This window comes from Burkholderia sp. LA-2-3-30-S1-D2 (genome assembly GCF_001523915.2).
Lineage (GTDB): Bacteria > Pseudomonadota > Gammaproteobacteria > Burkholderiales > Burkholderiaceae > Burkholderia > Burkholderia diffusa.
The window spans coordinates 1,775,013-1,832,683 of record NZ_CP013384.1 but is presented as its reverse complement, the minus strand read 5'-3'; the positions used below and the strand labels follow the sequence as shown (position 1 = coordinate 1,832,683).

The window sequence follows — 57,671 nt, the reverse complement described above, 5'->3', positions numbered from 1 at the left end:
TGGTGTTCCTCGTGATGTTCCTGTTCATGCAGAACCTGCGCGCGACGCTGATCCCGACGCTGGTCGTGCCGGTCGCGCTCGCGGGCACGTTCGGCGTGATGTACGCGGCCGGCTTCTCGATCAACGTGCTGACGATGTTCGGGATGGTGCTCGCGATCGGCATCCTTGTCGACGATGCGATCGTCGTCGTCGAGAACGTCGAGCGGCTGATGGTCGAGGAGGGGCTCGGGCCCTACGACGCGACCGTCAAGGCGATGACGCAGATCAGCGGCGCGATCGTCGGCATCACGGTCGTGCTGACGTCGGTGTTCGTGCCGATGGCGTTCTTCGGCGGCGCGGTGGGCAACATCTACCGGCAGTTCGCGCTCGCGCTCGCGGTATCGATCGGCTTCTCGGCGTTTCTCGCGCTGTCGCTGACACCCGCGCTGTGCGCGACGCTGCTCAAGCCGGTGTCCGGCGACCATCACGAGAAGCGCGGTTTCTTCGGCTGGTTCAACCGCTTCGTCGCGCGTGCGACGCAGCGCTATGCGACGCGCGTCGGCGCGATGCTGAAGAAGCCGGTGCGCTGGCTCGTCGTGTACGGCGCGCTGACCGCGGCGGCCGCGCTGATGCTCACGCAACTGCCGACCGCGTTCCTGCCCGACGAGGACCAGGGCAACTTCATGGTGATGGTGATCCGGCCGCAGGGCACGCCGCTCGCGGAAACGATGCAGAGCGTGCGCGAGGTCGAGTCGTATATCCGCAACGACGAGCCGGCCGCATATACGTTCGCGCTTGGCGGCTTCAACCTGTACGGCGAAGGGCCGAACGGCGGGATGATCTTCGTCACGCTGAAGAACTGGAAGGAACGCAAGGCCGGGCGCGATCACGTGCAGGCGATCGTCGCGCGCATCAACGAGCGCTTCGCGGGTGCGGCGAACACCACGGTGTTCGCGATGAACTCGCCGGCGCTGCCCGATCTCGGTTCGACGAGCGGCTTCGACTTCCGGCTGCAGAATCGCAGCGGGCTCGACTACGCGGCGTTCAGTGCCGCGCGCGAGCAACTGCTCGCGGCCGGCGGCAAGGATCCGGCGCTCACCGACCTGATGTTCGCCGGCACGCAGGATGCGCCGCAGCTCAAACTCGACATCGATCGCGCGAAGGCGTCGGCGCTCGGCGTGTCGATGGACGAGATCAACACGACGCTCGCGGTGATGTTCGGCTCCGACTACATCGGCGACTTCATGCATGGCACGCAGGTGCGCCGCGTGATCGTGCAGGCCGACGGGCTGCGCCGGCTCGATCCGGACGACGTGAAGAAGCTGCGCGTGCGCAATGCGCGCGGCGAGATGGTGCCGCTCGCGGCGTTCGCGACGCTGCACTGGACGCTCGGGCCGCCGCAGCTCACGCGCTACAACGGCTATCCGTCGTTCACGATCAACGGCTCGGCCGCGGCCGGCCACAGCAGTGGCGAGGCGATGGCCGCGATCGAGCGGCTCGCCGCGAAGCTGCCGGCCGGCATCGGCCACGCGTGGTCGGGGCAGTCGTTCGAGGAGCGGCTGTCGGGCGCGCAGGCGCCGATGCTGTTCGCGCTGTCGGTGCTCGTCGTGTTCCTCGCGCTCGCGGCGCTCTACGAGAGCTGGTCGATCCCGTTCGCGGTGATGCTGGTCGTGCCGCTCGGCCTGATCGGCGCGGTGCTCGGCGTCACGCTGCGCGCGATGCCGAACGACATCTATTTCAAGGTGGGGCTGATCGCGACGATCGGGTTGTCCGCGAAGAACGCGATCCTGATCGTCGAAGTCGCGAAGGACCTGGTCGCGCAGCGCATGTCGCTCGTCGACGCCGCGCTCGAGGCCGCGCGCCTGCGGCTGCGGCCGATCGTGATGACGTCGCTGGCGTTCGGCGTCGGCGTGCTGCCGCTCGCGTTCGCGTCGGGCGCCGCATCGGGCGCGCAGATGGCGATCGGCACCGGCGTGCTCGGCGGCGTGATCACGGCGACGGTGCTCGCGGTGTTTCTCGTCCCGCTGTTTTTCGTGAGCGTCGGTCGCCTGTTCGACGTCGGCCCGCGCCGGCGCGGCGGATCGCAGCCGGCGACGATGGAGGGTTCGCAATGACGTTTTACCTGAAGGCGTGCGCGACGCCGCGCGCTCGGGTCGCGCTGGCCGCCACACTCGCGTTCGCGCTCGCCGGATGCTCGCTCGCACCGCGCTACGAGCGCCCGGCCGCGCCGGTGCCGGCCAGCTACACGCCGGTCGATGGCGACACGCAGCCGGCGGTCGAGCCGGCTGCATTCGCCGATGCCGCGCTGCTCGACGACTGGCGCGCGTATTTCACCGATCCGGCGTTGCAGGCGTGGATCGATGCCGCGCTCGCCAACAATCGCGACCTGCGGATCGCAGCCGGCCGGCTCGACGAAGCGCGCGCGCTGTATGGCGTGCAGCGCGCGGACCTGATGCCGTCGGTCGACGCGAGCCTCGGCTACGAACGCACGCGTCAGTACGACCCGGTCGTGCGCGAGAGCGCGGTGAGCGGGCTGTATCGCGCGGGCGTCGGCGTCAGCGCGTACGAGCTCGACCTGTTCGGCCGCGTGCGCAACCTGTCCGATGCGGCGCTCGCCGAGTATTTCGCGACGGCCGACGCGCAGCGCACGGTGCGCATCGGCGTGATTGCCGAAGTCGCCGGCGCGTATGTTTCCGAACGGTCGTTGCGCGAGCAACTGGCACTGGCGCAGCGCACGCTCGACGCGCGCGAGCGCATCGCCGCGCTCACGCAGCGCCGCTACGCGGCCGGCACGAGCGACGCGATCGAGTTGCGTTCGGCCGAGATGCTGGTCGCGTCCGCGCGTGCGTCGCAGGCCGCGCTGCAGCGCGAACACGCGCAGTCGGTGCGCGCGCTGCAATTGCTCGCCGGCGATTTCGCACGCACCGTGCCGGCCGACGGCACCGCGTTCGACACGCTCGCGATCGCGCCGGTGGCGCCCGGCGCGCCGAGCGCGCTGCTCGAACGGCGGCCGGACATCCGGCAGGCTGAGTCGCGGCTCAAGGCCGCGAACGCGCAGATCGGCGCCGCGCGCGCGGCGTTCTTCCCGCGCATCGCGCTGACGACCGACTACGGTTCGGTCAGCGATGCGTTCTCGAGCCTGTTCGCGGGCGGCACGAGCGTCTGGACGTTCGCGCCGCGCATCACGCTGCCGATCTTTGCAGGCGGCCGCAATCGCGCGAATCTCGACGTCGCGACCGCACGCAAGCACATCGCGGTCGCGGAATACGAGAAGACCGTGCAGACCGCATTCCGCGAAGTGGCCGACGCATTCGCCGCGCGCGACTGGATCGATCGCCAGCTCGCGGCGCAGCAGGACGTCTATGCGGCCGACGGCGCGCGGCTGAAGCTCGCCGAGCGCCGCTATGCGGGCGGCGTCGCGACGTATCTCGAACTGCTCGACGCGCAGCGCAGCACATACGAGTCGGGACAGGAGCTGATCCGGCTCAAGGAGCGCAGGCTCGCGAATGCGATTGCGCTGTATCGCGCGCTGGGCGGCGGGTGGGCGCCGGCCACCGCTGGCGAAGCTGCCGCGTGATGTCTTGACCGGGACCGGGCAGGTAGCGGCGGCGCATTGCGCTGCGTCGCCGCTACCCCGGTCGGTGTTGCTGCGGTCGGGTCACCGGCCGCGATCGACGACACGCGCAAGCGCGCTTCGTCGCGCCTGTTTTTCCTCCACGCAGCCGGGTTGAAGGGCCGCCTTTCACTCGACTCGCATCCCGGCGACCGATCGCGTCGCCGCCGGCCTCCGATCGTGCCGGACTTCCTCCAGTTTCGACTCCATCCAGTGTCGCGAATGTCGTCCCGGCGCACGACTTTATGCGGCCGCTTTAATTCCGGGTTGACGATTCGATTAATTCACGCATTACGAATAATCAGGGGCGACGAAGTGTCGCGGTGAAACGTTTGTGCAGATATTGCAATCGTTTGCGTGAAAGTTTCGCGTCGTTGAATATCGCCAGTTAATTTCTTGTTGGTGGAAAATCGTCGAATTGTTTCGTTGTGGTCAAGCAACGATGGCGGGATCGGACCGAATTTTGTCGGCTCGCACCCGGTATCTGGAAAGTGTTGTCCAGCAACGAGAAGCTGGGATATTTGAATCGATAAAACAAATTTTCTTTAATTTTCAGTCGGTTCTGGAAAATAGAAAAGGACTGCGGAATAAAATGTCGTAATTGAGAATTTGCGGGAAGGAGTGGGTTTAAAAGTGCTTAAAACAAACATTGTCATTGAGATTTGACAATGATTTACAAAATTATTTCACTCTTATCTCGATAATGCCGCCTCGTGACGGACGGGAGCCAACCACACGCTGCCTTTTGTATCCGCCACGTCGTCCATTCCCTTTGCAATTCTCATGGAAAACGTCATGAAAAAAACCCTCCTGAGCGCGGTCGCACTCGCAGCCCTGTCCACCTCGGCCTTCGCAGCGGGCACCGGCACGATCAACTTCACGGGCGAGATCGTCGCGGGCGCATGCGGCATCGATTCGAACTCCGTCAACCAGACCGTGCAGCTCGGCAAGGTGCCGACCAACAAGTTCAAGCAAGCCGGCGACAAGTCGGACGCGGTGTCGTTCGACATCAAGCTGACGGACTGCGACACCAGCATCGCGCAGAGCGCGTACTTCACGTTCACGGGCACGTCGAGCGCAGGCCAGCCGAAGCTGCTCGCCACGATCGGTTCGGCAACCAACGTCGGCATCCGCCTGCAGGCCGCGTCGGGCGAATACCTCGACAACGGCGCCGAACAGAAGGCGCCGACCCTGCTGCAAAACGGCACCAACACCGCACGCTTCGCGGCAATGTACGAAGCCACGGCCGCCGGCGTGACGCCGGGTACGGCCGACGGCGTCGCGAACTTCACGGTCCGCTACCAGTAAGCGGCCGTACCGGAGAAGGGGTGTCGACACCCTTTCTCCGGCTTCCTTTCCTTCACGTCTCACCTTCCCCGGATTTCCGGTAGCGCCGCGTGCGAATCAGACATTCCTTCCTTTGCGTCTCCGTGCTGGTGGTCGGCAGCCAGAGCCATGCGACGGAATTCAATTCGTCGTTCCTCGACATCGACGGCACGAACAACGTCGACCTGTCGCAGTTCTCGCAGCCCGACTTCACGCTGCCGGGCGAATACATGCTCGACGTGCAGGTCAACGACCTGTTCTACGGGCTGCAGGCGATCCAGTTCATCGCGCTCGACGCATCCGGCGCGGGCAAGCCGTGCCTGCCGCCGGAACTCGTCGCGCGGTTCGGGCTGAAACCATCGCTCGCGAAGGACCTGCCGCGCTTTCAGGGCGGACGTTGCGTCGATCTCGGCGCGATCGAGGGCGCGACCGTGCGCTACCTGAAGAGCGACGGACGGCTGAAGATCACGATTCCGCAGGCCGCGCTCGAATTCACCGATTCGACGTACCTGCCGCCGTCGAGCTGGTCCGACGGGATTCCGGGCGCGATGCTCGACTATCGCGTGATCGCGAACACGAACCGCAACTTCGGTTCGGGCGGCGGACAGACGAATTCGGTCCAGGCCTACGGCACGATCGGCGCGAACTGGGACGCGTGGCGCTTTCGCGGCGACTACCAGGTGCAGTCGAACGTGGGCAACACGGCGTATGCGGACCGCACGTTCCGCTTCAGCCGGCTTTATGCGTTTCGCGCGCTGCCGTCGATCCAGTCGACGGTGACGTTCGGCGACGACTACCTGAACTCGGACATTTTCGACACGTTCGCGCTGACCGGCGCGTCGATCCGCAGCGACGACCGGATGCTGCCGCCTTCGCTGCGCGGCTATGCGCCGCTGATCTCGGGCGTCGCGCGCACCAACGCGACCGTCACCGTGTCGCAGGCGGGCCGCGTGCTGTACGTGACGCGCGTGTCGCCCGGCGCGTTCGCGCTGCAGAACATCAATACGAGCGTGCAGGGCACGCTCGACGTCACGGTCGACGAGGAAGACGGCAGCGTGCAGCGCTTCCAGGTGACGACGGCCGCCGTGCCGTTCCTCGCGCGCACCGGACAACTGCGCTACAAGGCTGCCGTCGGCAAGCCGCGGCAGTTCGGCGGCGCCGGCATCACGCCGTTCTTCGGGTTCGGCGAAGCTGCCTACGGGTTGCCGTTCGACATCACGCTGTACGGCGGCTTCATCGCCGCATCGGGCTATACGTCGATCGCGCTCGGCGTCGGCCGCGATTTCGGCACGTTCGGCGCGGTGTCGGCCGACGTCACGCACGCACGCGCGCGGCTGTGGTGGAATGGCGCGACGCGCAACGGCAACTCGTACCGTATCAACTATTCGAAGCACTTCGACGGGCTCGATGCGGACGTGCGCTTCTTCGGCTATCGCTTCTCCGAGCGCGAGTACACCAACTTCGCACAGTTCTCCGGCGACCCGACCGCGTATGGCCTCGCCAACAGCAAGCAGCGCTACTCGGCGACGATGTCGAAGCGCTTCGGCGACACGTCGACCTATTTCTCGTACGACCAGACGACCTACTGGGCGCGCTCGTCCGAGCAGCGCGTGGGTCTCACGCTGACGCGCGCGTTCTCGGTCGGCGCACTGCGCAACCTGAACGTCAGCGTGTCCGCGTTCCGCACGCAGAGTGCGGGCGCGAGCGGCAACCAGTTCTCGGTGACCGCGACGCTGCCGATCGGCGGCCGCCACACCGTCACGTCGAACCTGACGACGGGCAGCGGCAGCACGAGCGTGAACGCGGGCTACATCTACGACGATCCGGACGGCCGCACCTACCAGATCAATGCGGGCGCGACCGACGGCCGCGCGTCGGCGAACGCGAGCTTCCGCCAGCGCACGTCGACCTACCAGCTGAGCGCGCAGGCGTCGACGCTCGCCAACGCGTACGCGGCCGCGTCGCTCGAAGTCGACGGCTCGCTCGTCGCGACGCAGTACGGCGTGTCCGCGCATGCGAACGGCAATGCGGGCGATACGCGCCTGCTGGTATCGACCGACGGCGTGCCCGACGTGCCGCTGTCCGGCACGCTCACGCATACCGACTCGCGCGGCTACGCGGTGCTCGACGGGATCTCGCCGTACAACGTGTACGACGCGACCGTCAACGTCGAGAAACTGCCGCTCGAGGTGCAGGTGTCGAACCCGATCCAGCGCATGGTGCTGACCGACGGCGCGATCGGCTTCGTGACGTTCTCCACCGCGCGCGGCAGCAACCTGTACCTGACGCTGACCGATGCGGCCGGCAAGCCGGTGCCGTTCGGCGCATCCGTGCAGGACGCGGCGAACGGCAAGGAGCTCGGCATCGTCGGCGAAGCCGGCGCCGCGTTTCTGACTCAGGTGCAGCCGAAATCCGCGCTCGTGGTGCGTGCAGGCGAACGCACGCTGTGCGCGGTGAATGCACTGCCCAACCAGCTTCAACTCGAAGGCACGCCGATTCCGGTGACGTGCCAGACGCCCGGCGAGCCGCGTGCGGCGGCCGCACGGACCGAACGATGATTTGACGGATCCAGCGATGAACCACGCTTTCTCTCTTTTCTTCCCGCGCCGCGCATCGTGCATGCTGGCCGTGGCCAGCGCGCTGCTCGCCGGCGTCGCGCATGCGGCGATCGTGCCGGACCGCACGCGCGTGATCTTCAACGAAGGCGAACCGGCCGCGATCGTCACCATCACGAACAAGAGCACGACGTATCCGTATCTCGTGCAGTCGTGGCTCGAGGACACGCGAGGCAACAAGATCACGTCGCCGCTGATGGTCGTGCCGCCGCTGCAGCGGGTCGAGGCGAACGAGCGCAACGTGCTGCGCATCGCGAAGCTGCCGGGCACCGAACTGCCGGCCGATCGCGAATCGGTGTTCTACCTGAACATCCGCGAAGTGCCGCCGAAGACCGATACGCCGAACACGCTGCAGATCGCGCTGCATACGCAGATGAAGCTGTTCTACCGGCCGAAGGGCGTGCAGCCTGCGCGTGACGAGGACTGGACGCTGCCGATGACGCTGCGCGTCGACGCGGGGGCGCACAAGCTCGTGTTCGACAATCCGACGCCGTATCACATCACGATCGTCGACGTGGCTTCGGGTGCGCAGAAGACGCATGTGCCGCTGGACCCGGTGATGGTGAGCCCGATGAGCACGGCCGACGTGCCGTTCAAGGCCGCGACGCCGTCGACGTTGTTCGTCACGCACGTGGACGACTACGGCGGCCAGGTGACGGTCGAGTATGCGTGCGAGGCCGGTGCCTGCAAGAGCGTGAAGAAATGAGCGGCGGGATGCGCGAACGGCGGTTGCCGGCGGCGTGGCTGCGCTGGCTCGTGCTGGGATTGCTGGTCGCGGCCGCGCAGCCGGCGTGGGCGCTAAGATGCCTGACGAACAGCGGTGCGACCTCGCTGACCGAGCCGATCGGCGGTGTCGCGTCGTATCCGACCGACGCGCCGGACGGATACGTGATCTGGGTGTCGCCGGTCCGCACCACGTCAGGGTATTGCTACAAGGACCTCGGCGATGCAGGCAGCCTGAAAGTCGTCGACAACATCTATTTCTACGCGAACCCGAATCGCACGAACCCGGCGGCGTGGGGGCTGGAGATCGGCATCCGCTACAAGGGAATCGACTATTTCAACAAGACGAGTAATCGCGGCGGAGGGGTGTTTACCGGCTATTCGGTGCCGCCGTGCAGCAAGTACGACTTCGATCGCGGACGTTGCGAGCAGACCCGTATCAGCATCGACTACCAGGTCGTCGTGCGCAAGAAGGGCAACTGGGTCCAGCCACCGAGCGATATCTACACGGTATTCCAGTTCGACGGCGAGTTCGGGCTGAATGCATACAACCCGAGCTTCCAGTACCGCCTGAGCGGCCTGCGCAACCTCAAGCCGACGCCGTGCTTCGTCGACGTGCTCGTGACGCCCGAACCGGGCATCGTCAATTTCGGACAGGTGCAGGCCGTGGGCAACGGCTTCATGCCGGCGGTGCCGCGCAAGCGGTTCTCGTTGTCGTTGACCAAGAAATGCAACGTCGCGGTACGCGTCGACGGATATTTCGAAACGAGCTATCCGGTTCAGAACGGCTTGCTGGTGCCGGCGAAGGACAGCAATTTCGGTATCGGGATCGAGGACAGCCAGGGCAAGGCCATTCCGTTCAACCAACAGTTCAACCTCGCTCAGTTTCCGTCCAACGTCATGAACCAGAGCGTATTGATGGACGCGGTGCTCAAGTCGTTCGGGCCGCCGAAGATCGGGCGGTTCGATGCGACTGCAACGATCCGGCTGTTCATCTACTGACGCGAGCCGCGCGAGCGCGGCTCGACGCACCGCACGCACCTCACGTGAAAGCGCCGGCATGCCGGCGCTTTTTCCCAGGCTCGCGGCGCGCCGCTCAAAGCACCCGGCGACACACCTTGTGATGGCGATGCACGAAGTCGCACACATGGCGCGGATGCGCTTCGGCGGTGGCCGGCACGAGCCGTGCGACGGTGGCGGAGGCGTCTTCGTCGAGATCCTGTCGTTCGGCCTGTCCCGTTCGTCAAAACACCGAATCCGTCAATTAATCAGACAAATCCCGACAACCGAAAGGGTCATCTCGTAATCGGATTGAGAATGATTTGCGTTTACGTTAAATTGCGCTATCTCGGAATTTGACGGAGCAGATCGATGGCTATGGCGGAAGTGCTCGAACGACCGGCAGCGGCAACGGCGAACCCGTTCCTCGGCAGTTATCCGGACCTGCCGTCGCGTCCCGCGCCGCGGGCGCGCCGTACCGCCGAGCCGCATGCGCAGGGTGCGCTGCTCGACGTGCTGATCGCCCATCGCGCGATGCTCGTCAACGTCGCGCGCGGCTTCGTCGGTTGTGCGAGCCGCGCCGAGGACGTCGTGCACGACGTGTTCGTGAAGCTCGTCGAATTCCCGAACCAGGACGCGGTGCGCCAGCCGATCGCATACGTGACGCGGATGGTGCGCAATGCGTCGATCGATGCGTGCCGCCGGCAAAGCCTCGAGAACGTCTATCACACGGAAGAGGACGACGGCTTCGACGTGCCGTCGCCGGAACCGACGCCCGAGGCCGCGCTGATGACGCGCGACACGCTGCGTCGCGTGTGGGCCGCGCTCGACGACCTGCCGGCGCGCAGCCGCGCGGCGTTCGAGATGGTGCGGCTGCGCGAGGAGACGCTGCAGACCGCGGCGCGCGCGTTGAACGTGTCGCAGACACTCGTGCATTTCATGGTGCGCGACGCGGAGCGGCACTGCGCGGAATGCCTCGACGCGTGCCATCGCGGTGACGCGTGCCCGGTGTTTCTCGGCGGCCGCGCGCGGCGCCGGTAAAAAATCGCGCCGGCCAATCGTCTTCAAGACAGGAGCGGCCGATCCGACAGTTCGCCGCTTCGCCTCCTTCAACCGCCTCCCGCATTTTTCGATCATGACGCAAGCCACGACGCCTTCCGCCGACACCGACGACCTCGTCTACACGGTCGTCATCAACGACGAAGAACAGTATTCGATCTGGCCGACGTTCCGGCCCGTGCCGGCCGGGTGGCGCGAGGTCGGCGTGCGCGGCCCGAAAGCCGACTGCCTCGCGCACATCGAGACCGTCTGGACCGACATGCGCCCCGCGAGCCTGCGCCGCGCGATGGACGGCGATCGCGCAACGCGCGCGTCGTGACCCGCTGCGCCGCGTGTGCGGCGCGCCACCTGAAGAGGACGTTGCATGACCCTGCTTTCGTTGCCGACGCTCGACGACCTGCGTATCGAGCCGGGGCTGCCCACCGTCGTGTCGCCGCGCGGCGCCGACGGCATGTCGATCGACGAGATCGCGCCGCTCGCGCATGCGATCGCGGCCGACACGCTCGAACGGGCGGGCGGTGTGCTGTTCACGGGCTTTCACGTGCCGTCGATCGACGCGTTCCAGCAGTTCGCGGCGTCGTTCGGCGATCCGCTGATCGGCTATGAATACGCGTCGACGCCGCGCAGCCAGGTCGAAGGCGCCGTCTACACGTCGACCGAATACCCGCCGCATCGCGCGATTCCGCTGCACAACGAGCAGTCGTACACGCGCGAGTGGCCGCTGCGGATCTGGTTCCATTGCGCGCTCGCGGCGCCAAAAGGTGGTGCGACGCCGATCGCGGACAGCCGCGCCGTCTATCGCGCGCTCGATCCGGCGCTGGTCGCGCGCTTCGAGCAGCGCGAGCTGCTGTACGTGCGCAACTTCGGCCAGGGGCTCGACCTGCCGTGGCAGCAGTCGTTCGGCACCGACGAGCCGGCCGAGGTCGAGCGGATGTGCGCGGCGCGCGGCATCGAATGCACATGGCGCACGGACGACGACGGCGAACTGCTGCTGCGCACGCGCGAACGCTGCCAGGCTGTCGCACGCCATCCGCGCACGGGCGAGCGCGTGTGGTTCAACCAGGCGAACCTGTTTCACCTGTCGGCGCTCGACGACGACATGCAGGAAGCGCTCGTCGACGCGGTCGGGCTCGAGAACGTGCCGCGCAACGTGTATTACGGCGACGGCGCGCCGCTCGAGGCCGACGCGCTCGCGGAAATCCGCGGCGTGCTCGATCGCCAGCGCATCGCGTTCCCGTGGCGCACGGGCGACGTGCTGATGCTCGACAACATGCTGACCGCGCACGCACGCGACCCGTTCGAAGGGCCGCGCAAGGTGGTCGTCGCGATGGCGCAAAGCTATACGGTCCCGCGCGCGGCCGAACGGAGGACCGATGACGCGTAGTACCGCCGCGCTGGCCGCGCGCGGATTGACGGTGGGTTATCGCGACCATGTCGTGATCGACGGGCTGGACCTGTCGATCGCGGCCGGCCGCGTGACCGCGCTGTGCGGCCCGAACGGCTGCGGCAAGAGCACGCTGCTGCGCACGCTCGCGGGCCTGCAGCCCGCGCGTGCGGGCCGCATCGACGTGAACGGCAAGCCGCTCGCGTCGTTTCGCCGTCGCGCGCTCGCGCGCGAGCTCACGATGCTCGCGCAGTTCAACCAGATTCCGTCGGGGCTGACCGTGCGCGAGCTGGTCGCGTACGGCCGCTACGCGTATGGCGGTTTCCTGCGCGGGCTGTCGCGCGCCGACCATGCGGCGATCGACGAGGCGCTCGAGACGAGCGGCCTGGCCGGCGACGCCGGGCGTGACGTCGGCGCGCTGTCGGGCGGCGAGCGGCAGCGCGCGTGGATCGCGATGGCGCTCGCGCAGCAGGCGTCGATCGTGCTGCTCGACGAGCCGACGACCTATCTCGACATCCATCATCAGCTCGACATCCTCGACGCGCTGCGCGCACTGAACCGCGCGCGCGGGCTGACGATCGTGTGGGTCCTGCATGACCTGAACCAGGCAGCCGCGTTCAGCGACGACATCGTGCTGATGCGTGCCGGCCGCCTTGTCGCGCAGGGCTCGCCCGACGCGATGCTGGAACCGGCGCGGCTGCGCGCGGCGTTCGGCGTCGACATGCTCAAGCTCGCGCATCCGCAGACGGGCGCGCCGATGTGCGTGCCGGCATACGGGCCGCCGGCATCCGGCACGGCGGACGGGTTCGATCGCGCCGTTCACCGGGATATCGCCGTATGACGACGTTCGCGATGCGCAAGCGACTCGCGGCGAGCGGGCAGGGCGCGGCATCCGGCCGCCGTGCCAGCGTGCTCGCGCTCGGCCTCGTCGTGCTGATCGCGGTGCTGGCGGTGCTGCGCATCGCCCCAGACCTCCGCGTATGGTGGAACGCGATGCCGGGCAGCGACGCTGCCGCGCTCGCGGGCGTGTTCCTGTTCGACCTCAACCTGCCGCGTGTCGCGGCCGCGCTCGTCGCGGGCGGCTGCCTCGGCATCGCGGGCGCGCTGTTCCAGTCGCTCACGCGCAACCCGCTCGCATCGCCCGACCTGCTCGGCGTGACGGGCGGCGCCCAGCTCGGCCTGCTCGCGGCGATGCTGGTGCCGGCGCTCGCCGGTGTCGCGTCGGTGCCGCTGCTGTTCGTCTGCGGGCTGATCGCCGCCGCGTGCGCGATCGTCGCGGCCGGCGGCTGGCGCGCGACGCCGCTGCGGCTCGTGCTTGCGGGTAGTGTGTGCATGCTGCTGTTCGCGGCACTGTCGACGCTCGTGCTCGCATTCTTCGAGCAGAACATCGCGGGCGCGGCGCTGTGGACCAACGGCAGTCTTTATCAACCCGGCGCGACCGGGCTCGCGCTTGCCGCGCGCTGGCTCGTCGTGCCGTTGCTCGCGCTGCCGTTCGTGATCCGGCCGCTGAATCCGCTCGCGCTCGGCGACGAGGCGGCGGCCGCGGCCGGCGTGCGCGTCGACGCGGCGCGGCTCGCGGCGACGATCGTCGCGGTCGCGTTCACGAGCGTGGCCGTCAGCATCGCGGGCCCGCTGTCGTACGTGGGGCTCGTCGCGCCGAACCTGGTGCGCCAGGTGCGCGGCGCACGCGCGGGCCGGCTCGGCGTGCTGGTGCCGCTGTCGGCGCTCGCGGGGGGCGCGCTCGTGCTCGTCACCGACAGTGCGGTGCTCGCGTCGGGTCTCGACGCGACGCTGTCGACCGGCGTCGCGATCGCGCTCGTCGGCACGCCGCTGATGCTCGCGATGATCCGGCGCGGCGCTGCTTGGTCGGGCGTGCTGCATGCTCAAGCCGAACGCGCGGCCGGCAACGGGTCGACGCGGGTGGTCGCCTGGCTCGAGCAGCTCGGCCGGCCGCTGCGCACCGCGCTGCTCGTCGCGGCCGGCGTGCTCGTCGTATTCGCCGGCGTGTCGGCCGGCCCCGAATGGCTGTCGCCGGCACGCTGGTCCGCCGCGCTGTCGGGTCACGATGCCGTCGCGCGAATGCTGATCGACCTGCGCATGCCGCGGCTGCTGTGCGCGCTCCTCGCGGGTGCGCTGCTCGCCGTGAGCGGCGTCGCGATGCAGAGCGTCGTGCGCAACCCGCTCGCCGGCCCCGAAGTGCTCGGCGTCACGCAGGGCGCGGGGCTCGTCACGCTGTTCGCGTTGTCGACGTGGCCGCTGATGGGGCACGTGACGCTCGCCTTGGCCGCGTTGAGCGGCGGTGCGCTGTCGCTCGCGATCACGCTCGCGCTCAATCACCGGCACCGTTATGCACCGCTCGCGGTCGCGCTGACCGGCATCGTGATCGGCGCGTTGTGGACCACGCTCGCGCAATGGCTGATCACACAGGAAAGCGTGCAGCCCGCGCGCTTCGTCGTGTGGCTCGTCGGCGGCACCTACGGCCGCGGCTGGGGCGAGGTGTCGATGCTGATGCCGTGGTGCGTGCTCGCGATCCCCGTGTTCGCCTGGCTCGCGCGACCGCTCGACATGCTCGCGCTCGGCGACGACCAGGCGGCCGCGCTCGGCCTGCCGGTCGCTGCGCTGCGGCCGCTCGCGCTGACGATCGCGACGCTCGCCGCGTGCGCGGCCGTCGCGGCGGTCGGGCCGGTCGGCTTCATCGGACTGATGGCGCCGCACGTCGCGACGATGCTCGGCGCGCGCCGGCACCGCACGCGGCTGTGGCTCGCGGCCGCATGCGGCGCGCTGATCCTCGGGTGTGCCGACCTGGCCGCCCGCACGGTCGTCGCGCCGCGCGAAGTGCCCGCCGGCGTGCTGACCGCGCTGATCGGCGCGCCGTATCTGCTCGGGCTGCTGATCCTCGAGGGGCGCCGCGCGCGGCGCGCGGGGCGATGACACCAGCGCTCGACGGTGCACGCGCCACGCGCTTCTCCGCGTTCGCCCCCGAACCGTTCACCGGCCATCTCGACGCGGTGTGGCTCGGGATGCCCGACGACGCGCACGCGCCGGGCCGGATCATCGTGCCGGTCGCCGCGCTGCCCGATCATCGCGATGCGCTGCTCGATGCGATGGTCCGCCACTACGGCGGCGATCCGGCGTTGCATGCGCGCGCGCTGATGTCGCAATGGAGCAAATACTATTTCGGCCGCGCGGCGCTGGCCGGCGTCGTCGCCGCGCTGACGCTCGGCCGGCCGCTCGACATGACGCCGGACCGCACGTTCGTCGCGCTCGACGACGGGATGCCGGCTGCGCTGTATTTCGCGCCGGACGCGCTCGGCGCGCCGTGCATCGCGCCCGCGCCGCGCTATGCGGGGCTCGTCGCGCATCTCGGCGCGGTGATCGGCCTGCTCGCGGCGATGGGCCGCGTCACGCCGCGCGTGCTGTGGAGCAACGCGGGCAACCTGCTCGACTATCTGCTCGACACGTACCGTTCGCTGCCGTGCGCGGCCGATCCCGCTCGCGATGCCGACTGGCTGTTCGGCGCGTCCTGCGTCGAAGGTGAGCTGAATCCGCTGCGCCTGCCGGTACGCGACGCCGTGCCGCGCTCGCCGCTGCTGCCGACGCCGTTTCGCGCACGCCGCGTGTGCTGCCTGCGCTATGAAATTCCTGGAGAAACGCAACTGTGTGGAAGCTGCCCCCTGCTATTGACGATGGACGACGCGGCGCTGGCCGAGCAGGATGCGATCCGGTGACTCCGGCACCGCATGCCGGCCGCCGCCATGCGCTTGCCGCACTGGCCGCGTTCGGCGCTGCTTGCTGCGGCGCGCATGCGGCGCCGGCCGCCGCGGTCGCGAACGACGCGCGCGGCGGGCAGGGCAGCACGCCTTCGCAATCGGGCCGCTCGCTCGCCGGCAACCCCGTCGTATCGCAGGCGAGCGCGACGATGCCGGTGCAGCCGCAACGTGTGGTCGCGCTCGACTTCATGTTCGCGGAAAGCGTGATCGCGCTCGACATCGTGCCGGCCGGCATGGCCGATACCGCGTTCTATCCGGGCTGGCTCGGCTACGAGAGCGACCGGCTCGCCCATGTGACCGACATCGGCTCGCGTCAGGAGCCGGGGCTCGAGGCGATCGCCGCGGTGAAGCCGGACCTCATCCTCGGCGTCGGCTTCCGGCATGCGCCGATCTTCGCCGCGCTCGACCGAATCGCGCCGACGATCCTGTTCCAGTTCAGCCCGAACGTGTCGGAAGGCGGCGTGCTCGTCACGCAGCTCGACTGGATGCGCCGGATCTTCCGGACGATTGGTACCGTGACCGGACGCGACGCGCGCGCGAAGGCGGTCGAAGCACAACTCGACGCAGGGATCGCGCGCAATGCATCGCGGCTCAAGGCCGCGGGCCGCGGCGGCGATCGCATCGCACTGCTGCAGGATCTCGGGCTGCCCGACCGCTACTGGGCGTATACCGGCAACAGCACGTCGGCGGGCCTCGCGCGCGCGCTCGGGCTCGACCCGTGGCCGAAGAAGCCGACGCGCGAAGGCACGCTTTACGTGACATCCGCCGATCTGCTCCGGCAACGCGATCTCGCCGTGCTGTTCGTCACCGCGACGGGGATGGACGTGCCGCTGTCGTCGAAACTCGACTCGCCCGTGTGGCGTTTCGTGCCCGCGCTGCGCGAACGCAGGATCGCGCTCGTCGAACGGAACATCTGGGGGTTCGGCGGGCCGATGTCGGCGCTGAAGCTGGCCGACGTGATGACCGATACGATGCTGAAGCTGCCGGCCGTGCGCTGAGCGAGCGAATCGTCGTTGCGGGCAGGGGAAGCGCGTGGCCGAGCGCCGCGTAGTTGATCGCGTGTCGCGGCGTCCCGATGGCGTCATCTATACGTCAGTATGCCGAACGATATTTCCTTTCGGATTTTCCAGTCCGTTGCGCTCCGCCGAGCCGAACACCGACTGCCTGCGCGCCGCAATTGCCGCGTGCAGGCGGCCGGTGTTCACGCGTGCTTACGCGCTCAGTGCATCGGCACCGTCCCGTGCGCGTGACCGCGCGGGCGTCGTGTCGCTGACGATCTGCCCGTTGTCGAGCTTCAGCAGCCGATCAGCGAGATCGAAATAGCGGTCGTCGTGCGTGATCACGATCACGGCCTTGCCGCGCGCGCGCAGCTCGGGCAGCAGTTGCTCGTAGAACACCGCCTTGAACGACGGATCCTGGTCGGCCGCCCATTCGTCGAACAGGTAGAACGGCCGGTCCTCCAGATACGCGACGACGAGCGCGAGCCGCTTGCGCTGCCCGGTCGACAGCGCGCGGTTCGAGAACGCGCCGTCGACGACCTTCACCTTGTGATCGAGCGCGAGCTTCGCGACCAGCGCGTTCGCGCGCGCATCGGCCTGTGCGCGCGCCGGATCTTCGGGATCGACGATGCCGAGCAGCGCATCGAACAGATGGAAATCGTTGAACACCGCGCTGAAGCGTTGACGGTACGCAGCACGCTCGCGCCAGCCGATCGTCCGGCCGTCGACCTCGATCGCGCCTTCCTCCGGCTCGTAGAGCCCCGTCAGCACCTTCGCGAGCGTCGTCTTGCCGCTGCCGTTGCCGCCGACGATGAACACGAGCTCACCCGGCCGGATCGTCAGGTCGATCGGCCCGATCCGGAACATCCGTTCGTCACGCTCGTGGAAATACGCGTGCGTGACGCCCCGCAGCGTGACGGCGCCGGCCGGCGGTACGTCGGGGGCGTCGCTGGCGGGCGGCACCGTGCGCAGCGCACCGAATTCGGCCATCACGCTCTCGATGCGCCCGAGCGACACGCGCGCCGCGTTGACGGTCGGCAGGTTGTTCAGCAGTCCGTCGAGCGGCACCAGCATGAACAGGAACACGACGACGTAGCCGGCCGCCGTACCTGCATCGGCATGCACGCCCAGTTGCGGCCAGAACGCGGCCGCGCCGAGGAACACGTAGAACAGGAAGATGATCCAGCCGACGCCGACCGCATACGCGCTGAACGCGCGGCGGCGGTGGTCGCGCACTTCGCCGATCGCCGCGCCGAGCTGTCCGTCGACGAACTGGCGCGCGCGCGCGTCGTGCAGCTTCAGCTCCTTCGCGCCGGAGAACAACGAGCCGAGATAGCCGAACAGGCGATCCTGCGCCTGGCCGGCCGCCTCGAGCGACGCGATCGCACGGCGATCGCCGGTGTGATAGCCGAGCGAGCCCGCGACGATCGCGGTCAGCGCGAGCAGGCACACGGGCCACGACAGCCACGCGAGATAGCCGAGGCAACCGAACACGATCGAGCCGTGCATCACCAGGTTCGGCAGCGCGAAGAACAGCATCGACACGTTGGTCGCGTCGTCGGTCAGCACCGACTGCACAGGCGCCGCGCCGATCCGCTCGATGTCGCGCAGCTCGGCCGCGCCGACGCGCCGTGCGAGATGCACGCGCAGCCGCGCCATCGTGTCCTGCGACAGCCGGGCGAACAGCGTGCCCGACACGATGCGCGTGACGAGCGCGATCACCGCGCACAGCGCGAAGCGCCACGCGAGCGACACGTCGGCCGCACCGGGCGTCGCGAGCGCGCGGTTCAGCGTCGCGACGAGCAGCACGCTCGCGACGCCATTGAACACGCATGCGACGAGCGCCAGCGCGAGCGACGCGCGGCTTTCGCGCAGCAGCGCGAGGATCAGGCGGGCCGCGGGGCGGCCGGGGGAGGCGTCGAGGGACGGCGGGGAAGAAGGCTCGTGGGCGGCGGTCATCGGCAACATCGGTAAATGAAGGGCAGGCAAATCCTGCGGAAACGGCGGGATTGATGCGAAAGCAGCGCGCGGGACGGGCCAGTCGCGGCTTTCCTCCCTGATAGACGAACGGGCCGCGCAAATATTTAGCCGTGCCTTCAAAAAATGCATCCGTTCTCGCTTTGCGCGCAAAACGGTAAAAAATCGGCCGCGCCGTTCGTCACACCAGTGAAGCCGCCCCATGCGGCCCCGAGACTTGGCCGAAGCGGCCGGACCGAAGGACTTCACGCACATGACGAGTTTCCCGACTGCGTTGCATCACCGAATTCGCGAACTGGCGCGCCGCGCGCCCGACGCGCCCGCGCTCGCCGCGCCTTTCCAGAACGACCTGCGCCTGTCGCGCGGCGCGCTCGACGCGCGTGCGTCGCACCTTGCCCGCCAGCTGCGCGCGGCCGGGGTCGGCGCGGAAGTGCGGGTGGGCGTCTGCGTCGAACGCTCGTGCGAGCTGTTCGTCGCGCTGCTTGCCGTGCTGAAAGCGGGCGGCGTATTCGTGCCGCTCGATCCGCGTCATCCGGCCGCGCGCCTGGACTGGATCGTCCGCGATGCGCAACTGCGCCACGGGATCGTCGATGCGGCCGGCCGCGCGGCGCTCGGCGCGCCGTTCGAACACGCGTTCGACGCGATGTCCGCGGAGGCAGGTGCCGCCGCCTTCGTCGACGACGAGGACGTGCCGGTGCATCCGCGCTCGGCGGCCTACATGATCTACACGTCGGGCTCGACCGGCACGCCGAAGGCGGTGGTCGTCGAGCACGGGCCGCTCGCCGCGCATTGCGACGCGCTCGCGGCCGCGCTGCCGATCGAGGGCGGCGACCGCCTGCTGCATTTCGCGTCGGTCAATTTCGATGCCGCGCACGAATGCTGGCTCGCGCCGCTCGCGGTCGGCGCGAGCGTGACGATTGCGCCGCCGCAGCCGTTCACTCCGGACGCCGCACATGCGCTGATGGTCAGTGAATCCGTCAGCGTCGCCGCGTTTCCGCCCGCGTATCTGCGCGAATTCGCGGCCGTCGCCGCGCGCGACGGCGTGCCGCCGGCGTTGCGCGTGCTCGCGTTCGGCGGCGAAGCGCTGCCGCAACAGGCATTCGAATTCGTGCGCCGTACGTTCCCGTCGGTTCGCCTGATCAACGGCTACGGGCCGACCGAGGCCGTGATCTCCCCGATGCTGTGGCCGGTCGAGCCGGGCGAAATGCCCGTGCTGGCCGACGACGATGCGTATGCATCGCTGCCGATCGGTCGCGCGATCGGCCCGCGCGTCGCGCGCATCGATGGCGACGAGGGCGGCGAACTGCTGCTCGGCGGTGTATGCCTCGCGCGCGGCTATCACGGCCGCCCGTCGCTGACGGCCGAACGCTTCATTCCCGATACGCACGGCGAACCCGGTGCCCGCGTGTACCGAACCGGCGACCTCGCACGCCAGCGCGCCGACGGCGCGTTCGATTATCTCGGCCGTCTCGATGACCAGGTCCAGGTGCGCGGCGTGCGTGTGGAGCCCGCGGAAATCGCCGCGTGTCTGCGTGCGCACCCGGCGGTGGCCGACGCGGCCGTGATCGCCGAAACCGGCAACGGGCCGACGCGGCTGATCGCGTGCGTCGCGCTGCGCGCGGCCGCCGACGATGCGACGCTGAAGGCGCACGTGGGCGCGCTGTTGCCCGCCGCGTGGCAGCCGCACCGTTTCGTGCGCTGCGACGCGCTGCCGTATACGCTGAACGGCAAGATCGACCGTGCCGCGCTACGCGAGCGCATCGCCGGCGTCCGCGACACCGAACAATCCGCAGGCGACGAGCCGCGCACGCCGACGGAGCAGCAGATCGCGGGCCTCTGGCAGACGCTGCTCGGCCTCGACGCGACGCCGACGCGCGACGACCGCTTCTTCTCGCTGGGCGCCGATTCGCTCGCCGCGATGCAACTGCAGGCCGCGATCCGTGCCGCGCTGCGCGTGAACCTGCGGCTCGACACGCTGTTCGCCGATCCGGCGCTGGCTGAGCTGGCTGCGCACGTCGATCGCGCGGAACGCGAAACGGGCGAGCCGCTGGCCGCGATTGCCACACGCCGCGCGCCGGCCGATGCCGCTGCGTCGGGCGCCCCGTACGTCGATCGCGCCGCATCGCTCGCGCAGCAGCGCTTCTGGGTGCTCGCGCAAACGCGCGACGCGAGCGCCGCGTATCACATCGCCGCGCACTGGACGATCGACGGCGCGCTCGACCACGCCGCACTGCAGCGCGCGCTCGATCACGTGATCGAGCGGCACGACGCGTGGCGCACGACGCTCGTCGACAACGACGACGGCATCGTGATGCAGCGCATCCATGCGCATCTGCCCGTTACGATCGAGACGCTCGACCTGCGCGGTCAACCGCTGGCCGCACGCGACGCGCAAGCCGCGCGCATCGCCGAGCGCGACGCAGGCATGCCGTTCGATCTGTCGGACGGGCCGCTGCTGCGCGCGACGCTCGTCGCGCTCGCCGACGATCGCCACCGGCTGCTCCTGACCGCGCACCATGCGATCACCGACGGCTGGAGCTCGCGCTGCGCATTCGACGAGCTGTCGGCCGCGTACCGCGCGTACGCGGAAGGCCGCGAACCGTCGTTGCCGGCACTGCCGATCCAGTACGCCGACTATGCGGACTGGCAGCGCGACATGCTTGCCGGCGGCGAAGGCGAGCGTCAGCTCGACTACTGGCGCGGTGCATTGCGCGACGTGCCGGGCCCGCTTGCGCTGCCGGTCGATCGCCAGCCGGGCGCGACGCGCACGCTGCAGGGCGCGCGCGTGTCGGTCCGCCTGCCCGACGCGGTCGCTGCCGACATCCGGCGTCTCGCGCGCGACGCGCAGGCAACGGTCTTCACGGTGCTGCTGGCCGCACTCGACGCATGGCTGTCGCGCCTGACAGGCGAGACCGACGTGGTCGTCGCGGTCCCGGTTGCGCATCGCCAGCGCCCGGAAACGCGCGCGCTGCTCGGACTGTTCCTGAATACGGTCGCGCTGCGTGTGCGGGTGGCGCCGACGCTGCCGTTCCGCGCGCTGGTCGACGCGGCACGCACGGCGGCGCTCGATGCGGTCGCGCACCAGGACGTGCCGTTCGAGCGCGTCGTCGATGCGGTGAAGCCGCCCGTCAAGCGCGGCGACGAATGGCTGCGCGTGAAGTTCGCGCAGCAGTTCGATGCACGGCACGACAGCGTGCTGCCGGGCGCGACCGCGGTTGCGACGCCGGGGCCCGATCTCGCCGCGCGCTTCGACTTCGCACTGGATTTCACCGACGACGCGCACGGAATCGAACTGGTCGCCGCCTATGCAACCGACTGCATCGATGCCGACACCGCGCGCGCGTGGCTCGACAGCTATGCAGCGCTCGTCGCGACGGCCGCACATGAACCGCACCGCACGACGGCCGCGCTGCCGTGCGATGCCTCTCCGGCGTCGCGCCTGCCGCGCGACGGCCGTGCGCTGAACGTCGAGCACGCCGACATCGTCGCCGCCTTCGCGCGGCAGGCTGCCGCGTATCCGCATCGCGTCGCGCTCGTCGATGCGTCGGCGTCGCTGACGTTCGCCGAACTCGACGACGCGTCGAACCGCATCGCGCATGCGCTGAAGTTGCGCGGCGCGGCGGCCGAAGCACCCGTCATCGTCTGCATCGAGCGCTCGGCCCGCTTCGTCGTCGGCCTGCTCGGCGCACTGAAGGCCGGCGCGCTGGCCGTGCTGCTCGACCCGGCCCAGCCGGCCGCACGGATCGCGGCCGCAGGCGCCGATTGCGGCGCGCGCTGGGCCCTCGTCGCGCAGGGCCGGGATGTGGCCGCGTGGCCGGCCGGCAGCGCAGCACAGCCGCTCGACGTCGACACACTCGCGCAGGACGCGACGCTCGCGCATGCGGGCGACGTACGCGTCGCGCCGCATCCCGAGCAGGGCGCCTATCTGATCTATACGTCGGGTTCGACCGGCACGCCGAAGGGCGTCGTCGTGTCGCACGGCGCACTGGCCGATTACGTGCAGGGGATGCTCGACGAGCTCGCGTTCGCACCGGACGCGTCGTTCGCGATGGTGTCGACCGTCGCCGCCGACCTCGGCCACACGACGCTGTTCGGCGCGCTGTGCGCGGGCCGCACGCTGCACCTGCTGCCGGCCGCGTGCGCGTTCGATCCGGACCTGTTCGCGGACGAGATGCGCCGCCGCGACGTCGGCGTGCTGAAGATCGTGCCGAGCCATCTGCAGGCGCTGCTCGATGCGCGCGTGCCGGCCGACGTGCTGCCGCGCCACGCACTCGTGACCGGCGGCGAAACGCTGACGTGGGCACTCGTCGCGCGCCTGGCCGCGCTCGCGCCGGCCTGTCGCGTGATCAACCATTACGGGCCGACCGAAGCGACCGTCGGCGCGATCGCGTGCGACACCGCGTCGATCGGCGCCGATGCGCGCGACCCCGCGAGCGCCGTGCCGCTCGGCCGGCCGCTGCCGAATGCGCGCGCGCTGGTGCTTGACGCGTTCGGCGCGTGCGTGCCGGCCGGTGCAACGGGCGAGCTGTATCTGGGCGGGCCGGGCGTGGCGCGCGGCTACCTGAACCGGCCGGCGCAGACCGCCGAGCGCTTCGTGCCCGATCCGTTCACGCCCGGTGCGCGCCTGTATCGCACCGGCGACCGCGTGCGCCTGCGCGCGGACGGCCGTCTCGCATTCCTCGGCCGCATCGACGACCAGGTGAAGATTCGCGGCTATCGCGTCGAACCGGGCGAAGTGAGTGCGGCCGTGCGCGCGGCCGGCCCGGTCGCGCAAGCCGAGACGCTCGCGATCGAGCACGACGCCCGCCTGCGGCTCGCGACGTTCGTCGTGATGCGCGACGGCGCGGCATTCGACGAGGCCGCCATGCGCGCGGCACTCGGCGCGACGCTGCCCGACTACATGGTGCCCGCGCAGTTCGTCGCGCTCGCTCGCCTGCCGGTGACCGCGAACGGCAAGATCGATCGCGCGGCGCTGCGCGAACTGGCCGCCGCGCCGGTGGCGGTTGCCGCCGGCGCCGCGCCGCGGGGCCCGGTCGAAACGGCGCTCGCCGAAGTCTGGCAGGCGGTGCTGAAGGTGCCGCACGTCGGCCGCGACGACAACTTCTTCGAGCTCGGCGGCGATTCGATTCTGGTGCTGCAGGTGATCGCACGCGCCCGCAAGCGCGGCGTGCGCTTCACGCCGAAGCAGCTGTTCGACGGCCCGACGGTCGCGGAACTCGCGCGCATCGCGAAAACCGGGGACGTCGCCGCTGCAGCGCCGGCAACGATATCGTCCGCGCCGGCTCAGGCCGCAACGGCTACCGCGGCTGCCGCGGCGACGATCTTGACGCCCGCGCAGCAGCGCTTCTTCGCGCTCGACGTGCCGCATCCGGGCCACTGGAACCAGTCGGTCGCGTTCGACGTGCGCGATCCGTTCGACGCTGATGCATTCGCGCGCGCGTTCGACGCGCTGCTCACGCATCACGACGCCTTCCGCCAGCGCTTTGCACACAGTGCGGATGGCCACTGGCACGCGCGCGATGCAGCGAAACCGTACGACGCACTCCCGTTCGTCGAGGTCGCCGCGCAAGACGAAGGCGACGCGCTGGCGCGCTTCGACGCCTTGCAGCGCCGCCTCGATCTCGGCCGCGGGCCGCTCGCGTGCGCATGTGCGGCGCGGCTGCCGGACGGCGCGACACAGCTGTATCTGGCGATTCATCACGCGATCGTCGACGGCGTGTCGTGGCGCATCCTGCTCGACGATCTGGACGCCGCGTATCGCGCCGCATGCGAACGCACGCCGGTTCGCCTGTCGCCGCCGGGCTTGCGTGCGGATGCCTGGGCCGCGCGCCTCGCGCGTGCCGCGACGGAACCGGCATCGCCGTTCGCCGCTGAAACGGCTTACTGGGCCGGCATGGCGCAGGGCGACGACCTCGTGCCCGATCATCCCGACGCACCCGCGACGAACGCCGACACGGCCGTCGTCGTGCAGACGATCGACGCGGCGCTGACCCGCGCCGCGCTGACCGACGCGCACGCGGCGTATCGCACGCAGACGATCGAACTGCTGGGCGCGGCGCTCGCACTGGCGCTGGCCGGTGCCGACGGCGCCGCGTCGTGCCGCATCGAATTCGAGGGGCATGGCCGCGAGGCGTTGTTCGATGATGCGGACGCGAGTCGCACGATCGGCTGGCTGACGAGCCACTATCCGGTCACGCTGCCGGTCGAAGCCACCGCGCGCGACACGCTGTGCGCCGTCAAGGACACGCTGCGCGCGGTGCCGCACAAGGGGCTCGGCTTCGGCGTGCTCGCGCACTACGGCGACGCGGCGACGCGTGCGGCGCTGGCCGCCGTGCCGCGTCCGCGCGTCACGTTCAACTATCTCGGCCAGTTCGACGCGCCGCGCGACGCGACGCTCGTGCCGCGCTTCGGTGGCACCGGCATCGAGCGTGACCCGCAAGGGCCGCTCGGCAACACGCTCGCGATTCACGCATACGTCGATACCGACCGCGACGGCACACGCACGCTGAAGGTTCACTGGGTATACGGCACGCCGCAGTTCGAGCGCGCGACGATCGATGCATTCGCGGATCGCTTTGCCGCCGCGCTGCGCGAACTCGCCGACGCATGCGCATCGCGTGTCGCGCATCGCGGCGGCGGTGCGACGCCGGGCGATTTCCCGCTCGCGCGGGCCGCCGGCCTCACGCAGGCCGCGATCGAGCGCGCGCCGCTCGACTGGCGCACGATCGACGACATGTATCCGCTGTCGCCGATGCAGCAGGGGATCCTGTTCCATGCGCTGTTCGCGCCGGGTCATGCAAGCTACGTGAACCAGCTCGTCGCGACCGCGACGGCGCTCGATGCCGACCGGCTCGTGGCCGCATTCGCCGCATCCATCGCACGCCACGATATCCTGCGCACCAGCGTGATGCCCGACGAGGCCGCACCGCTGCAATGCGTGCATCGCCACGCGCGGATGCCGGTCGAACAGCTCGACTGGCGCACGCGCGGCGACGCGCTGGACACCGATTTCGACGCGTGGCTCGCGGCCGACCGCGAACGCGGCTTCGACTGGCTCGAGCCGCCGCTGATGCGGCTCACGCTGATCCGCGTGACGGACGACGCGTGGCGCGTCGTGTGGACGCGCCACCACGTGCTGCTCGACGGGTGGAGCACGGCGCGCCTGCTCGGCGACGTGCTGCGCGACTATCGTGACCCCGACGCGGTGTCGCCGTTCGAGCGCCGCCCGGCGCTGCGCTATCGCGACTTCATCGCGTGGCTCGGCACGCGCGACCGCGAGGCCGACGAGCGGTTCTGGACCGGGCGGCTCGCGCGTCTCGACGCACCGACGCTGATCGCCGAGCGCGTGGCCGACCGTGCGGATGCCGACATGGTCACGTGGCGCGCGACGATCGACGCGGCGGCGACGACGCGTGTCGCGCAAACGGCGCGGGCGCTGAAGCTGACCGTCAACACGCTGGTGCAGGGCGCCTGGGCGCTCGCGCTGCAGCGCATGACGCACCAGCCGGCCGTCGCGTTCGGCGCGACCGTCGCGGGCCGTCCCGATGCGCTCGCGGACGTCGACACGGTGCTCGGTCTCTTCATCAACACGCTGCCGGTTATCACGGCACCCGCGCCGCAACAACGCGCAGCCGACTGGCTGCAAGCGCTGCAACGCGAAAACGCGGCTGCCGCCGAGCATGCGCATACGCCGCTCGCCGACATCCAGCGCTGGGCACGCGGCGCCGGCGGCGCACTGTTCGACACGCTGGTCGTGTTCGAGAACTATCCCGTCGACGAGGCGGTGCTCGACGCCGATTCGCGCGCACTCACACTGAGCGGCGTGCGCAGCATCGAGTCGACCGATTTCGCGCTGACGCTCGTGATCGAGAGCGGCGCCGAACTGACGATCGACTACGGATACGACACCGCACGCGTCGACGCGCATCAGGTCGAGCGCTGGCACCGCGCGTTCGCATGTGCGCTCGATGCGCTGGTCCGCACGCCGCACGCGCTGCTCGGCACGCTGTCGATCGCCGACGACGCGACGCGCGACGCACTGGCGCGCGCGCAGGACACCGCGCGGACGTGGCCGGATGCGCAACGGCAGCCGCTGCATCTGCAATTCGCGGCCGCCGCACGGGCAACGCCCGACGCGATCGCGCTCGAATACGCGGATGTCCACGGTGGCGTGCAGCGCGCGACCTATCGCGAGCTCGACCTGAACATGACACGCGTCGCCGCCGCATTGCGCAGGCGCGGCGTGCGGCCCGACACGCCGGTTGCGCTGTGCGTCGAGCGTTCGTTCGACATGGTGACGGCGCTCGTCGGCGTGCTGAAGGCCGGCGCCGCGTACCTGCCGGTCGATCCCGACTATCCGGCCGAGCGCATCGCGTACCTGCTGCGCGACGCGCAGCCCGCGGTCGCGATCACGCAGGCGCATCTGCGCGAGCAGGTCGAGGCCGCGCTCGGCGACGAAGCGCCGACGCAACTGCTGACGGTGGCCGATCTGCTTGCGGACGAGGCGTGCGAAGTGGCCGATGCCGCCGCCGACGTCGCAACCGACATTGACGACGCACGGCTCGCGTACCTGATCTATACGTCCGGCTCGACCGGCAAGCCGAAGGGCGCCGGCAACACGCACGGCGCGCTCGCGAACCGGATCGCGTGGATGCAGCACGCGTACCGGCTGACGCCCGACGACGTCGTGCTGCACAAGACGCCGTTCGGCTTCGACGTGTCGGTGTGGGAATTCGTGTGGCCGCTCGCGACCGGCGCGAAGCTCGCGATCGCCGCGCCCGGCGACCACCGCGATCCGGCCCGCCTCGCGGCCGCGGTCCATGCGCACGGCGTGACGGTGCTGCACTTCGTGCCGTCGATGCTGGCCGCGTTCGCCGCGTATCTCGACGATTTTTCGGCCGCCGCGCAATGCGACAGCGTGCGCCTGATCGTCGCGAGCGGTGAGGCGCTCGCGCCCGAACTCGTCGCGAAGGTCGCGCGCCTCGTGCCGAACGCGACGCTCGTGAACCTGTACGGGCCCACGGAAGCCGCGATCGACGTGTCGCACTGGACCTGCGGCCCCGACGACGCCAGCGCCGTCGCAGTGCCGATCGGCCATCCGATCGCGAACCTGCAACTGCACGTGCTCGACGCGGCGTGGCAGAGCGTGCCGGCCGGCGCGACCGGCGAACTGTATCTGGCGGGCGCGGGCCTCGCGCGTGGCTATCTCGGCCGCCCGGGGCTGACCGCCGAGCGTTTCGTGCCCGATCCGTTCGTGCCCGGCGCCCGCATGTATCGCACCGGCGACCTCGCGCGGCGTCGCGCCGACGGCGCGCTCGACTACCTCGGCCGCGTCGACATGCAGGTGAAGCTGCGCGGCCAGCGGATCGAGCCGGGCGAGATCGAGGCGCTGCTGCGCGCCGCGCCCGGCGTGCGCGACGCGGTCGTGATCGTGCGCGACGAGCAGCTGATCGGCTATGTCGCATGTGGCGACTCGGGGCCGCTCGACCGTGCCGCGTTACTGGATTCACTGCGCGCGCAGTTGCCGGCTTACATGGTGCCGTCGCAGCTGATCGAACTCGACGCGCTGCCGGTCACGCCGAACGGCAAGTGCGACCGCCATGCGTTGCCCGCGCCGGTGCGCGAGGCGATCGCGGCCGTCGAGCTAGCAACCGACACGCAGCGCGCGCTCGCGGCGATCTGGCAGCGCGTGCTGCACGTGGACGCGATCGGCCGCGACGACGATTTCTTCCTGCTCGGCGGCCACTCGCTGCTCGCGACGCAGGCCCATGCGCAGGCGAACCTGCACTGGGGCCTCGCGCTGCCGCTGCGCACGCTGTTCGACACCCGCACGCTTGCACGCTGCGCGGACGCGATCGACGCGGCCTGCGCGGCACGCGGCGAGACCGACGCGGCGAGCGCGATCGATGCGCTGCTCGGCGAACTGGAAGCCCAATAAGGATAACGAATGACGAAGGCTCAACCCGACTGGCTCGCGCTTGCGACGCGCTTCACGCAACTGCCGGACGCGCAGCGCGCGGTGTTCATCGACAAGCTCGGCGCGGCCGGCATCGACTTCCGCATGCTGCCGATCCCGCCACGCACGCCGCGCGCCGACCGCGTGCCGGCATCGTTCGCGCAGACGCGGCTGTGGTTGCACGCGCGGTTGATCGACGCGCCTCACGCGTATCACATCACCGAGCGGCTCGCGCTGACGGGCCCGCTCGACGCGCATGCGCTGCGGCTCGCGTGCGACGCGCTGATCGCGCGCCATGAAGCGCTGCGCACGACCTTCGACGAAGCGGAGGACGGCGTCGCGCAGACGATCCATCCGCCGCTGCGCTGCCCCTGGCGCGAGACCGATCTCGAAGCGTTGCCCGACGCGCAGCGCGTCGCGCGCGCCGAAAGCGTCGCAATGGCCGATGAAGCCGAGCCGTTCGATCTCGGCGCGGCACCGCTCGTGCGCGCACACCTGATCCGCTTCGACGCGACGCAACACTGGCTCGCGCTGACCGTTCATCACATCGTGTCGGACGGCTGGTCGTCGGACGTGATGCTGTTTGAACTCGCGGCGTTCTATCGCGCGTATGCGTCGGGGGAACCCGTACCGCTCGCGCCGCTGCCGATCCAGTACGCGGACTACGCGCTGTGGCAGCGCCGCTGGCTCGATGCCGGCGAGCGCGACCGGCAACTGGCGTTCTGGCGCGAGCGGCTCGACCCGCAGCGCGGCGTGCTGACGCTGCCCGGCGCAGCCGCGCGGCCCGCTCGCCGCAGCGCGCGCGGCGCACGTCACGTGTTTTCGCTCGACGCGCGCATCGGTGCGCGGCTGCGTGCGTTCGCAGCCGCGTCGGGCGCGACGCCGTTCGCGGTGTTGCTCGCGGCGCTCGACGCGCTGCTCGCGCGTGCGACCGGCGACGCGCGGATCTGCGTCGGCGTGCCGGCCGCGAACCGCGAACGCGCGGAAACGGCCGGCCTGATCGGCTTCTTCGTCAACACGCTCGCGATCGACGTCGACGTGCCCGCGCACGGCGATTTCTCGTCGCTGGTCGCGCGTACGCAGTGCGCGCTCGTCGATGCGCAGATGCACCAGGACGTGCCGTTCGAGCAGATCGTCGACGCGCTCGGCGTGCCGCGCAGCGCGAGCCACCATCCGCTGTTCCAGGTGATGGCCGCGTACGGCGAGCGCCGCGCGCTGCCGGCGCTGGGCGCGGCAGCGGCAACCTTGCTGCCGTCCGGCACGCCGTCCGCCAAATTCGACCTGACGCTTTCCGTCGAGGCGACGCCCGACGGCACGTTCGATGCCGCGTTCATCCATGCGCTCGACCTGTTCGACGGCGATGCGATCGCGCGGCTGGCCGCGCGCTTCGTCACGCTGCTCGCCGATGCGCTCGCGCGCCCCGACGTGCCGATCGGCGATCTCGACTGGCTGCCGGCCGACGAACGTGCGCAACTGTTCGCGTGGAACGCGCCGGCGGGCGCGGCCGAAGCCGAGCCGTTCGTCCCGGTCCACGCGCGCATCGCCGCGCAGGCGCACGCGCGGCCCGACGCACGCGGTGTCGCCGACATCGATCGCGCGCTGACGCGCGGTGAGGTCGACGCGCGCGCGGCGCGCATCGCGCGCAACCTCGTCGCGGCCGGCATGCGGCCCGAAATGCGCGTCGGCGTCGCGCTGCAGCGTTCGGTCGACCTGCTGGTCGCGCTGATCGCGGTGCTGAAGTCGGGCGCCGCGTTCGTGCCGCTCGATCCGGCCCATCCGCGCGAACGCCTCGCGCAGATCGTCGGCGATGCGGGCATCGCGCACGTGCTGACCGACGGCGCGAGCGCCGCATCGCTGCCCGAGCTGCCGGCACTACGCGTCTGGCGCGCGGACGAAGTCGACGCACTCGACGAAGCCGCGGACGTCGCACTGCCGGACGTGCTGCCCGGTTATGCGGCATACGCGATCTACACGTCGGGCTCGACCGGCAAGCCGAAAGGCGTGATCGTCGATCACGCGGCGTTCGCGCGGCATTGCGTGGCGATCGCCGAGCGCTATGGCGCGGGCGAGAACGACGTGTTCCTGCTGTTCCAGTCGGTCAACTTCGACGGCGCGCATGAAGGCTGGTTTTCGCAATACCTGTCAGGTGCCGCGGTGTCGGTGACGGCCGACGTGCTGTGGCCGCCCGCGCAGACCTGCGCGATGATGATTCGCGACGGCGTGACGATGACCTACGTGCCGCCCGGCTGCGCCGCGCAGCTCGCCGAATGGGCGCTCGTGCACGGCGCGCCGCCGACGTTGCGCTCGTTGACCGTCGGCGGCGAAGCCACCTCGCGCGAAGCGTTCGCGATGCTGCGCCGCGCGATGCCGAACGTGCGCGTGGTCAACGGCTACGGCCCGACCGAAACCGTGATCACGCCGACGCTGTGGATGTTCCGCCCCGGCGACGATCTCGCGAAGCTGGGCGACACCGCGTATCTGCCGATCGGCACGCTGGTCGGCGCGCGCACCGCGCACGTGCTCGACGCGCGGCTGCATCCGCTGCCGGTCGGCGTGATCGGCGAACTGTACCTGGGCGGCGAGGGGATCGGCGTCGCGCGCGGCTACCTCGATCGTCCCGCGCTGACGGCCGAGCGCTTCGTGCCCGATCCTTACGGTGCGCCGGGCGCGCGCCTGTATCGCACGGGCGACCTCGTGCGGCGTCGCGCGGATGGCGTGTTCGACTTCATCGGCCGCGTCGATCATCAAGTGAAACTGCGCGGGCTGCGCATCGAGCTCGGCGAGATCGAGGCGCAGCTGGCTGCGCACGACGCGGTGCGCGAAGCGTGCGCGGTCGTGCACGGGCAGGGCGCGCAGGCGCAGCTCGTCGCCTACGTCGAACTGACCGCCGACGCGCAAGCGGCCGCGCAACCGGTCGAAGCCGCGACGCTCGACGCGCATCTGCGCCGCACGCTGCCTGACTACATGGTGCCCGCGCAACTGATCGTGCTCGACGCGCTGCCGCGCAACGCGAACAGCAAGGTCGACCGTGCGCGGCTGCCGGCGCCCGTGCGCGTCGAACGCGCATACGAAACGCCGCACGACGGCGACGAAACCGCACTCGCGGCGATCTGGCGCGACGTGTTGAACGTCGAGCGCGTCGGTCGCCGCGATCACTTCTTCGAACTCGGCGGCCATTCGCTGGCGGCGGTGCGCGTCGCGACGCGCGTCGCCGAGCGGCTCGGCCGCGACGTGCCGGTGCGCGCCTTGTTCGAAGCGCCGGTGCTCGCGCAATACGCACGCCACGTGGCCGATGCGCCGCGCGCCGCGCACGCCGGTGCCGCCGTACCGGGCATCGCGGTGGTCAAACCCGATGCGTTCGGCGTATGGCCGCTGTCGCCCGCGCAGCTCGGCCTGTGGTTCCTGTGGCGCGCGCAGCCGGACAGCGCCGCATACAACATTCCGGTCGCGCTGCGCGTGCGCGGCCCGCTCGACGTCGATGCACTGCGCGCCGCGTTCTCGGCTGCGGCGGCCGCGCACCCGGCGCTGCGCACGCGGCTCGTCGCGCGCGACGGCATGCCGCCGGGCCAGCGGATCGACATCGCGCCGCCCGTCGCGCTGCCGCTCGTCGACTTGTCCGCGCTGCCCGATGCGCTCGCCCGCGCGGCGGCGCTGACCAATGCCGACGCACTCGCGCCGTTCGATCTCGCGGCCGATGCGCCGCTGTGGCGCGCACGCGTGCTGCGGCTCGGCGCGGACGATCACGTGTTGTCGGTGACGATCCATCACATCGTGTCGGATGGCGAATCGATCGAGCTGTGGCTCGACGCGGTGCGCGCAGGCTATGTCGATCTGGTGCGTGGCGGGGCGGAATCGGTATCGACGCCGCCTCGAAACACGTCGCTCGTGCTGCCCGCGCCGTGCCACCCGGCCCGCGTCGCGTACTGGCGCGACGCGCTGGCCGACCTGCCGCCGCCCGTGCTGCCACAGCGCGCAAACGCGCCGGCCGTCCCGCAATGGCGTGCGGCGCGCATCGCGTTCGAATTCGACGCATCGCTGATCCGTGCCGCGCGCGACGCCGCGTCGGCCGCGCACGCGACACTGCCGATGCTGCTGCACGCGGCGCTCAACACCGCGCTGTTCCGCGTGACCGGTGCGGCCGATCAGCCGGTCGGCGTCCTGGCATCGACGCGCGAGCTGACGGGGGATGCCGCGCGCGATGCGCTCGGTCTTTTCATCAATTCCGTGGTCGTGCGCACACGGCTCGACACCTCAGCCTGCCGCTCGGACGTGCTCGCGCAGGTGCGCGATACGGCGCTCGCCGCGTATGCGCACGCCGACGTGCCGTTCGCCGACGTCGTCGCCGCGCTGCGCGCGCCGCGTGCCGCGCAGGCCAATCCGCTGTTCCAGGTGATGTTCAACTACCTGCGTCCGACCGGTGCCGCCGCACGCGACTGGGCCGGCTTGTCGCTTGCCGAGTTCGATGACGTGCGTCATCGCGTCGTGTTCACGCTCGAGCTGGACGTCGTCGAGCATCCGGACGGCAGCGTGAGCGCTGCGTTCTCGTATGCGGACGAACTGCTCGACGGCGATTTCGTCGACGCGCTCGTCGACCTCTATCACGACGAGGTCGCGCGTTTCGCCGGTGCGCCGGAAGCGGCGCTCGGCGCGCCCGACGCGCTGTTCGCCGCGTCGGCGGCGGTCGCAGTCGCACCGGCCGGCGGCGCGGCGATGCAGGTCATGACGACATCGTGCGCGCCGGACGCGGCAGCCGCGCTCGCCGCGCTGTGGTCGGACACGTTCGCGACGGCCGCACCCGCACCCTGTGCCGATCTGTTCGAAGCGGGCGCGACTTCATTCGACGTGGTGCGCTTCGTCGATGCGGCCGGCCGCGCCGGGCTCGCGCTGACGGTGGCCGACGTATTCGCGTCGCCGACGCTCGCGGCGCTCGGCGCGCGTATCGATGCGTCGGCCGAAACGGAGCAGGAGGTGCCCGATGCTGGCTGAAGTGCGTCCGGACGGATTCACGATGCCGGATACGTGCCGACTCGCGTTCGCGGACGGCCTGTTCTCCGTACGCGACGACGCGGAGATCCGCGTCGCGCAGGGCGACGGCATCGGCGCGCAGCTGCTGCGCGCGCAGCTCGCGGACGACGGCACGCTGCGCCTCGTCGCGTACAACCATCGCGCGGCGCCGGGCGACCAGCGCCGCGCGCTGCTGGCCGCGCTCGCCGCCGCGTTTTCCGACGACGCGCGCCGCGCGGCGATCCGGCTCGACCCGGCCGCGTGGCCGGCGGTCGCGCTCGATGCGCTGCGCGCGAGCGGCGTGCTCGGCGACGGCGGCCTGTGCATGCGTGAAGGCTGGGCGCAGCAAGCCGATCTGTGGCGCGTCGGCACGCCGCTGCCATGCGCGACGCTGCCGATGCTGACCGACGGCCGGCGGCATCCGCGCCGGCCGCCCGCGCCGCGCGGTGACGTGTATGCGCGCGACCTGCCGGCACTCGGCGTGCGTTTCACGCTGCGCGGCTGGCAGCCGGGCGAGGACGCCACGCGCCTGGCGAACTGGTTCGACGCGCCGCGCGTGCGCGACGGCTGGCCGGGCACGCAGCCCGGCGCACACGGCACGGCGCCCGATGCCGATCCGCACGTGAGCCCGCTCGTCGGCTGCTTCGACGGCGAACCCTTCGCGTACGTCGAGGCGTTCTGGCTGAAGGAGGACCCGCTCGCGCCGCACGTCGGCGCGCGCGATTACGACCGCGGACTGCGGATGCTGGTCGGGGAATCGCGCTGGCGCGGCCCGCATTGCGTGGCGGGCTGGCTGCCGTCGGTCGTGCATTACCTGTTCCTCGACGATCCGCGCACCGAAGCGGTCGGCTGCGCGGTCCCGGCCGGCCGCGCGCGGGTCGTCGACACCCTCGCGCGGCACGGCTTCGCGCGGCAGCGCCGCCTGGCGCTTGCCGACGGGCAGCCGCTGTGGATGCGCACGCTGCGCGAGACCTTCTTCTCCGGCCGTCACGTCTGACGAGCCGGATTCACCGACAAGGGAGCTGAGAGACATGCAGAGAGAAACCGTATTCGACCTGATCGGCGTCGGCTTCGGGCCGTCGAACCTGGCGCTGGCCGTGCGCCTCGCGGAACGCAACGGCACGCGCCCGTTCGCGCATTGCTTCGTCGAACGCCAGCCGGAATTCGGCTGGCACCGCGGCATGCTGCTTGACGACTGCCGGATGCAGATCTCGTTTCTGAAGGATCTCGTCACGATGCGCGATCCGAAGAGCCGCTACACGTTCATCAACTACCTGTTCGAACGCGGCCGGCTGAACGAATTCGTCAACCTGAAGAACTTCTATCCGACCCGCATCGAATTCCACGACTATCTGAGCTGGGTCGCCGACGCATTCGACGAGCACGTCCATTACAGCGAAACCGTCACCGCGATCGAGCCCGTGCGCGGCGACGGCGCGCGGATCGACGCGCTGCGCGTGCTGTCGCGCGATGCGGCCGGCCGCGAGCGCCAGCGCGTGACGCGCGCGCTGTCGGTCGGCGTCGGCGGCACGCCGGCTGTGCCGGACGCGTTCGCCGCGCTCGGCCGCGATCGCGTGCTCCATTCGTCGTCCTACCTGACCGACATCGACCGGCTGGTCGCAGCGCCGGACGGCGAGCGCCGCCGCGTCGCGGTGATCGGCGCGGGGCAGAGCGCGGCCGAGGTGTTCATCGACCTTGCGCGCCGTTTCCCGCACGTCGACGCGAGCCTCGTGATGCGGGCAGGTGCATTGAAACCGGCCGACGACAGCCCGTTCGTCAACGAGATCTTCAGCCCCGAGTTCACCGACGTCGTCTACGCGCAGCCGCACGACGCGCGCCGCGCGCTGCTCGAGCGCTATCGCGACACCAACTACGCGGTGGTCGATCGGCCGCTGATCGAGCAGATCTACGAAATGCTGTACCTGCAGCGCATCGACGGCACGCCGCGCCATGCGCTGCTCGCGAACAGCGCGATCGAGGCCGCGGTGCGCACCGCCGACGGCCGCATCGAGCTGACGCTGCGCGACCGGATGAACGGCGCGACGCGCGTCGAACGCTTCGACGCGCTCGTGCTCGCGACCGGCTACCGGCGCGACACGCATTCGACGCTGCTCGAAGGGCTCGCGCCGCATCTGGGCGATGCGCTCACGCGCGGCGACGTCACGCGCGACTACCTGCTCGCCACACCCGGGCACTTCGCGCCGCGCATCTACCTGCAAGGCTGCTGCGAAGACAGCCACGGCCTGTCCGACACGCTGCTGTCGGTCCTGGCGCGCCGCGCGGACGAAATCTGCGCGTCGCTCGAAGAAGGGACCGCGCCCGCCGATGACGATGGCGCGACCCGGGCACTGCATGAACAACGACATCAAGACGGGGCGAGCGCGGGCCGCATGGCTTTCGCTCTTTGACAAAGGCGCGGTCGGAGACCGCATCGGAAAAGTGGAGCAGAGAAAGATGGAGTGGGCAACAGGCACGCGTGTGCGTGCGATCGCAGCCGCGGCGAGCGTGGCGTTCGGGATGGCGGCAGGGCACGCATACGCGCAGACGGCGCCGGCCGTGAACGCAGGCGCCGCGGCGTCGGCCGGCAATGTGCAGAACGGCGCGACGTCCGGCACGCTGCCGGCGATCAACGTCAACGCGGGCTCGGACGGCGACGGCACGGTCGGGCTCGTCGCGAAGCGCAGCAGGACCGGCACCAAGACCGATACGTCGATCAACGAAATCCCGCAGACGATCAACGTCGTCACCGCGCAGCAGATCGAGATGACCGGCGCGACCGACGTGAACGCGGCGCTGCGCTACGTGCCGGGCTTCTCGTCGTACGGCTCGGACAACCGCTCCGACTGGTACGCGGCACTGCGCGGCTTCACGCCGACCGCGTACGTGAACGGCCTGCAGGTGCCGAACACGCTGAACCTGTCGAGTTGGCGCGTCGATCCGTACATGATCGACAGCATCACCGTGCTGCGCGGACCGACGTCGGTGCTGTACGGTGCCGGCGACCCGGGCGCGATCATCGACGTGCAGACCAAGACGGCCGACGGCGAACGCGTGCGCGAAGCCGGCGTGCAGTTCGGCAACTACGCGCGCAAGCAGTTCATGATCGATGTCGGCGACAAGCTCGACGCGGACGGCAAGTACGCGTACCGGTTCGTCGGCGTCGCCCGCGACGGCAACGCGCTGACGGGCCCGAACAACGACCAGCGCGTCGCGCTCGCGCCGTCGTTCCGCTGGCGCCCGGACGCGGATACGTCGCTGACGCTGTCCGCCACGTATCTGCAGGACTGGGGCGACATCTCGTCGAACTTCCTGCCGGCGCAAGGCACGGTGCAGCCGAACCCGAACGGGCAGCTCGACAAGGACGTCTATGGCGGCGACCCCGATTTCAACTACTACCGCAAGAAGCAGTGGTCGCTCGGCTACCAGTTCGAGCGGAACCTGAACGCGATGTGGACGTTCCGGCAGAACGTGCGCTGGATGCACCTGTCGCTCGACAACGGCTCCGTGTTCGGCGCGGGCTTCGCCGACGGCAGCCTGACTGACATCAACCGCTGGGCCGGCGTGTTCCAGACAAACTACAGCCGCTTCGACATCGACAACAACTTGCAGGGCCGCTTCGGCACGGGGCCGCTCGAGCACACGCTGCTGCTCGGCTTCCAGTACAACCGGCAGACCGCTACCGACAGCGAATGGCTGGCCGCCGCACCGACGCTGAACATCTATAACCCGGTCTACACGCCGGTCACGCTGTCCGTGTTCTCGCCGCCGAACACCACGTACCGCACCAACACGTACACGACGATGAACACGTTCGGGCTGTACGTGCAGGACCAGGTCAAGTGGAATCGCTGGACGCTGACGCTCGGCGGCCGCGAGGACTGGGTGAACCAGCGGATGGACGACCGCGAGGGCGGCACGCAGTCGAAGGCCGACATCACGGCGTTCACCGGCCGCGTGGGCCTCACGTACCAGGGCGACTACGGGCTGTCGCCGTACGTCAGCTACGCGACGTCGTTCAACCCGCTGATCGGCGTGAACCTGTATGGCGGCGGGCTGCCGCAACCGACGCGCGGCAAGCAGATCGAGGCCGGCTTGCGCTGGCAGCCGCCCGGCAAGAACCTGATGCTGAGCGCGGCGATCTACCAGATCAACCAGACCAACGTGCTCACGCCGACGCCGCTCAATCTCGATCCGTCCGGCACGACGTCGGTCCAGACCGGTGAAGTGCGTTCGCGCGGGATCGAGCTGAACGCGACCGGCAAGCTCACGCGGAACCTGTCGCTGATCGCGTCCTACGTCTACCAGGACGTGAAGAACGTGCAGGCCAACGACGCATCGCTGAACAACTGGCCGGTCGACATTCCGCGGCCGCGTCAGATGGCGTCGCTGTGGGCGGACTGGACATGGCACACGGGGCCGCTCACGGGCTTCGGCCTGGGCGGCGGCGTGCGCTACCAAAGTGCGTCGGCCGGTGCGGCGGACAACTCGCTGACGGTCGCGAGCTACACGCTGTTCGACGCGGGCGTGCATTACGACACACGCAACTGGCGCTTTGCCGTGAACGGGACGAACCTGTTCAACCGCCACTACATCAGCGGTTGCCAGTCGACGAGCGTCTGCATTTTCGGTACCGACCGCACGGTGATCGCCACCGCGAAATACAACTGGTGATGCCGCGCGCCGCGGCACGCCGGTCGGCCATCGGGCCGGCGCGGGCGGGCCGCGGTGCCGTCGTCCGCTTTTCCATGACGCCTCCATGCCGAAGAAAAATCTCGTCTACATCCAGTCGCTGCGCAACGGCGCGGCCGATCGCGCCGGCCAGCCGGTCGCTTACCAGGGCGGCACGCGCTACATGAAGGCGCCGCTCGAATTCCTCGTCGAGCGCCTGAATGACTCGTCGCTCGGCGAACGCTATGCGCTCCAGGGTGTGATCGTCGACGACGACGAAGGCTCGCCGTCCGATCGGGCGAAGGTTGCCGACTACGGCTTCGCGCGCACGCCCGGCCGCCCGTGGATCCTGCCCGATGGGCTGACCGTGCAGGGCCGGCCGGTCGACGAACTGTTCTGCACGATTGCATCGACGTACCGCCGGTTGCCGCGCGACGCGCGTGAGCGCGTGACGGGCAAGCAGGCGTTCGAGCGCCGCCTGCTCGAACGCCTGCTCGAACTCGACGCCGACGTGGTCGTGCTCGACGGGCTGCTCGTGATCCTCGACGAACTCGTGCGTCCCGGCGCGCGCTTTCATCGTCGTATCGCGAACATCCACCCCGGCATCACGGCCGACGATTCGCCGTACCAGAGGCGCGGTGCGTGGGCGACGCTCGACGCGCTGCACGGCGCGCGCGGCGAACGGGTCGACTGGGCGACCGGCGCGACCTCGCGCGTCGAACCCGTGACGATGACGGGCGCTTCGTTCCACTACGTCGACAACGGCATCGATTCCGGCGAGGTGATCTGCGACGTGCTCGACACGCCGATCGCGCCGGACGACACGATTCTCGAACTGCGCTGGAACAACTTCCAGCGCAGCCTGTTTCCGGCGCTCGAGCGGGGGCTGCAGATCCTCGCCGATCGCCACGACGCGGGAGCACTGTGATGGAAGACACGTTGACGAAGCCGGCCGACAAGGGAGCGGACGCCGTCGAAGGCGAGGTCGCCGCGGCACTCGACGGCGCCGCGCACGGGCAGGAGCCGCCCGCCGCCGAGCGCACGCTCGACACGTGGCGGCCCGACGATCCGCCGGCCGCGCTGCTCGCGGAGTTCGTCGCGCTGTTCAATACGGAAACGCGGCACGATGCGGCGACGGTGTCGGTGCCGCTTGGCGGCGCCGATCCGGCGGCTATCGCGTCGTACGTCGCGCGCGCGGTGCGCGACGGCGTGATCGATGACGCACGGATCGCGGGCGACCGGCTGCGCCTCGCCGCATCGCGTGCGACGTTCTGGCAGAATCCGCGGCCGTGGCTGAAGGCGCCCGCATCGGGCGGGATGCCGCTGCGCTACACGATCACGAACGGCCACCGGCATCCGGTGCGGCCGCCGTCGCCGGCCGGCGAGATCTATTCACGCTATATGCCGCAGGTCGGGATGACGTTCAGCCTGCGCACCGTCGACATCGCTACGCATGCGCGGTTGTTCAGCGACTGGATGAACCTCGATCGCGTCGCGCATTTCTGGGACCAGCGCGGCACGCTCGACGAACACGCCGCCTATCTCGCGGAGCGGCTCGCCGACCCGCACATGCATCCGATGATCGGCTATTTCGACGATACGCCGTTCGGCTATTTCGAGTTCTACTGGGCGAAGGAGGACCGGCTCGCGCCGTTCTACGACGCGCACGACTACGATCGCGGGCTGCACTTGCTGATCGGCGATTCACGCTTCCAGAGCGCGGGCAAGCTGCATGCGTGGTGGAGCGGGGTGCTGCACTACATGTTCGTCGACGAACCGCGCACGCAGCGGCTCGTGGGCGAGCCGCGCGTCGATCACGTGCGGCATATCGCGTACATGCACCGGCTCGGGTTCTACACGCTGAAGGAGTTCGACTTCCCGCACAAGCGCGCGGCGCTCACCGTAATGGAGCGCGAAACATTCTTCGACACTTTCCGGTTGCCGTGACGGGATGGGATGGGCGCGCGAAGTGTCGATGCGTCGATTCGCACATGTCGACGTTTCGCGCGACTTGAAAGGGGGCACACATCGGCCGTTCGGGATATGGATCGGGCGGGCGGCATGAGGAAGAATGGATCGCTCCCTCAATGCAGACAGGTCGTGACGACATGGCAAGCACATCCGCAGCAACATCAAGCGCAATCCCCGGCTCGCATGCTTCGACGTTGACATATGCTGGCATATGTCTAGAATGAGCGCATCGTACTCCCATGGAGTGGCTCATGCGCACCGTATCCATTTTCAAGAACGCCAGGAACCAGGCAATCCGCATCCCGAAGGACATGGAATTCGAGGGTGTGACGGAACTCGAGATCCGTCGCGAGGGCGACACGCTGCTGCTGCGTCCGGTGCGGCCGACATGGCTGTCGTTGGCGAGTGAACCGCTGGCCGATGCCGACTTCCTCGTCGAGCGCCCGGCTGTCATCGAAGCCGGTCGTTTCGACCTGTCCGGCACGGATGGCGACGCACAAACGGAGTCGGGCCGGTGACAACGCTCTACATGCTCGATACGAACATCTGTTCGTTCATCATGCGCGAGCGGCCGCCCGCGGTGCTGTCCCGGCTGCAGTCGTGCGTCAACGCGCAGCACCGGATCGTCGTGTCGGCGATTACCTATGCCGAAATGCGATTCGGCGCGGTCGGCAGAAAGGCATCGCCGAAGCATGCGGAACTCGTGACGGCGTTTGTCGCGCGGCTGGACGGTGTGCTGCCGTGGGATACCGCGGCGGTCGATGCAACGGCTGCGATTCGTGCCGACCTTGCCACACGCGGGACACCGATCGGCGCGAACGATGCATCGATCGCCGGTCATGCGATCGCGGCCGGTGCCGTGCTCGTCACGAACAATGGTCGCGAATTCAGCCGCGTCGCGGGGTTGTCGCTCGAAGACTGGGCGGCCTCGGCCTAGGGTCGTGAATGTGCGATGGCGTTGCGGTCGCGCGGCCGCACGTCACGTCCGGGGAACGGGCGAATCGGTGAGAAAGGCGTCGCGGAATGCGTCGAGATACCGGTCGGCGTCATCGCTGAATTCGCCCGGCAGCAGCGCGAACGCGCGTGCCTGCAGATCCTGTCCGAGCGTCGCGTAGATCGCTGCGTCGGATAACAGCGCGCGGATCGCATCGTGCGTTTGCGGCGAAGCAATCCGCCTTGCATCGCGCGCCAGCAGCGCGGCCGCCGCCAGTTCAGGCTGGAAACCGTGCCGCTCGAGCAGGTCGGGCGCGACGTCCCAGATCCGCTCGCGATTACCCGCGTCGTGAAAATGCGTGAGCAGGAACAGCAAGTCGTACGCGTCGCTGTTCTGGCGTGCGCGCCGATCCTTCCACGCGAGCAACTTCAACACCGCAAGGGCCGGCAGGCTCGCCACCGGCACCTCGATGCCGGCCGCGATCGACACGACCAGCGCCGTATCGACCGCCTCCTGAAAGCCCAGCACGTTCAGCACGAAATCGCCGCCCGGTGGCCACGCGATTTCGCCGGGTGGCGCCTCGAGCGGCCCGAACGGCACGAGATCGAGCTCCGTGCGAAAGCCTTGCGTCCCGCTGTCGAACAGCAGTTTCTGCTGATGCTTCGGCGCGCGTGCGAATTGCTTCGTCGCGACGAGCGCATCGACGAGCCGTTCGTGAAACGGCCAGCTCACCGCGCACACCGCGACGTCGACGTCCCGCGTCGCACGCACCGGCCGGATGCCGTGGACATGCCACATCAGGATGTCGCGCGCGGTCGCGCCGGCGACGACGAATGCCGCGTCGAGCTGCGCGCAAGCCGCACGGACCGCCTGCAGCAACGCGACCGCCGCCGGCTCGAGCGGCCGGCGCGCGTCGACTTCAAGCGGGCGGGTGGGCGAGGTATCGGTCATGGATGTGTTCGGCGGCGGCAAGATTGCGGCTGTCTCCGGACGAGACGAGATCCGCGTAGATCAGCAGCGGCGGCACGAGCGGCACGTCCTGCTCGCGCCAGTCGAGCGCCGGCGACGGCGGCCAGAATGCTTCGAGCAGCTCGACGTCGCCGCGCTCGTCCGGGCGCAGGCGCGCCTGGAGCAGCAGGCGGTTCGACACGGCGCCGTGCGTATAGACGGTGACCGCGGCCGGCTTCAGCTCGTGCGTCAGCAGGTCGGCCGCAGGTTCGCCGCCGAGCCGCGCGTCGAATGCCGCGAAATCGAAACCGCGCCACCAGTCGGGCGCGAGCGCGGCAAACCGCCGGCTCGGCAATTTCGCGCGCAGGCGGCTCGGGTACAGTGCGACCCATTCCTGCACGAAGCGCGGCCAGTCGGTAAACGCGCGTTCGCCGTTGCGCCGCTGCGCGATGAGGCCGCGCGCGATCAGATCGTCCATTGCGAGATTGACCGTGCCGAGCGCGACGCCCGACGCGGCGGCGATCGCCCGGAGCGGTTGCGTGACGAGGCTCGGCTGCGTCGCGAGCGCGAACATCACGGCGAGCCCCTTGGGCGTCGTCGCGCGCGATGCCTGCCGGCGTGGCGTGCGTGCAGGTTTCGGCCGGCCGGAGATCATCACCGTCGCCTCCGGCTGGATCAGGCACGCGTTGCCGGCGGTATCGATAAACGGGATGTCGTGCTCGATCAGGCGGGCGGCCAGTTCGGCCGATAAATACGGCGCGACCAGCATCAGCGGCCGCTCGGCGGACGCTGGAGGAGCGCGGCGGCGCAACGCGGCGAGCGCGCCGTGCAGCGATTCGACGCCGACGCTCACAACCACAGGCATCTCGAATGTTTGCCCGGCAATGCCGAAGCGGATCATCGCGTCGGCATGCGCGTTGTATGCGGCCGGCATGCGCACGGGCCGTGCGTTGAAGCGCCGGGTCGCGCGTTCGAACGCGGCACAGGCTTCGTCGAGCACATGTTGTTCCGTTATCGGCAGGGTGGCGTGCTGGGGCATCGGGGCGGATCGCTTGTTCACTTTTTCACGAGTGTATGCAAAAAATGTACATCCGTCAAAAAATGAACAAAGACGCTCAACCAGTTGATATGACGGAATTATTCCGGAATGACGAACGGCGATCAACGCGCACTCCAACCTGAAAAATCGAGACGGAACACGCAGTCTCGCGAATCCCGCTCGCGGGCGGCAGTCGCCCGCATGACCGTTTTCTTCCGCCGTGCGATTCGTCGTGCGTCCCGACGATTGGCAGGCAACCCCAGGTTGTCGCCGTGACGACTTTCTGTCTTTTCGGTTGCCGTTCAACCGACTATCCTTGCCTGCACATTCCCCACGGAACCCAGGAGACGACACCGTGACGCACAGCGTGATCCCCGCAGGCCTCGCCGACGAAATGATCGAGATCCGGCGCCGCATTCATGCCCACCCCGAGCTGGGTTTCGAGGAATTCGCGACGAGCGACCTCGTCGCCGGGCAGTTGCAGGCGTGGGGCTATACGGTGCATCGCGGGCTCGGCGGCACGGGTGTCGTCGCGCAGCTGAAGGTCGGCAACGGTACCCAGCGCCTCGGCCTGCGTGCCGACATGGACGCGCTGCCGATCCACGAATCGACCGGCCTGCCGTACCAGAGCACGATCCCCGGCAAGATGCACGCGTGCGGCCACGACGGCCACACGGCGATGCTGCTCGCGGCCGCGAAGCACCTGGCGCGCGAGCGCCGCTTTTCCGGCACGCTGAACCTGATTTTCCAGCCGGCCGAGGAAGGGCTCGGCGGCGCGAAGAAAATGCTCGACGACGGGCTGTTCGAGCAGTTTCCGTGCGACGCGATCTTCGCGATGCACAACATGCCGGGTTTCCCGACGGGCAAGTTCGGCTTCCTGCCGGGGCCGTTCATGGCGTCGTCGGATACCGTGATCGTCGACGTGCAGGGGCGCGGCGGCCACGGCGCGGTGCCGCACCGGGCGATCGACCCGGTCGTCGTGTGCGCGCAGATCGTCGTCGCGCTGCAGACGATCGTGTCGCGCAACGTGTCGCCGCTCGACATGGCGATCGTCACGGTGGGCGCGATCCACGCGGGCGAGGCGCCGAACGTGATTCCCGACCGCGCGCAGATGCGCCTGTCCGTGCGCGCGCTGAAGCCGGAGGTGCGCGACCTGCTCGAGACGCGCATCAAGGAAGTCGTTCATGCGCAGGCGGCCGTGTTCGGCGCGACCGCGACGATCGACTACCAGCGCCGCTACCCGGTGCTCGTCAACGACGCGGAGATGACCGCGTTCGCACGCGGCGTCGCGCGCGAGTGGGTCGGCGAGGCGAACCTCATCGACGGGATGGTGCCGCTCACCGGCAGCGAGGATTTCGCATTCCTGCTCGAGAAGCGGCCGGGCTGCTACCTGATCATCGGCAACGGCGACGGGGAGGGCGGCTGCATGGTGCACAACCCCGGTTACGACTTCAACGACGCGGCATTGCCGACCGGCGCATCGTACTGGGTCAAGCTGGCCGAGACGTTCCTGGTGTGACGCCGCGGCACATCGATGCGGGCACCGCCGCCCGTTGCATACCGGCGCGGCCGTGAAACCGGGCGCGCGGGATGCGCGCCGATTTGACGCTCCTTGACATCGACGACACGGTGCGCGTGCTACGCTGCGCGCGACGCCGGATCGGCTCGATGAATACAGGTGTGGACGACATGCGAAAACAGTTTCTGACCGTGCTGACGGCTTGCGCGGTCGGCGTTCTGGCGGCCGGGTGCGACGACCAGAAGGTGGCTGACGCGGTGAATGCGATCAAGCCCGATCCGATGGCGTTCGGCAATCTGCAGCCGGGCGTCTCGACGACCGAGGACGCGCTGCGCCAGGCTGGCAAGCCCGAGATGGTCAGGCAGGGCGAGGACGGCTCGCAGCGGTTCGAGTATCCGCGCGGCCCGTACGGCACGAGCACGTACATGCTCGATTTCGGGCCGGACGGCCGACTCGTGTCGATCACTCAGGCACTGACGGCGGCGAACATCGCGAAGGTCGTGCCGGGGATGTCGAAGGACGACGTGCGGCAACTGCTCGGCAAGCCAACCGAGGTCGCGCAATACGCGTTGAGTCATGAAGAAGTGTGGAGCTGGCACTGGGCCGAGGGCGGCGTATCGGGCGACGCGATGTTCAATGCGCATTTCTCGCCCGACGGCACCGTGATCCGGACTTCGCGCTCGGAAGCGCCGGGCCGCGAAACGCACTGACATCGCGGCTGCGCGGCATCCGACGGTTTTTCGTCAGAATGCCGTGCCGCCGAACAGCGCGGCCGCCATTTCCGGATTCGACGGCCAGTACATGTGCATGTACGTCGCGACGATCGGGCCCGCGCGATAAACGGCTTCGCCGCTGCCGGGCGCGCCGTCGGGCCGCGCAGCGGTCGCCACCGGTGCCAGCGGCGTATCGAGCCGCGAATAATGAAACGTATGACCGTGCATCGGCCCGGTGCGCGTGTCCAGCTGCTGCATCCCGAGCGCCGCGAACCGGCGCTGCATCGTCGCATGACCCGACAGCAGGCCGAGCATCGGCGTCGTCGAGCCGTCCGCATCGGTCAGCGATTCGCACAGATACACCATCCCGCCGCATTCCGCGACGATCGGCCGGCTGGCCGCCGCGTGCGCGCGAATCGTCCGCGCGGTCACGGCATTCGCCGCGAGCGTCGCCGCATGCAGTTCCGGATAGCCGCCCGGCAGGAACAGCGCATCGCAATAGGCGGGCACGGGTTCGTCGGCGAGCGGCGAAAAGAACCGAAGCTGCGCACCGAGCGCATCGAGCAGCGCCAGATTCGCCGGGTAGATGAACGAGAACGCCGCATCGCGCGCGATCGCGATCCGCTTGCCGGCGAGTGCACGCGGCAGCGGAGCGCGGACGTCCGGTGCCGCGAACGAAACCGCGGGCGGCAATTCGGCGAGCGCCGTCTGCGCGAGCACGTCGGCCACGCGCTCGAGCCGCGCATCGAGGTCGTCGATGTCGGCCGGCTGGTGCAAGCCGAGATGGCGCTCCGGCAGCGCGATGCCCGCATCGGCCGGCACGTGCCCGAGCCAGCGCAAGTCGTCGGGCAACGCCTGCCGCAGCAGTTCCGCATGCCGCGGCGACCCGACGCGGTTTGCCAGCACGCCGTGAAACGGCACCTCGGGGCGAAAGCGCGCGAGCCCGAACGCGATCGCCGCGAACGTCTGCGCCATCGACTTCGCGGCAATCACCGCGACGACCGGCACGCCGAACGCGACCGCGAGATCGGCGCTGCTCGGCGTGCCGTCGAACAACCCCATTACACCTTCGATCAGGATCAGGTCCGCGTCGCGTGCGGCATCCGCGAGCAGCGCACGGCAGCCGGCTTCCCCGACCATGCCGAGGTCGAGCGCATGCACGGGGGCGCCGCTCGCGCGTTCGAGCAACATCGGATCGAGAAAATCAGGCCCGGTCTTGAACACGCGCACGCGCCGGCCGAGCCGCCGGTGCAGCCGCGCGAGGCCGGCCGTCACCGACGTCTTGCCCTGGCCGGACGCGGGCGCGCTGACGAACAGCGCGGGGCAGGCCGGCATCGCTCAGAACTCCACGCCGGGCTGCGCCTTCACGCCTTGCTCCTTGTACGGATGCTTGACGAGCCGCATTTCGGTGACGAGGTCGGCCGCATCGATCAGTGCATCCGGCGCATGCCGGCCAGTGACGACGACGTGCACCGCATCCGGCCGCCCGACGAGCGTCGCGAGCACTTCGTCGAGCGGCAGATATTCGTACTTCAGCACGGTGTTCAGCTCGTCGAGGATCACCATCCGGTACTCACCGCTTTCGATCATCCGGCGTGCCTCGTCCCAGCCTTTGCGCGCGGTCGCGATGTCGGCGTCGCGGTTCTGCGTGTTCCACGTGTAGCCGTCGCCCATCGTCACGAAGTCGCATTGCGCGACCGCGCCGAGGAAGTCGCGCTCGGACGTGTGCAGCGCGCCCTTGATGAACTGCACGACGCCGAGCCGCATGCCGTGGCCGAGCACGCGCACGGCCATGCCGAACGCGGCCGTGCTCTTGCCCTTGCCGTTGCCGGTGTTGACGATCAGCAGGCCCTTTTCCTGAGTGGCGGCGGCCTGCTTTTTTTCATGGCCGGCGCGGCGGCGTTCGGTCATCCGCTGATGGGATTCGGCATCGGTCTTCATCGGGAATCGTCCTGTCGAAAGCGAAACAAAGGGTTCAGAGCGGGCCGGCGAGCGCGACCGTCACGCCGCCCAGGATGGATTTGGGGCCGAGCAGCCGGCCCCGCGGCGCCGCGAGCCGAGCGCACGGCTCGGCCACGCCCGCGACGCCGAAACGCGCGAGCGCGGCAGCCGACGGGCCGCTCAACGCCGGTTCGGGGCACTGCGCGAGCTGCGCCGCGTCGAACGCGACGAGCGGCCAGCCGCGGCGGGCGCACAGCGTGCGCAGCGGCCGGGCACGCGCCTTGTCGGCAAGCGTCGCGACGATGGCCGGCTCGGCATCCGGGTAGTGCGCCAGCGCCGCGCGGATCGCGGCATCGAGTTGCGCGGCCGTCACGTCCGCGCGAAAACCGACGCCGAGCGCGACGCGCATCATGCACGGCCGCCGAGCGCCGCGCGCACTGCCGGATCGTCGGCGAGCGCCGCGACGCGGCCGATCACGACGATCGCGGGCGAACCGATACCGGTCGCGTCCACGCGTTCGACGACGGTGTCGAGCGTCGCGAGCACGTGCCGCTGCCCGTCACGCGTCGCGTTCTCGATCGCCGCGCACGGCATGTCGCCGGGCATGCCGCCGTCGCGCAGCGCGGCCACGATCGCGTCGAGCCGGCGTATGCCCATGTAGATCACGATCGTCATCCGCGTCGCGGCCAGCGCGCGCCAGTCGGGCTCGTCGGCACCCGCGCCGTGGCCCGTGACGAAGATCACGCCCTGCGCATCGCCGCGATGCGTGACCGGAATGCCGAGCGCGGCCGGGGCCGCGATACCGGCCGTGATGCCGTGTACGACCTCGACCGGGAAACCCGCCGCGCCGAGCGCGAGCAGCTCCTCGCCGCCGCGGCCGAACACGAACGGATCGCCGCCCTTGAGCCGCGCGACGCTGCGGCCTGCGCGCAGATGCGCGAGCATCGCGGCGACGATCGCTTCCTGCGGTGTCGACGCATGGCCGCCGCGCTTGCCGACGTGCTCGATGCGCGCGTCCGCGCGCGCATGGCGCAATACGTCGGGGTTCACGAGGTCGTCGACGAGCAGCACGTCGGCCGCGGCGATCGCTCGCACGGCCTTCAGCGTCAGCAGATCGGCGTCGCCGGGGCCGGCGCCGACGAGCCAGGCGCGGCTCATCGGACGCGGCACGGCGCACACCGTGTCGTGGCAGTGGAAAGGGGACGGCGAGCGGCGCATCGGCGGCCGGCGGACAGGCAAGGCATGATGGATCGGGCGAAGCCCGCGCGAACGCGGGCGGGAAGCGCACCCCATCCGTCCCCCGCGGATCGGGCGTTCGGCGAGCAGCGGGCTCGCCCCTTGCGTCGGCCGGTATCCGGGCTGGCCGCTTGCCAGACCGCAGCCTTCCCGCCCGTTGAAGGGCAGTGGCATCGCGGGCGGCCTGGGCGCGTGCGGGGGGAACCGCGGCGCGCGGGCGGCGTACCGTTGCGGGGACAGCACAGGCCGGGCGGGCTTCCGCCTCCTGTTTCCCGTTTAACTGCGTGCGCGGAAATGCGCATGCGAGCACCGAACGCGGCGCATACGATAGCACAGCGGTCGGCCCGCGCGAACCCGCCCCGCGGGCGCCGCGAGCGCCCCCGGCACGATGCCGCGGCCGTGCCGAACGCGCCGCGGCGGCCCGTTTCGCCTTGACGCTCCCCGCACCGCCGCCTACACTCGCACGCGTTTTGGTGCTCGCGCGCGCTCCTCCGGCGCGCGCAGTTAAACGGGAAACAGGGAGCCTGCCTGCACCGCAGTCGAGCCAACCTGTGCTGCCCCCGCAACGGTAAGCGAACGCATCGCGCCCAGCGCGATGCAGCGCCGCTTCGCCGCATGCCTGCCGCATGCGGACGACAGCCACTGGATGCCACGCATCCGGGAAGGCGAAGCGGCGTGTTCGTCAGCCCGGATACCGGCCAGAACGTGGGGTTCAGCGCCGCGGGGAGGCGGCGCATCGTCCACGGCCGCAGCACGCCCGACGCCCGAACGTTGCCCGCTTCCTCCGCCGAACCGTCAGCCGCAGCACGCGCGCGGGCCGGGGCGAGGAACGGCCAGCGGCGCAGGCGGGGCCGACGACGGCCGTGTTGGCATTCACCATGTCGACCGTTCTCAAAGGAGCATCATGCTCGACTCGTTCTTCCGCCTGTTCAACGACAGCCCATCCGGGCTGCGCGGCAAAATCGTCGCGATCTATTCATTGCTCGTCGCATTCAACGTCGGCGCGTGGATCTGGGCCTTCGTCGCGTTTCGCGACCAGCCCGTGCTGCTGGGTACCGCGCTGCTCGCCTACGTGTTCGGCCTGCGCCACGCGGTCGACGCCGACCACATCGCCGCGATCGACAACGTCACGCGCAAGCTGATGCAAGAGGGCCGCAGCCCGCTCGGCGCGGGCCTGTTCTTCTCGCTCGGCCATTCGACGGTGGTGATCGTGATGTCGGTTGTGGTCGCGCTGACCGCGGCGTCGCTCGCGCGCTTCGAGAGCATGAAGACCTGGGGCGGCGTGATCAGCACGAGCGTGTCGGCGTTCTTCCTGCTGGTGCTCGCGGCCGCCAACCTGCTGATCCTGATCTCCGTCTACCGGACGTTTCGCGCGGCCCGCCGCGGCGAGACGATCGTCGACGCCGACCTCGACATGCTGATGAACCAGCGCGGTGTGCTGGCCCGCCTGTTCCGGCCGTTGTTCCGCCTCGTGTCGCGCAGCTGGCACCTGTATCCGGTCGGCTTCCTGTTCGGCTTCGGCTTCGATACCGCGACCGAAATCGCGCTGTTCGGCATTTCGGCCACGCAGGTGCAGGGCGGTCTGTCGTTCTGGTCGGTGATGGCGCTGCCGGTGCTGTTCACCGCGGGCATGACGCTCGTCGACACGACGGACGGCATCCTGATGATGGGCGCATACCGCTGGGCGTATGTGCGGCCGATCCGCAAGATTTACTACAACATGACGATCACGTTCGTGTCGGTGCTGGTCGCCGCGCTGATCGGCGGCATCGAGGTGCTCGCGCTGCTCGCGGATAAACTGTCGCTGCAAGGACCCGTCTGGGGTTTCTCCACGATGGTCGCATCGCATTTCGGGATGCTCGGCTACGTCGTGATCGGCCTGTTCCTCGCGTGCTGGATCGTGTCGGCCGCGATCTATCGCCTCAAACGCTACGACGAGATCGACGTGACGCTCTCGGCCTGACACCCTTTTCGACACAGGACCCACCATGACCTTACGCAAGCTTCCCGTCACGATCGTCACGGGCTTTCTCGGCAGCGGCAAGACCACGCTGATGCGCCATATCCTGCAGCACGCCCAAGGCCGCCGCATCGCGGTGATCGTCAACGAATTCGGCGAGCTCGGCATCGACGGCGAAATCCTCAAGGGCTGCGGCATCGGCTGCGAGGACGCAGACGGCGTGCAGGGCGAAGCGTCGGGCCAGCTGTACGAACTCGCGAACGGCTGCCTGTGCTGTACCGTGCAGGAGGAGTTCTATCCGGTGATGGAAGCGCTCGTCGAGCGCCGTGCCGACATCGATCACGTGTTGATCGAGACGTCGGGCCTCGCGCTGCCGAAGCCGCTCGTGCAGGCCTTCAACTGGCCGACGATCCGCAACAGCTTCACGGTCGACGCGGTCGTGACCGTCGTCGACGGTCCGGCCGCCGCGAGCGGCCAGTTCGCCGAGAACCCGCAGGCCGTCGACGCGCAGCGCCGCGCCGATCCGAACCTCGACCACGAATCGCCGCTGCACGAACTGTTCGCCGACCAGCTGTCGTCCGCCGATCTCGTGATCGTGAACAAGGCCGATCTCGTCGCCGACGCGCAGTTTGCCGAGGTCGAAGCCGCGATCCGCGAGGAAATCCCGCCGCAGGTGAAGATCGTGCGCGCGACGCGTGGCGAACTGGACGTCGCGATGCTGCTCGGGCTCGAATCGGCGTCGGAGGAAACGATTCACCTGCGGCACGACCATCACGGCTCGGCCGACGACGGCGATCACGACCACCATCACGACGATTTCGATTCGGTGGTGGTGTCGGGCGATGCGGGCACGCGCGAAGCGACGATCGCCGCGCTGCAGCGTGTCGTCGAGACGCACACGATCTACCGCGCGAAAGGGTTCGCCGCGCTGCCCGATGCGCCGATGCGGCTCGTGATCCAGGGTGTTGGCCGGCGCTTCGACAGCTACTTCGACCGTCGCTGGCAGGACGGCGAAACGCGTGCGAGCCGCTTCGTGCTGATCGGCGAGGATCTCGACGCGGCCGCGCTGCAGCGCGCGTTCGACGCCGCGTGCGCGGCCGACCTGCAACAGGCGTAACGCGCGATGCATCTGCTGCGCACCACGCCGGGCGGCTTCGTCGACGATACGCAGGGCGTCGTCCGGATCGACCAGCAGCCGGCCGACATCGTGATCCTGAGCTCGGCCGACACGACGCTGTCGCTGCTGGCCAGCGTCGTGCCGAAACTGCCTGCCGGCTTTCCGAGCGTGCGGCTTGCGAACGTCACGTTCCTGCGGCAGCCGGCGTCGGTCGATTTCTATGTCGACGACGTGCTGCGTCACGCGAAGACGGTCGTGATCGATCATCTGGGCGGCGAAGCATACTGGCCGTACGGGATCGAGCAGGCCGTGTCGCTCGCGTCGAAACGGAAGCAGCAGCTGGCGATGTTCTCGGGCGACCTGCAGGAAGACCCGAACCTCGTCGCGAAGAGCACGGTCGCCCCCGACCTGTGCCGGCGGTGGTGGCGCTATCTGCGCGAAGGCGGAAGGCACAACGCCGAGGCCTTGCTGCGCAGCATCGCGTTCCATACGCTCGGATTCGGCGACGAGCCCGAGCTGCCGCGCCCGCTGCCGGCCGCCGCGCTGTACCACCCGGCGCGCGACCCGGCGAGCGTCGACGACTGGCGGGCGCACTGGACGCCCGGCGCACCCGTCGTCGCGATCCTGTTCTATCGCGCGCACTGGCAGGCCGCGAACACCGCGGTGTTCGACGCGCTGGCCGACGCGCTCGTGCGCGAGGGGCTCAATCCGTTGCCGATCGCGGTCACGTCATTGAAGGATGCGGTGAGTCGCGAGGTCATCACGCAGTTGTGCGTCACGCACGATGTCGCGCTCGTGCTGAACACCACCGCTTTCGCGGCCGGCGCGATCGACAGCCCCGAGCCCGACGTGCTCGCCGGCGATGCACCGGTGCTGCAGGTGATCCTGTCCGGCGGCAACCGCGACGCGTGGGTGGCCGACAACCAGGGGCTGCATGCGCGCGACATCGCGATGCACATCGCGTTGCCCGAGGTCGACGGGCGCATCGTCACGCGCGCGGTGAGCTTCAAGGGGCTGGCATATCGTTGTCCGCACACCGAAGTCGACGTCGTGCGCTACCAGCCGGACGCCGAACGCATCGCGTTCGTCGCGGCGCTCGCGCGCGGCTGGTGCCGGCTGCGCACGCTCGACAATGCCGACAAGCGCATCGCGCTGATCCTCGCGAACTATCCGCAAAGCGAAGGGCGGATCGGCAACGGCGTCGGGCTCGACACGCCGGCGTCCGCACTGCATGTGCTGGCGGCGCTGCGCGATGCGGGCTATGCCGTGGCCGACCTGCCGGCCGATGGCGACGCGCTGATCGCGCGACTCACCGAAGGCGTCACCAACGACCCGGCCGTGCATGCGTTGCGCCCCGCATTCCAGAGCTTCGCGCTGGCCGATTACGTCGCGCGTTTCTCGCGTCTGCCGGCCGCCGTGCGCGACGCGCTGAACGCACGCTGGGGCCCGCCCGAAGCAGACCCGACGCTGCGGCAGGGGCGCTTCACGATTGCCGGCTGGCGCGCGGGCAACGTGTTCGTCGGCATCCAGCCGTCGCGCTCGCGCGGCGAGAACGACTATGCGAGCTACCACGATGCGGATCTCGTGCCGCCGCACGCGTATCTCGCGTTCTACTTCTGGCTGCGCGATGCGTTCGGCATCGACGCGGTCATCCACCTCGGCAAGCACGGCAACCTCGAATGGCTGCCGGGCAAGAGCGTCGCGCTGTCCGACGCGTGCTGGCCCGACCTGACGCTCGGGCCGCTGCCGCATCTGTATCCGTTCATCGTCAACGATCCGGGCGAGGGCAGCCAGGCGAAGCGCCGCGCGCAGGCCGTGATCATCGATCACCTGATGCCGCCGCTCACGCGCGCGGAAAACTACGGCCCGCTGCAGGATCTCGAACGGCAGGTCGACGAATACTACGAAGCGCTGATGGTCGACGCGCGCCGCGCGAAGCTGCTGCGCAAGACGATCCTCGCGACGATCGCCGAACACCGGCTGCACGACGAACTGAGCGTGTCGCCGCCGCGCGATGCGGGCGACGAGGATGCGCTGCTGACGCGCGTCGACGCGTGGCTGTGCGAATTGAAGGAAGCACAGATTCGCGACGGGCTGCACGTGTTCGGGGTGTCGCCCACCGACCGTCAGCGACGGGACACACTGCTCGCGCTCGCGCGTTTTCCGGTCGGCGACGGCAAGGGCGAACGCGCGGGGCTGATCGGCGCGCTCGCGCGCGATCTCGCGCTCGGCGACGATTTCGATCCGCTCGCGGCCGACTGGGCCGCACCGTGGACGGGCCTGCGGCCGGCCGTTCTGCAAGCGCTCGACGCGTCGCCGTGGCGCCATGCCGGCGACACGCGCGAGCGGCTCGAACGGCTCGCGCAGCATTGGCTCGACGGGCTGTGCGCGACTGTTTCCGGCGCGACCGGCGCCGATACCGACCCAGCGCCGCCCGGCGACTGGCCGCACACGCGCGCCGTGCTCGAACGCGTGCGCTCGACGCTGCTGCCCGCACTCGACGCATGCGGCGGCGAGGAACTGCGCCAGCTGCTGCGCGGGCTCGACGGCTGCTTCGTGCCGCCGGGGCCGAGCGGCTCGCCGTCGCGCGGCCGGCCCGACGTGCTGCCGACGGGCCGCAACTTCTATTCGGTCGATACGCGCGCGGTGCCGACGCAGGCCGCGTGGTCGCTCGGACTGAAATCCGCGCAGCAGCTGATCGAACGCCATCTGCAGGATCACGGCGACTATCCGCGCGCGATCGGGCTGTCGGTCTGGGGGACGGCCACGATGCGCACCGGCGGCGACGACATCGCGCAGGCGTTCGCGCTCCTCGGCGTGCGGCCGAAATGGGCGCATGGCAGCCATCGCGTGACCGACTTCGAGATCCTGCCGATCGAGATCTTCGACCGGCCGCGCATCGACGTGACGCTGCGCGTGTCGGGCTTCTTCCGCGACGCCTTCCCGAACCTGATGCACCTGTTCGACGCGGCCGTGCAGGCCGTTGCCGCGCTCGACGAGCCCGAGGCACTGAACCCGATCCGCGCGCGCGTCGAACGCGAACGCGCGAAATGGATCGAGCAGGGCGTGGCGCCGGACGAAGCGCGGCGTCGTGCCGGCTGGCGCGTGTTCGGCGCGCGGCCGGGCAGCTACGGCGCGGGCCTGCAGGACCTGATCGACCAGCGCCGCTGGCAGACCGACGCCGATCTCGCCGATGCGTACCGCCAGTGGGGCGGCCATGCATACGCGCAGAACAGCGCCGGCGACGCCGCGCCCGACGTGTTCGGCGAACGGCTCGCGACGATCGACGTCGTCGTGCAGAACCAGGACAGCCGGGAACACGACATCCTCGATTCGAACGACTACTACCAGTTCCAGGGCGGGATGACGGTAGCCGTGCGGCACCTGTCGGGGCAGCAGCCGAGCATCTACCACGGCGACCATGCGAACCCGGTCGCGCCGAAGATGCGCACGTTGCGCGAGGAAATCGCGCGCGTGATCCGTTCGCGCGTCGTCAATCCGAAATGGCTCGACGGCGTGAAACGCCATGGCTACAAGGGCGCGGCCGAAATGGCGGCGACCGTCGACTACCTGTACGGCTACGACGCGACCGCGCGCGTGCTGTCGGACCACCAGTACGCGCTCGTCGCCGACGCGTACCTGTTCGACGGCGACACGCGTGCGTTCCTCGAACGACACAACCCGAAGGCACTGCACGGGATCTGCGAACGCTTCGTCGAAGCGATGCAGCGGGGGCTGTGGCAGCAGCCGGGCGACTATCGCGAGCGGATCGAAGCGGTCTGGCTCGACAGCGAACAATTTCAGGAAGGAGGACGGCGATGACCGATCCGACGACGCATCGCGCCCGCGCGGTATTCCCGTTCGCGGCGCTCGTCGCGCAGCAACCGCTGCAGCAGGCGCTGCTGCTCGCGGCGATCGATCCGTCGCTCGGCGGCGTGCTCGTCAGCGGGCCGCGCGGCACCGCGAAATCGACCGCCGCACGCGCGCTCGCCGAACTGCTGCCTGAAGGAGCATTCGTCACGCTGCCGCTGTCGGCGAGCGACGAACAGGTCACGGGCACGCTCGATCTCGCACATGCGCTCGCTGAAAACGGCGTACGCTTCCGGCCGGGCCTGCTCGCGCGCGCGCATCGTGGCGTGCTGTACGTCGACGAGGTGAACCTGCTCGCCGACGGGCTCGTCGATACGCTGCTCGACGTCGCCGCGAGCGGCGTGAACGTGGTCGAGCGCGATGGCGTGTCGCATGCGCACGACGCGCGCTTCGTGCTGGTCGGCACGATGAATCCCGAAGAAGGCGAACTGCGCCCGCAACTGCTCGACCGCTTCGGGCTGATGGTCGAGCTCGAGAACTGCTTCGATGCCGCGCAGCGCGAGCGGATCGTGAAGGCGCGCCTCGCGTTCGATCTCGACCCGGACGCGTTTCGTGCACGTCACGCGGCCGCGCAGCGCGAACTCGGCGACCGGATCCACGCGGCGCGGGCACGGTTGTCGGCGCTGGATTTCGACGATGCGGTTCATGCGCGCGTCAGCGCGCTGTGCATCGACGCGGCCGTCGACGGCCTGCGCGCCGACCTCGTGATGCTGCGCGCCGCGCGCGCGCTCGCGGCGCTGGAGCGGGCCGACGCGGTGACGGTGTCGCACGTCGAACGTGTGGCCGACGCCGTGCTGCGGCATCGGCGTCATGCGGGTACGCCGCCGTCGTCGGGCGCGACGCAGTCGGATGCAGAGGCCGGCGGCAACCGCGACGACGATACGCCGCCGGATATGCGCCGGCAGCCCGAGCCTCCACCAGGCGCGGCCCGAAACGACGCGACTGCGGCGCAAGGCGACTGGGGCTACCTGCCGCCCGAGCCGGTCGGACTGCGTGACGTGAAGAGCGTGGTGCCGCTGCCGTTAAAAAAACGCTGAGCCATCGAGCCGACGCCGCCGCGAACGCCGTTCGCGGTCCTCGATGGCAACCAGGCGCTGCCACGCGCGTGCCGGGCACGGTGCGTGCCGGCACGGCGGTTGCATGGCCGGCGACGCTCGCCGCGAAGCGCGGTGACCCGCTGCACGCCGACCATCTGCGTTTCCGCAAGCGGGCCGGCACACCGCGCGCACTCCATTGTTTCGTGCTCGACTGTTCTGCGTCGATGCTGTCGCACAATCGGCTCGCGCTCGCGAAAGGCCTGATCGTCGCGTACTTCGATCAGGCCGCGCGCGACCGCGTGGAAACCGCGCTGATCTGCTTCGGCGGCAACGGCGCCGCGCGGCGCTTCGGCCCGGCCGTGCCGCGCTGGTGGAATGCGCGCTGGCTCGAACCGGTGGACGGCGGCGGCGGCACGCCGCTTGCCGACGGCATCTCGGCCGCCGCGCAATTGCTCGCGGGCGTCGCACGGCGTACGCCGGACCGGCAGCGCTGGCTATGGGTACTGTCCGACGGCCGCACGCGCGAAACGCCGTCGAGACCGACGGCCGCCGATCACGTCGTGTTCGTCGACTTCGACGACGCGGCCGTGCGAATCGGGCAGGGCAGACGGCTCGCCGATGCATGGGACGCGCAATGGATGACGGCCGCATCACTGTGCCCCGGGCCGGCCGGCTGATCGCGTGGTCAGCCGTGCGCGGCGATCGCCGGCGCTGCGCTATGATCGCCTTTTCTCCCCACCGGAATGCCTGCCATGCAAGTACTCGTCGATGCCGACGCGTGTCCCGCCGTCATCAAGGACATGCTGTTTCGCGCCGCGCGTCGTGCCGAGATCTGCGTGACGCTGGTCGCGAACCAGTTCCTGCGCACGCCGCCGTCTCCGTTCATCAAGGCGGTGCAGGTGCCGGCCGGCTTCGACGTGGCCGATGCGCGGATCGTCGAACTCGCGCAAGCCGGCGATCTCGTCATCACCGCCGACATCCCGCTGGCAGCGGCCGTTCTCGACAAGGGCGCGCATGCGCTCGACCCGCGCGGCAACTGGTTCAGCCGCGAGAACATCGAGGAACGGCTGTCGACGCGCGCGATGATGGAACAGCTGCGCAGCGCGGGCATCGATACAGGCGGCCCGGCCCCGTTCAGCGTACGCGACGGCAAGGCGTTCGCGTCGCAATTCGATCGGTTCCTGGCACGCCACGGCAAGCCGTGACATACCGGGCGTCGATCGTGCGATACGTCACCGGTTTCGCGTCGAAACGTCGGCTACGGCAGAATACGGATTTGCCCCGACATTGATGTCGTGGCGCAAACGTCTCATCGG

Annotated in this window: 38 protein-coding genes and 2 riboswitches (1 of these 40 only partly in view); of the genes, 30 read left to right on the top strand and 8 right to left on the bottom strand. The window is 69.6% G+C overall.

Translation table 11 applies throughout. The features are described from left to right. From WS66_RS21205 to WS66_RS21180, 6 genes are all read left to right on the top strand, one after another. Positions 1 to 2,093, top strand: partial view of a multidrug efflux RND transporter permease subunit gene (locus WS66_RS21205; protein ID WP_059606700.1) — the 3' portion only. 1,045 nt of this gene lie to the left of the window's left edge; only the last 2,093 of its 3,138 coding nucleotides appear in the window; its start codon lies off the left edge, out of view; its stop codon occupies positions 2,091 to 2,093. Continuing rightward, on the top strand, positions 2,090 to 3,556 hold the full coding sequence (locus tag WS66_RS21200) for an efflux transporter outer membrane subunit (protein WP_059606703.1): 1,467 nt from the start codon (positions 2,090 to 2,092) through the stop codon (positions 3,554 to 3,556). Before WS66_RS21205 ends, WS66_RS21200 begins: the two co-directional genes overlap by 4 nt. A gap of 831 nt (positions 3,557 to 4,387) precedes the next feature. Continuing rightward, positions 4,388 to 4,900 (top strand): fimbrial protein, encoded by a 513-nt coding sequence (locus WS66_RS21195; RefSeq protein WP_059606942.1) that lies wholly within the window; start codon positions 4,388 to 4,390, stop codon positions 4,898 to 4,900. Between the two features lie 122 nt (positions 4,901 to 5,022). Then, complete coding sequence (locus WS66_RS21190; protein WP_059606705.1) at positions 5,023 to 7,476, top strand: fimbria/pilus outer membrane usher protein; 2,454 nt, start codon at positions 5,023 to 5,025, stop codon at positions 7,474 to 7,476. A 16-nt stretch (positions 7,477 to 7,492) separates the two neighbouring features. Further along, complete coding sequence (locus WS66_RS21185; RefSeq protein WP_059606707.1) at positions 7,493 to 8,239, top strand: fimbrial biogenesis chaperone; 747 nt, start codon at positions 7,493 to 7,495, stop codon at positions 8,237 to 8,239. Further along, positions 8,236 to 9,258, top strand: a complete 1,023-nt coding sequence (locus WS66_RS21180; protein WP_059606709.1) for a fimbrial protein — start codon at positions 8,236 to 8,238, stop codon at positions 9,256 to 9,258. Before WS66_RS21185 ends, WS66_RS21180 begins: the two co-directional genes overlap by 4 nt. Before the next feature lie 94 nt (positions 9,259 to 9,352). On the opposite strand, the gene WS66_RS34435 is transcribed toward WS66_RS21180, so the two are convergent. Continuing rightward, positions 9,353 to 9,436 (bottom strand): hypothetical protein, encoded by an 84-nt coding sequence (locus WS66_RS34435; protein WP_442859302.1) that lies wholly within the window; start codon positions 9,434 to 9,436, stop codon positions 9,353 to 9,355. A 191-nt stretch (positions 9,437 to 9,627) separates the two neighbouring features. On the opposite strand from WS66_RS34435, the gene WS66_RS21175 reads away from it, so the two are divergent. From WS66_RS21175 to WS66_RS21145, 7 genes are all read left to right on the top strand, one after another. Then, entirely contained in the window at positions 9,628 to 10,296 is a 669-nt protein-coding gene (locus tag WS66_RS21175; RefSeq protein WP_059606711.1) for an RNA polymerase factor sigma-70, read from the top strand. Positions 10,297 to 10,390: 94 nt separating this feature from the next. Further along, positions 10,391 to 10,633: an MbtH family protein gene (locus WS66_RS21170; protein ID WP_059510746.1), complete on the top strand. Its 243-nt coding sequence runs from the start codon at positions 10,391 to 10,393 to the stop codon at positions 10,631 to 10,633. A gap of 45 nt (positions 10,634 to 10,678) precedes the next feature. Continuing rightward, entirely contained in the window at positions 10,679 to 11,698 is a 1,020-nt protein-coding gene (locus WS66_RS21165; RefSeq protein ID WP_059606713.1) for a TauD/TfdA family dioxygenase, read from the top strand. Further along, positions 11,688 to 12,539, top strand: coding sequence for an ABC transporter ATP-binding protein (locus WS66_RS21160; protein ID WP_059606715.1), 852 nt, complete (start codon positions 11,688 to 11,690; stop codon positions 12,537 to 12,539). Before WS66_RS21165 ends, WS66_RS21160 begins: the two co-directional genes overlap by 11 nt. Next, positions 12,536 to 14,629, top strand: a complete 2,094-nt coding sequence (gene fhuB / locus WS66_RS21155) for a Fe(3+)-hydroxamate ABC transporter permease FhuB (RefSeq protein ID WP_059606717.1) — start codon at positions 12,536 to 12,538, stop codon at positions 14,627 to 14,629. Before WS66_RS21160 ends, fhuB begins: the two co-directional genes overlap by 4 nt. Next, on the top strand, positions 14,626 to 15,426 hold the full coding sequence (gene fhuF, locus WS66_RS21150; protein ID WP_059606719.1) for a siderophore-iron reductase FhuF: 801 nt from the start codon (positions 14,626 to 14,628) through the stop codon (positions 15,424 to 15,426). The genes fhuB and fhuF overlap by 4 nt, the downstream gene beginning before the upstream one ends. Next, positions 15,423 to 16,466 (top strand): ABC transporter substrate-binding protein, encoded by a 1,044-nt coding sequence (locus WS66_RS21145; protein ID WP_059606721.1) that lies wholly within the window; start codon positions 15,423 to 15,425, stop codon positions 16,464 to 16,466. Before fhuF ends, WS66_RS21145 begins: the two co-directional genes overlap by 4 nt. A 213-nt stretch (positions 16,467 to 16,679) precedes the next feature. On the opposite strand, the gene WS66_RS21140 is transcribed toward WS66_RS21145, so the two are convergent. Further along, on the bottom strand, positions 16,680 to 18,425 hold the full coding sequence (locus WS66_RS21140; protein ID WP_059606944.1) for a cyclic peptide export ABC transporter: 1,746 nt from the start codon (positions 18,423 to 18,425) through the stop codon (positions 16,680 to 16,682). A gap of 271 nt (positions 18,426 to 18,696) precedes the next feature. On the opposite strand from WS66_RS21140, the gene WS66_RS21135 reads away from it, so the two are divergent. The 9 genes from WS66_RS21135 (at position 18,697) to WS66_RS21095 (ending at position 40,978) form a co-directional block, all read left to right on the top strand. Continuing rightward, positions 18,697 to 28,380 carry a non-ribosomal peptide synthetase gene (locus tag WS66_RS21135; RefSeq protein WP_059606946.1) on the top strand — a complete coding sequence of 3,228 codons (9,684 nt, stop codon included), beginning with the start codon at positions 18,697 to 18,699 and terminating at the stop codon, positions 28,378 to 28,380. A 9-nt stretch (positions 28,381 to 28,389) separates the two neighbouring features. Then, the gene (locus WS66_RS21130) at positions 28,390 to 33,384 is read left to right on the top strand and encodes a non-ribosomal peptide synthetase (protein ID WP_059606723.1); all 4,995 of its coding nucleotides are present in this window, start codon (positions 28,390 to 28,392) and stop codon (positions 33,382 to 33,384) included. Continuing rightward, positions 33,374 to 34,399 (top strand): GNAT family N-acetyltransferase, encoded by a 1,026-nt coding sequence (locus WS66_RS21125; protein ID WP_059606725.1) that lies wholly within the window; start codon positions 33,374 to 33,376, stop codon positions 34,397 to 34,399. Before WS66_RS21130 ends, WS66_RS21125 begins: the two co-directional genes overlap by 11 nt. A gap of 34 nt (positions 34,400 to 34,433) precedes the next feature. Next, entirely contained in the window at positions 34,434 to 35,810 is a 1,377-nt protein-coding gene (locus tag WS66_RS21120) for a lysine N(6)-hydroxylase/L-ornithine N(5)-oxygenase family protein (RefSeq protein ID WP_059606726.1), read from the top strand. A 46-nt stretch (positions 35,811 to 35,856) separates the two neighbouring features. Beyond that, positions 35,857 to 38,073, top strand: coding sequence for a TonB-dependent siderophore receptor (locus WS66_RS21115; RefSeq protein ID WP_059606728.1), 2,217 nt, complete (start codon positions 35,857 to 35,859; stop codon positions 38,071 to 38,073). An 85-nt stretch (positions 38,074 to 38,158) separates the two neighbouring features. Then, entirely contained in the window at positions 38,159 to 38,998 is an 840-nt protein-coding gene (locus tag WS66_RS21110) for a formyltransferase family protein (RefSeq protein WP_059606730.1), read from the top strand. Further along, positions 38,998 to 40,017 (top strand): GNAT family N-acetyltransferase, encoded by a 1,020-nt coding sequence (locus WS66_RS21105; RefSeq protein ID WP_059606732.1) that lies wholly within the window; start codon positions 38,998 to 39,000, stop codon positions 40,015 to 40,017. Before WS66_RS21110 ends, WS66_RS21105 begins: the two co-directional genes overlap by 1 nt. 275 nt (positions 40,018 to 40,292) lie before the next feature. Then, the gene (gene vapB / locus WS66_RS21100) at positions 40,293 to 40,559 is read left to right on the top strand and encodes a type II toxin-antitoxin system VapB family antitoxin (protein WP_059606948.1); all 267 of its coding nucleotides are present in this window, start codon (positions 40,293 to 40,295) and stop codon (positions 40,557 to 40,559) included. Next, positions 40,556 to 40,978, top strand: a complete 423-nt coding sequence (locus tag WS66_RS21095) for a PIN domain-containing protein (RefSeq protein ID WP_082729046.1) — start codon at positions 40,556 to 40,558, stop codon at positions 40,976 to 40,978. The genes vapB and WS66_RS21095 overlap by 4 nt, the downstream gene beginning before the upstream one ends. Positions 40,979 to 41,020: 42 nt before the next feature. Here the strand turns inward: WS66_RS21095 and WS66_RS21090 are convergent, their stop codons facing one another. Then, entirely contained in the window at positions 41,021 to 41,926 is a 906-nt protein-coding gene (locus tag WS66_RS21090) for a nucleotidyl transferase AbiEii/AbiGii toxin family protein (protein WP_059606737.1), read from the bottom strand. Then, complete coding sequence (locus WS66_RS21085; RefSeq protein WP_059606951.1) at positions 41,895 to 42,962, bottom strand: type IV toxin-antitoxin system AbiEi family antitoxin; 1,068 nt, start codon at positions 42,960 to 42,962, stop codon at positions 41,895 to 41,897. Before WS66_RS21085 ends, WS66_RS21090 begins: the two co-directional genes overlap by 32 nt. A 355-nt stretch (positions 42,963 to 43,317) precedes the next feature. Here WS66_RS21085 and WS66_RS21080 point away from each other — a divergent pair, with 355 nt between their 5' ends. Both WS66_RS21080 and bamE read left to right on the top strand, forming a co-directional pair. Beyond that, positions 43,318 to 44,481 (top strand): M20 aminoacylase family protein, encoded by a 1,164-nt coding sequence (locus WS66_RS21080; RefSeq protein ID WP_059606738.1) that lies wholly within the window; start codon positions 43,318 to 43,320, stop codon positions 44,479 to 44,481. A gap of 170 nt (positions 44,482 to 44,651) precedes the next feature. After that, positions 44,652 to 45,191: an outer membrane protein assembly factor BamE domain-containing protein gene (gene bamE / locus WS66_RS21075; protein ID WP_059606952.1), complete on the top strand. Its 540-nt coding sequence runs from the start codon at positions 44,652 to 44,654 to the stop codon at positions 45,189 to 45,191. Positions 45,192 to 45,224: 33 nt separating this feature from the next. Here bamE and WS66_RS21070 read toward each other — a convergent pair whose 3' ends face one another. From WS66_RS21070 to cobA, 4 genes are read right to left on the bottom strand one after another with little or no spacing between them, the layout of a single operon-like run. Then, positions 45,225 to 46,529 carry a cobyrinate a,c-diamide synthase gene (locus tag WS66_RS21070; protein ID WP_059606740.1) on the bottom strand — a complete coding sequence of 435 codons (1,305 nt, stop codon included), beginning with the start codon at positions 46,527 to 46,529 and terminating at the stop codon, positions 45,225 to 45,227. Between the two features lie 3 nt (positions 46,530 to 46,532). Continuing rightward, complete coding sequence (cobO, locus tag WS66_RS21065) at positions 46,533 to 47,135, bottom strand: cob(I)yrinic acid a,c-diamide adenosyltransferase (RefSeq protein ID WP_059606742.1); 603 nt, start codon at positions 47,133 to 47,135, stop codon at positions 46,533 to 46,535. A gap of 34 nt (positions 47,136 to 47,169) precedes the next feature. Next, complete coding sequence (locus tag WS66_RS21060) at positions 47,170 to 47,547, bottom strand: cobalamin biosynthesis protein (protein WP_059606744.1); 378 nt, start codon at positions 47,545 to 47,547, stop codon at positions 47,170 to 47,172. Next, positions 47,544 to 48,353 carry a uroporphyrinogen-III C-methyltransferase gene (gene cobA, locus WS66_RS21055; protein WP_082729047.1) on the bottom strand — a complete coding sequence of 270 codons (810 nt, stop codon included), beginning with the start codon at positions 48,351 to 48,353 and terminating at the stop codon, positions 47,544 to 47,546. Before cobA ends, WS66_RS21060 begins: the two co-directional genes overlap by 4 nt. Positions 48,354 to 48,463: 110 nt before the next feature. Beyond that, a riboswitch (cobalamin riboswitch) is annotated at positions 48,464 to 48,701 on the bottom strand. A gap of 124 nt (positions 48,702 to 48,825) precedes the next feature. Next, positions 48,826 to 49,088: riboswitch (cobalamin riboswitch) on the top strand. 187 nt (positions 49,089 to 49,275) lie between these two features. On the opposite strand from cobA, the gene WS66_RS21050 reads away from it, so the two are divergent. The 6 genes from WS66_RS21050 (at position 49,276) to WS66_RS21025 (ending at position 57,560) form a co-directional block, all read left to right on the top strand. Beyond that, entirely contained in the window at positions 49,276 to 50,334 is a 1,059-nt protein-coding gene (locus tag WS66_RS21050; RefSeq protein WP_059606748.1) for a HoxN/HupN/NixA family nickel/cobalt transporter, read from the top strand. A 25-nt stretch (positions 50,335 to 50,359) separates the two neighbouring features. After that, the gene (gene cobW, locus WS66_RS21045) at positions 50,360 to 51,448 is read left to right on the top strand and encodes a cobalamin biosynthesis protein CobW (RefSeq protein WP_059606750.1); all 1,089 of its coding nucleotides are present in this window, start codon (positions 50,360 to 50,362) and stop codon (positions 51,446 to 51,448) included. Between the two features lie 6 nt (positions 51,449 to 51,454). After that, positions 51,455 to 55,270 (top strand): cobaltochelatase subunit CobN, encoded by a 3,816-nt coding sequence (gene cobN / locus WS66_RS21040; protein WP_059606753.1) that lies wholly within the window; start codon positions 51,455 to 51,457, stop codon positions 55,268 to 55,270. Beyond that, the gene (locus WS66_RS21035; RefSeq protein ID WP_059606756.1) at positions 55,267 to 56,355 is read left to right on the top strand and encodes an ATP-binding protein; all 1,089 of its coding nucleotides are present in this window, start codon (positions 55,267 to 55,269) and stop codon (positions 56,353 to 56,355) included. Before cobN ends, WS66_RS21035 begins: the two co-directional genes overlap by 4 nt. 68 nt (positions 56,356 to 56,423) lie before the next feature. Next, positions 56,424 to 57,032: a vWA domain-containing protein gene (locus WS66_RS21030; protein WP_059606758.1), complete on the top strand. Its 609-nt coding sequence runs from the start codon at positions 56,424 to 56,426 to the stop codon at positions 57,030 to 57,032. 75 nt (positions 57,033 to 57,107) lie between these two features. Continuing rightward, on the top strand, positions 57,108 to 57,560 hold the full coding sequence (locus tag WS66_RS21025) for a YaiI/YqxD family protein (RefSeq protein ID WP_059606760.1): 453 nt from the start codon (positions 57,108 to 57,110) through the stop codon (positions 57,558 to 57,560). Positions 57,561 to 57,671 lie beyond the last annotated feature (111 nt).

Coding starts and splice junctions, on each gene's coding strand:
- WS66_RS21200 (WP_059606703.1), top strand. CDS start 2,090: ATGACGTTTTACCTGAAGGCGTGCGCGACGCCGCGCGCTCGGGTCGCG.
- WS66_RS21195 (WP_059606942.1), top strand. CDS start 4,388: ATGAAAAAAACCCTCCTGAGCGCGGTCGCACTCGCAGCCCTGTCCACC.
- WS66_RS21185 (WP_059606707.1), top strand. CDS start 7,493: ATGAACCACGCTTTCTCTCTTTTCTTCCCGCGCCGCGCATCGTGCATG.
- WS66_RS21180 (WP_059606709.1), top strand. CDS start 8,236: ATGAGCGGCGGGATGCGCGAACGGCGGTTGCCGGCGGCGTGGCTGCGC.
- WS66_RS21175 (WP_059606711.1), top strand. CDS start 9,628: ATGGCTATGGCGGAAGTGCTCGAACGACCGGCAGCGGCAACGGCGAAC.
- WS66_RS21170 (WP_059510746.1), top strand. CDS start 10,391: ATGACGCAAGCCACGACGCCTTCCGCCGACACCGACGACCTCGTCTAC.
- WS66_RS21165 (WP_059606713.1), top strand. CDS start 10,679: ATGACCCTGCTTTCGTTGCCGACGCTCGACGACCTGCGTATCGAGCCG.
- WS66_RS21160 (WP_059606715.1), top strand. CDS start 11,688: ATGACGCGTAGTACCGCCGCGCTGGCCGCGCGCGGATTGACGGTGGGT.
- fhuB (WP_059606717.1), top strand. CDS start 12,536: ATGACGACGTTCGCGATGCGCAAGCGACTCGCGGCGAGCGGGCAGGGC.
- fhuF (WP_059606719.1), top strand. CDS start 14,626: ATGACACCAGCGCTCGACGGTGCACGCGCCACGCGCTTCTCCGCGTTC.
- WS66_RS21140 (WP_059606944.1), bottom strand. CDS start 18,425: ATGACCGCCGCCCACGAGCCTTCTTCCCCGCCGTCCCTCGACGCCTCC.
- WS66_RS21135 (WP_059606946.1), top strand. CDS start 18,697: ATGACGAGTTTCCCGACTGCGTTGCATCACCGAATTCGCGAACTGGCG.
- WS66_RS21130 (WP_059606723.1), top strand. CDS start 28,390: ATGACGAAGGCTCAACCCGACTGGCTCGCGCTTGCGACGCGCTTCACG.
- WS66_RS21125 (WP_059606725.1), top strand. CDS start 33,374: ATGCTGGCTGAAGTGCGTCCGGACGGATTCACGATGCCGGATACGTGC.
- WS66_RS21120 (WP_059606726.1), top strand. CDS start 34,434: ATGCAGAGAGAAACCGTATTCGACCTGATCGGCGTCGGCTTCGGGCCG.
- WS66_RS21115 (WP_059606728.1), top strand. CDS start 35,857: ATGGAGTGGGCAACAGGCACGCGTGTGCGTGCGATCGCAGCCGCGGCG.
- WS66_RS21110 (WP_059606730.1), top strand. CDS start 38,159: ATGCCGAAGAAAAATCTCGTCTACATCCAGTCGCTGCGCAACGGCGCG.
- WS66_RS21105 (WP_059606732.1), top strand. CDS start 38,998: ATGGAAGACACGTTGACGAAGCCGGCCGACAAGGGAGCGGACGCCGTC.
- vapB (WP_059606948.1), top strand. CDS start 40,293: ATGCGCACCGTATCCATTTTCAAGAACGCCAGGAACCAGGCAATCCGC.
- WS66_RS21090 (WP_059606737.1), bottom strand. CDS start 41,926: ATGACCGATACCTCGCCCACCCGCCCGCTTGAAGTCGACGCGCGCCGG.
- WS66_RS21085 (WP_059606951.1), bottom strand. CDS start 42,962: ATGCCCCAGCACGCCACCCTGCCGATAACGGAACAACATGTGCTCGAC.
- bamE (WP_059606952.1), top strand. CDS start 44,652: ATGCGAAAACAGTTTCTGACCGTGCTGACGGCTTGCGCGGTCGGCGTT.
- WS66_RS21070 (WP_059606740.1), bottom strand. CDS start 46,529: ATGCCGGCCTGCCCCGCGCTGTTCGTCAGCGCGCCCGCGTCCGGCCAG.
- cobO (WP_059606742.1), bottom strand. CDS start 47,135: ATGAAGACCGATGCCGAATCCCATCAGCGGATGACCGAACGCCGCCGC.
- WS66_RS21060 (WP_059606744.1), bottom strand. CDS start 47,547: ATGATGCGCGTCGCGCTCGGCGTCGGTTTTCGCGCGGACGTGACGGCC.
- cobA (WP_082729047.1), bottom strand. CDS start 48,353: ATGCGCCGCTCGCCGTCCCCTTTCCACTGCCACGACACGGTGTGCGCC.
- WS66_RS21050 (WP_059606748.1), top strand. CDS start 49,276: ATGCTCGACTCGTTCTTCCGCCTGTTCAACGACAGCCCATCCGGGCTG.
- cobW (WP_059606750.1), top strand. CDS start 50,360: ATGACCTTACGCAAGCTTCCCGTCACGATCGTCACGGGCTTTCTCGGC.
- cobN (WP_059606753.1), top strand. CDS start 51,455: ATGCATCTGCTGCGCACCACGCCGGGCGGCTTCGTCGACGATACGCAG.
- WS66_RS21035 (WP_059606756.1), top strand. CDS start 55,267: ATGACCGATCCGACGACGCATCGCGCCCGCGCGGTATTCCCGTTCGCG.
- WS66_RS21025 (WP_059606760.1), top strand. CDS start 57,108: ATGCAAGTACTCGTCGATGCCGACGCGTGTCCCGCCGTCATCAAGGAC.